The 55,777-nt window shown below is 72.2% G+C and carries 56 protein-coding genes (1 of these 56 running past the window's edge); 31 read left to right on the top strand and 25 right to left on the bottom strand.

Going from position 1 to position 55,777, the window contains the following annotated elements:
• Positions 1–5: 5 nt before the first annotated feature.
• The gene (locus AB0J33_RS24715) at positions 6–1,160 is read right to left on the bottom strand and encodes a M50 family metallopeptidase (protein ID WP_363616376.1); all 1,155 of its coding nucleotides are present in this window, start codon (positions 1,158–1,160) and stop codon (positions 6–8) included.
• A gap of 77 nt (positions 1,161–1,237) precedes the next feature.
• Here AB0J33_RS24715 and AB0J33_RS24710 point away from each other — a divergent pair, with 77 nt between their 5' ends.
• The 5 genes from AB0J33_RS24710 to AB0J33_RS24690 all read left to right on the top strand — a co-directional run bounded on the left by AB0J33_RS24710 (position 1,238) and on the right by AB0J33_RS24690 (position 7,261).
• Complete coding sequence (locus AB0J33_RS24710) at positions 1,238–2,152, top strand: PD-(D/E)XK nuclease family protein (RefSeq protein ID WP_363616375.1); 915 nt, start codon at positions 1,238–1,240, stop codon at positions 2,150–2,152.
• Between the two features lie 208 nt (positions 2,153–2,360).
• On the top strand, positions 2,361–3,047 hold the full coding sequence (locus AB0J33_RS24705) for a response regulator transcription factor (RefSeq protein WP_363616374.1): 687 nt from the start codon (positions 2,361–2,363) through the stop codon (positions 3,045–3,047).
• 348 nt (positions 3,048–3,395) lie between these two features.
• Positions 3,396–4,163 carry an ABC transporter ATP-binding protein gene (locus AB0J33_RS24700; protein ID WP_030332873.1) on the top strand — a complete coding sequence of 256 codons (768 nt, stop codon included), beginning with the start codon at positions 3,396–3,398 and terminating at the stop codon, positions 4,161–4,163.
• A complete protein-coding gene (locus AB0J33_RS24695; protein WP_363616373.1) occupies positions 4,163–6,718 on the top strand; it encodes an FtsX-like permease family protein in 2,556 nt (851 codons plus the stop codon). The genes AB0J33_RS24700 and AB0J33_RS24695 overlap by 1 nt, the downstream gene beginning before the upstream one ends.
• 165 nt (positions 6,719–6,883) lie before the next feature.
• Entirely contained in the window at positions 6,884–7,261 is a 378-nt protein-coding gene (locus AB0J33_RS24690; protein WP_363616372.1) for a carboxymuconolactone decarboxylase family protein, read from the top strand.
• A gap of 16 nt (positions 7,262–7,277) precedes the next feature.
• Here AB0J33_RS24690 and AB0J33_RS24685 read toward each other — a convergent pair whose 3' ends face one another.
• Together AB0J33_RS24685 and AB0J33_RS24680 are read right to left on the bottom strand one after the other, a co-directional pair.
• Positions 7,278–7,934, bottom strand: coding sequence for an HAD family phosphatase (locus AB0J33_RS24685; protein ID WP_363616390.1), 657 nt, complete (start codon positions 7,932–7,934; stop codon positions 7,278–7,280).
• 121 nt (positions 7,935–8,055) lie between these two features.
• On the bottom strand, positions 8,056–8,826 hold the full coding sequence (locus tag AB0J33_RS24680) for a neutral zinc metallopeptidase (RefSeq protein ID WP_363616371.1): 771 nt from the start codon (positions 8,824–8,826) through the stop codon (positions 8,056–8,058).
• A gap of 185 nt (positions 8,827–9,011) precedes the next feature.
• Here AB0J33_RS24680 and AB0J33_RS24675 point away from each other — a divergent pair, with 185 nt between their 5' ends.
• From AB0J33_RS24675 to AB0J33_RS24665, 3 genes are all read left to right on the top strand, one after another.
• On the top strand, positions 9,012–9,374 hold the full coding sequence (locus tag AB0J33_RS24675) for a hypothetical protein (RefSeq protein WP_363616370.1): 363 nt from the start codon (positions 9,012–9,014) through the stop codon (positions 9,372–9,374).
• 421 nt (positions 9,375–9,795) lie between these two features.
• Positions 9,796–10,197, top strand: a complete 402-nt coding sequence (locus AB0J33_RS24670; protein WP_363616369.1) for a YciI family protein — start codon at positions 9,796–9,798, stop codon at positions 10,195–10,197.
• Between the two features lie 4 nt (positions 10,198–10,201).
• Positions 10,202–11,458 (top strand): DUF6596 domain-containing protein, encoded by a 1,257-nt coding sequence (locus AB0J33_RS24665; protein ID WP_363616368.1) that lies wholly within the window; start codon positions 10,202–10,204, stop codon positions 11,456–11,458.
• Positions 11,459–11,549: 91 nt separating this feature from the next.
• On the opposite strand, the gene AB0J33_RS24660 is transcribed toward AB0J33_RS24665, so the two are convergent.
• Positions 11,550–12,650, bottom strand: a complete 1,101-nt coding sequence (locus AB0J33_RS24660) for an ionic transporter y4hA (RefSeq protein ID WP_363616367.1) — start codon at positions 12,648–12,650, stop codon at positions 11,550–11,552.
• A gap of 88 nt (positions 12,651–12,738) precedes the next feature.
• On the opposite strand from AB0J33_RS24660, the gene AB0J33_RS24655 reads away from it, so the two are divergent.
• A complete protein-coding gene (locus AB0J33_RS24655) occupies positions 12,739–13,101 on the top strand; it encodes a metalloregulator ArsR/SmtB family transcription factor (protein ID WP_363616366.1) in 363 nt (120 codons plus the stop codon).
• Entirely contained in the window at positions 13,098–13,601 is a 504-nt protein-coding gene (locus tag AB0J33_RS24650) for an SRPBCC family protein (RefSeq protein ID WP_363616365.1), read from the top strand. Before AB0J33_RS24655 ends, AB0J33_RS24650 begins: the two co-directional genes overlap by 4 nt.
• Here AB0J33_RS24650 and mug read toward each other — a convergent pair.
• Complete coding sequence (mug, locus tag AB0J33_RS24645; protein WP_363616364.1) at positions 13,598–14,167, bottom strand: G/U mismatch-specific DNA glycosylase; 570 nt, start codon at positions 14,165–14,167, stop codon at positions 13,598–13,600. The genes AB0J33_RS24650 and mug overlap by 4 nt on opposite strands.
• 62 nt (positions 14,168–14,229) lie before the next feature.
• Between mug and AB0J33_RS24640 the strand changes: the two genes are divergently transcribed.
• From AB0J33_RS24640 to AB0J33_RS24625, 4 genes are all read left to right on the top strand, one after another.
• Positions 14,230–14,973, top strand: coding sequence for a methyltransferase domain-containing protein (locus AB0J33_RS24640; RefSeq protein ID WP_363616363.1), 744 nt, complete (start codon positions 14,230–14,232; stop codon positions 14,971–14,973).
• Between the two features lie 124 nt (positions 14,974–15,097).
• Positions 15,098–15,811, top strand: a complete 714-nt coding sequence (locus AB0J33_RS24635) for an alpha/beta hydrolase (RefSeq protein WP_363616362.1) — start codon at positions 15,098–15,100, stop codon at positions 15,809–15,811.
• 327 nt (positions 15,812–16,138) lie between these two features.
• On the top strand, positions 16,139–17,308 hold the full coding sequence (locus tag AB0J33_RS24630; RefSeq protein WP_363616389.1) for a ThuA domain-containing protein: 1,170 nt from the start codon (positions 16,139–16,141) through the stop codon (positions 17,306–17,308).
• A gap of 88 nt (positions 17,309–17,396) precedes the next feature.
• Entirely contained in the window at positions 17,397–20,228 is a 2,832-nt protein-coding gene (locus tag AB0J33_RS24625; protein ID WP_363616361.1) for a PQQ-dependent sugar dehydrogenase, read from the top strand.
• A 110-nt stretch (positions 20,229–20,338) separates the two neighbouring features.
• On the opposite strand, the gene AB0J33_RS24620 is transcribed toward AB0J33_RS24625, so the two are convergent.
• Both AB0J33_RS24620 and AB0J33_RS24615 read right to left on the bottom strand, forming a co-directional pair.
• The gene (locus tag AB0J33_RS24620) at positions 20,339–21,283 is read right to left on the bottom strand and encodes an acyltransferase domain-containing protein (protein ID WP_363616360.1); all 945 of its coding nucleotides are present in this window, start codon (positions 21,281–21,283) and stop codon (positions 20,339–20,341) included.
• A gap of 29 nt (positions 21,284–21,312) precedes the next feature.
• Positions 21,313–21,897, bottom strand: a complete 585-nt coding sequence (locus AB0J33_RS24615) for a hypothetical protein (protein ID WP_363616359.1) — start codon at positions 21,895–21,897, stop codon at positions 21,313–21,315.
• Between the two features lie 161 nt (positions 21,898–22,058).
• Here AB0J33_RS24615 and AB0J33_RS24610 point away from each other — a divergent pair, with 161 nt between their 5' ends.
• Both AB0J33_RS24610 and AB0J33_RS24605 read left to right on the top strand, forming a co-directional pair.
• On the top strand, positions 22,059–22,574 hold the full coding sequence (locus tag AB0J33_RS24610) for a hypothetical protein (protein ID WP_363616358.1): 516 nt from the start codon (positions 22,059–22,061) through the stop codon (positions 22,572–22,574).
• 106 nt (positions 22,575–22,680) lie between these two features.
• Positions 22,681–23,601, top strand: a complete 921-nt coding sequence (locus AB0J33_RS24605) for an NAD(P)-dependent oxidoreductase (RefSeq protein ID WP_363616357.1) — start codon at positions 22,681–22,683, stop codon at positions 23,599–23,601.
• 17 nt (positions 23,602–23,618) lie between these two features.
• Here the strand turns inward: AB0J33_RS24605 and AB0J33_RS24600 are convergent, their stop codons facing one another.
• On the bottom strand, positions 23,619–24,503 hold the full coding sequence (locus AB0J33_RS24600) for a LysR substrate-binding domain-containing protein (RefSeq protein ID WP_363616356.1): 885 nt from the start codon (positions 24,501–24,503) through the stop codon (positions 23,619–23,621).
• A gap of 166 nt (positions 24,504–24,669) precedes the next feature.
• Here AB0J33_RS24600 and AB0J33_RS24595 point away from each other — a divergent pair, with 166 nt between their 5' ends.
• Complete coding sequence (locus AB0J33_RS24595; protein WP_363616355.1) at positions 24,670–25,389, top strand: SDR family oxidoreductase; 720 nt, start codon at positions 24,670–24,672, stop codon at positions 25,387–25,389.
• Positions 25,390–25,415: 26 nt separating this feature from the next.
• Here the strand turns inward: AB0J33_RS24595 and AB0J33_RS24590 are convergent, their stop codons facing one another.
• Both AB0J33_RS24590 and AB0J33_RS24585 read right to left on the bottom strand, forming a co-directional pair.
• A complete protein-coding gene (locus AB0J33_RS24590; RefSeq protein WP_363616354.1) occupies positions 25,416–25,856 on the bottom strand; it encodes a VOC family protein in 441 nt (146 codons plus the stop codon).
• Between the two features lie 131 nt (positions 25,857–25,987).
• A complete protein-coding gene (locus AB0J33_RS24585; protein WP_363616353.1) occupies positions 25,988–26,584 on the bottom strand; it encodes an MBL fold metallo-hydrolase in 597 nt (198 codons plus the stop codon).
• Here AB0J33_RS24585 and AB0J33_RS24580 point away from each other — a divergent pair.
• On the top strand, positions 26,546–26,890 hold the full coding sequence (locus tag AB0J33_RS24580; protein ID WP_363616352.1) for a hypothetical protein: 345 nt from the start codon (positions 26,546–26,548) through the stop codon (positions 26,888–26,890). The two genes, AB0J33_RS24585 and AB0J33_RS24580, sit on opposite strands and share 39 nt — an antisense overlap.
• Before the next feature lie 57 nt (positions 26,891–26,947).
• On the opposite strand, the gene metH is transcribed toward AB0J33_RS24580, so the two are convergent.
• Positions 26,948–30,463 carry a methionine synthase gene (gene metH / locus AB0J33_RS24575; RefSeq protein WP_363616351.1) on the bottom strand — a complete coding sequence of 1,172 codons (3,516 nt, stop codon included), beginning with the start codon at positions 30,461–30,463 and terminating at the stop codon, positions 26,948–26,950.
• A 261-nt stretch (positions 30,464–30,724) separates the two neighbouring features.
• On the opposite strand from metH, the gene AB0J33_RS24570 reads away from it, so the two are divergent.
• A complete protein-coding gene (locus AB0J33_RS24570) occupies positions 30,725–31,594 on the top strand; it encodes a PAC2 family protein (RefSeq protein ID WP_282259701.1) in 870 nt (289 codons plus the stop codon).
• Positions 31,595–31,717: 123 nt separating this feature from the next.
• Positions 31,718–32,509 (top strand): GntR family transcriptional regulator, encoded by a 792-nt coding sequence (locus tag AB0J33_RS24565; protein WP_363616350.1) that lies wholly within the window; start codon positions 31,718–31,720, stop codon positions 32,507–32,509.
• Between the two features lie 413 nt (positions 32,510–32,922).
• On the opposite strand, the gene mshC is transcribed toward AB0J33_RS24565, so the two are convergent.
• The 6 genes from mshC to AB0J33_RS24535 all read right to left on the bottom strand — a co-directional run bounded on the left by mshC (position 32,923) and on the right by AB0J33_RS24535 (position 38,491).
• Positions 32,923–34,161 (bottom strand): cysteine--1-D-myo-inosityl 2-amino-2-deoxy-alpha-D-glucopyranoside ligase, encoded by a 1,239-nt coding sequence (gene mshC / locus AB0J33_RS24560; RefSeq protein WP_363616349.1) that lies wholly within the window; start codon positions 34,159–34,161, stop codon positions 32,923–32,925.
• Between the two features lie 67 nt (positions 34,162–34,228).
• Positions 34,229–35,047: an SCO1664 family protein gene (locus AB0J33_RS24555; RefSeq protein ID WP_363616348.1), complete on the bottom strand. Its 819-nt coding sequence runs from the start codon at positions 35,045–35,047 to the stop codon at positions 34,229–34,231.
• Positions 35,044–35,625 carry a DUF3090 domain-containing protein gene (locus tag AB0J33_RS24550; protein ID WP_030332806.1) on the bottom strand — a complete coding sequence of 194 codons (582 nt, stop codon included), beginning with the start codon at positions 35,623–35,625 and terminating at the stop codon, positions 35,044–35,046. The genes AB0J33_RS24555 and AB0J33_RS24550 overlap by 4 nt, the downstream gene beginning before the upstream one ends.
• Before the next feature lie 157 nt (positions 35,626–35,782).
• Positions 35,783–36,496, bottom strand: a complete 714-nt coding sequence (locus tag AB0J33_RS24545; RefSeq protein WP_363616347.1) for an MSMEG_4193 family putative phosphomutase — start codon at positions 36,494–36,496, stop codon at positions 35,783–35,785.
• Positions 36,497–36,605: 109 nt separating this feature from the next.
• On the bottom strand, positions 36,606–37,442 hold the full coding sequence (locus AB0J33_RS24540; RefSeq protein ID WP_363616346.1) for an undecaprenyl-diphosphate phosphatase: 837 nt from the start codon (positions 37,440–37,442) through the stop codon (positions 36,606–36,608).
• Positions 37,439–38,491: an LLM class F420-dependent oxidoreductase gene (locus AB0J33_RS24535; protein ID WP_363616345.1), complete on the bottom strand. Its 1,053-nt coding sequence runs from the start codon at positions 38,489–38,491 to the stop codon at positions 37,439–37,441. Before AB0J33_RS24535 ends, AB0J33_RS24540 begins: the two co-directional genes overlap by 4 nt.
• A gap of 186 nt (positions 38,492–38,677) precedes the next feature.
• On the opposite strand from AB0J33_RS24535, the gene AB0J33_RS24530 reads away from it, so the two are divergent.
• Positions 38,678–39,649 (top strand): aldo/keto reductase, encoded by a 972-nt coding sequence (locus AB0J33_RS24530; RefSeq protein ID WP_363616344.1) that lies wholly within the window; start codon positions 38,678–38,680, stop codon positions 39,647–39,649.
• Positions 39,650–39,683: 34 nt separating this feature from the next.
• On the opposite strand, the gene AB0J33_RS24525 is transcribed toward AB0J33_RS24530, so the two are convergent.
• The 3 genes from AB0J33_RS24525 to AB0J33_RS24515 are packed head-to-tail and all read right to left on the bottom strand — an operon-like array spanning position 39,684 to position 41,995.
• Positions 39,684–40,592 carry a hypothetical protein gene (locus AB0J33_RS24525; protein ID WP_363616343.1) on the bottom strand — a complete coding sequence of 303 codons (909 nt, stop codon included), beginning with the start codon at positions 40,590–40,592 and terminating at the stop codon, positions 39,684–39,686.
• Positions 40,593–40,604: 12 nt separating this feature from the next.
• Positions 40,605–41,666, bottom strand: coding sequence for a WXG100 family type VII secretion target (locus AB0J33_RS24520; protein ID WP_363616342.1), 1,062 nt, complete (start codon positions 41,664–41,666; stop codon positions 40,605–40,607).
• Positions 41,663–41,995, bottom strand: coding sequence for a hypothetical protein (locus AB0J33_RS24515; protein WP_363616341.1), 333 nt, complete (start codon positions 41,993–41,995; stop codon positions 41,663–41,665). Before AB0J33_RS24515 ends, AB0J33_RS24520 begins: the two co-directional genes overlap by 4 nt.
• Positions 41,996–42,087: 92 nt before the next feature.
• Between AB0J33_RS24515 and AB0J33_RS24510 the strand changes: the two genes are divergently transcribed.
• From AB0J33_RS24510 to AB0J33_RS24500, 3 genes are all read left to right on the top strand, one after another.
• Complete coding sequence (locus tag AB0J33_RS24510; protein ID WP_363616340.1) at positions 42,088–42,507, top strand: YbaB/EbfC family nucleoid-associated protein; 420 nt, start codon at positions 42,088–42,090, stop codon at positions 42,505–42,507.
• Complete coding sequence (locus tag AB0J33_RS24505) at positions 42,504–43,274, top strand: SseB family protein (protein ID WP_363616339.1); 771 nt, start codon at positions 42,504–42,506, stop codon at positions 43,272–43,274. The genes AB0J33_RS24510 and AB0J33_RS24505 overlap by 4 nt, the downstream gene beginning before the upstream one ends.
• A 281-nt stretch (positions 43,275–43,555) precedes the next feature.
• Positions 43,556–43,747, top strand: a complete 192-nt coding sequence (locus AB0J33_RS24500; RefSeq protein WP_013734349.1) for a DUF5703 family protein — start codon at positions 43,556–43,558, stop codon at positions 43,745–43,747.
• A gap of 52 nt (positions 43,748–43,799) precedes the next feature.
• Here the strand turns inward: AB0J33_RS24500 and AB0J33_RS24495 are convergent, their stop codons facing one another.
• Both AB0J33_RS24495 and AB0J33_RS24490 read right to left on the bottom strand, forming a co-directional pair.
• A complete protein-coding gene (locus AB0J33_RS24495; protein ID WP_363616338.1) occupies positions 43,800–44,462 on the bottom strand; it encodes a hypothetical protein in 663 nt (220 codons plus the stop codon).
• A gap of 57 nt (positions 44,463–44,519) precedes the next feature.
• Positions 44,520–45,848, bottom strand: coding sequence for a M20/M25/M40 family metallo-hydrolase (locus tag AB0J33_RS24490; RefSeq protein WP_363616337.1), 1,329 nt, complete (start codon positions 45,846–45,848; stop codon positions 44,520–44,522).
• A 148-nt stretch (positions 45,849–45,996) separates the two neighbouring features.
• Between AB0J33_RS24490 and AB0J33_RS24485 the strand changes: the two genes are divergently transcribed.
• The 3 genes from AB0J33_RS24485 (at position 45,997) to AB0J33_RS24475 (ending at position 47,979) form a co-directional block, all read left to right on the top strand.
• A complete protein-coding gene (locus AB0J33_RS24485; protein WP_363616336.1) occupies positions 45,997–46,608 on the top strand; it encodes a hemerythrin domain-containing protein in 612 nt (203 codons plus the stop codon).
• Between the two features lie 84 nt (positions 46,609–46,692).
• The gene (locus AB0J33_RS24480) at positions 46,693–47,673 is read left to right on the top strand and encodes a LysR family transcriptional regulator (RefSeq protein ID WP_363616335.1); all 981 of its coding nucleotides are present in this window, start codon (positions 46,693–46,695) and stop codon (positions 47,671–47,673) included.
• 60 nt (positions 47,674–47,733) lie between these two features.
• On the top strand, positions 47,734–47,979 hold the full coding sequence (locus AB0J33_RS24475; protein ID WP_124821707.1) for a hypothetical protein: 246 nt from the start codon (positions 47,734–47,736) through the stop codon (positions 47,977–47,979).
• A gap of 56 nt (positions 47,980–48,035) precedes the next feature.
• Here the strand turns inward: AB0J33_RS24475 and AB0J33_RS24470 are convergent, their stop codons facing one another.
• The 3 genes from AB0J33_RS24470 to AB0J33_RS24460 are packed head-to-tail and all read right to left on the bottom strand — an operon-like array spanning position 48,036 to position 51,153.
• A complete protein-coding gene (locus AB0J33_RS24470) occupies positions 48,036–48,386 on the bottom strand; it encodes a DUF3140 domain-containing protein (protein ID WP_357351511.1) in 351 nt (116 codons plus the stop codon).
• On the bottom strand, positions 48,386–48,598 hold the full coding sequence (locus tag AB0J33_RS24465) for a hypothetical protein (RefSeq protein WP_363616334.1): 213 nt from the start codon (positions 48,596–48,598) through the stop codon (positions 48,386–48,388). Before AB0J33_RS24465 ends, AB0J33_RS24470 begins: the two co-directional genes overlap by 1 nt.
• Complete coding sequence (locus tag AB0J33_RS24460) at positions 48,595–51,153, bottom strand: ATP-dependent Clp protease ATP-binding subunit (RefSeq protein ID WP_363616333.1); 2,559 nt, start codon at positions 51,151–51,153, stop codon at positions 48,595–48,597. The genes AB0J33_RS24465 and AB0J33_RS24460 overlap by 4 nt, the downstream gene beginning before the upstream one ends.
• 141 nt (positions 51,154–51,294) lie before the next feature.
• On the opposite strand from AB0J33_RS24460, the gene AB0J33_RS24455 reads away from it, so the two are divergent.
• The 4 genes from AB0J33_RS24455 to AB0J33_RS24440 all read left to right on the top strand — a co-directional run.
• On the top strand, positions 51,295–51,687 hold the full coding sequence (locus AB0J33_RS24455; RefSeq protein WP_363616332.1) for a hypothetical protein: 393 nt from the start codon (positions 51,295–51,297) through the stop codon (positions 51,685–51,687).
• A 152-nt stretch (positions 51,688–51,839) separates the two neighbouring features.
• The gene (locus AB0J33_RS24450) at positions 51,840–52,100 is read left to right on the top strand and encodes a hypothetical protein (RefSeq protein WP_030490934.1); all 261 of its coding nucleotides are present in this window, start codon (positions 51,840–51,842) and stop codon (positions 52,098–52,100) included.
• Between the two features lie 6 nt (positions 52,101–52,106).
• The gene (locus AB0J33_RS24445; RefSeq protein WP_363616331.1) at positions 52,107–53,168 is read left to right on the top strand and encodes a hypothetical protein; all 1,062 of its coding nucleotides are present in this window, start codon (positions 52,107–52,109) and stop codon (positions 53,166–53,168) included.
• On the top strand, positions 53,161–55,777 hold the 5' portion of the coding sequence (locus AB0J33_RS24440; protein WP_363616330.1) for an FtsK/SpoIIIE domain-containing protein. It continues 59 nt past the right edge of the window; the window shows 2,617 of its 2,676 coding nt (coding positions 1–2,617); the start codon lies at positions 53,161–53,163; its stop codon lies off the right edge, out of view. The genes AB0J33_RS24445 and AB0J33_RS24440 overlap by 8 nt, the downstream gene beginning before the upstream one ends.

Here is a 55,777-nt window from a genome sequence, read left to right as displayed (position 1 = left end):
TGCGGTCACGGTGTCATCTTCCGGTTGGGTTCGAGGAGCTGTGCCAGGTCCGCGATGTGCAGAATGCCGACGACATCTTCGCCTGACGTCACCACGTACTGCGCGCCCGGGTGGGTCTGTACGGCCTCCATCACCCGCTCGCCGTCCCACCCGAGCGGCAACGTGGGAAGTGTGCCCAGCGACCGGGCGACGGCGTCCACCGCCAGCCACGGTCGACGCTCGAGCGGCACCGCGTCGGCGGCGGCCGGGTCGACCAGCGCCACCGGTCGGCCGGTGGAGTCGGTGACCAGCAGCGCGGCCCCGGGCTGCCCGCTCTCGGCGCGTCGGCGCTGGGCCTCGGACAGGGGCGTACCGGTCGGCACCGGCCAGGCCGGGCGGGCCAGCCGGGCGAGGTCGATCAGCGGGAACCGGCGGCTGACCCGGGCGGCCCGGATCGACTGCCCGGCGCCACGCCAGAGGGTGACGGCGACCAGCAGCATCAGCGGCAGCGCCAGCGGCGCCAGGTACTGCCCGAGGGTGAGCAGCAGGACCAGCGCGGCGGTGCCGACGGCGACGACGCGGCCGGCCCAGCCGGCGACCTCGGTGCCGAGGTGCCGGTCGCGGGTCAGCCCCCACACGGCGGCGCGCAGCGCCCGGCCGCCGTCGAGCGGCAGCCCGGGCAGGCTGTTGAACAGCGCGACGATGACGTTGCTGACCGCGAGTTGGAAGGCGAGCTGGTGGGCCACGGTCCGCTCGGGCAGGGCCAGCGTGGCGGCGACGGCGAGGACGCCGAGCACCGCGGAGACCGCCGGGCCGGCCAGTGAGACGAACAGGTCGACGCGGGGCGACGGGGCGTCCCGGTCCATCTCGGTGTAGCCGCCGAGCAGTTCCAGCGTGATCCCGCGCACACCGATGCCGTACCGGCGGGCGGTCAGGGCGTGGCCCAGCTCGTGCAGCAGCACCGAGCCGAGCAGCGACACGACGAATCCGAACCCGATCAGGTAGCCGCTGACCTGCGGCAGGTCCAGTTGTCGGCGGGCGAACTCGCCGTACAGCACCGCGATGAGCAGCGCGAGCAGGACCATGGAGCCGTTGAGGTGCAGCGGCACCCCGAACACCCGACCGACGTTCAGGCCGAGGCGTCGGTCTGGTCGGCGCGGCGGCCGGGTTGTCTGCTCCATCGCCACGATGCTACGGACCGTCGCTGGGTGGGGCGGGCGGCGGTCGGTGTCACACCGGTGCCCTAACCTTTGCCGACATGACGGCGGAACCGGTCACCACCTCCCATCCCTCCTCCGCGGCGCAGCCGCCGCCCACGGTGCGGGCTTCGCTGTCCCCGTCCCGGGCGGCGGATTTCAAGACCTGTCCGCTGCTCTACCGGTTCCGCAGCATCGACCGGCTGCCCGAGCGCACCACTGTCGAGCAGGCCCGGGGCACGCTGGTGCACGCGGTGCTGGAGCGCCTGTTCGACCTGCCGGCGACCGGCCGCACGCCGGAGGCGGCCGGCGAGCTGGTGGCGCCCCAGTGGGACCGGCTGGTCACCGAGCAGCCGGAGCTGGCCGGGATCTTCGACGGCGCGGAGCCGGCCGGCCCGGTGGAGTTCCTCCGCTCGGCCGCCGGGCTGTTGGAGGGCTACTTCGCGGTGGAGGACCCGACCCGGCTGGAGCCCGCCGAACGCGAGAGCCTGATCTCCGCGGTGGTCGACGAGGAATTGCTGATCCGGGGCTACCTCGACCGGCTCGACGTCGCTCCGGACGGCGCGCTGCGGGTGGTCGACTACAAGACCGGCGGCGCTCCACGGGAGGCGTTCGAGGCGCGGGCGCTGTTCCAGCTGAAGTTCTACGCGCTGGTGCTGTGGCGCACCCGCGGGGTGGTGCCCCGGGTGTTGCGACTGCTCTACCTGCGCGACGCCGAGGTGTTGGATTACACGCCCGACGCCGACGAGCTGGTCCGTTTCGAGCGCACGGTGGTGGCGTTGTGGCGGGCGATCGAGCAGGCCACCGCCCGGCAGGATTTCCGGCCCCGGCCGAGTCGGCTCTGCGACTGGTGCAGCCACCAGGCGCTGTGTCCGAGCTTCGGCGGCACCCCGCCGCCGTTCCCGGTCGCGGCGGCGAACGCCGACCCGCTGCGCGACTCCCGGGCCACCCCAGTGGCGCCGGGCGCCGACGAGTGACGGCCCGCTGAGCGACACTCACCCCACCTGCGCGGCGGTCCGGCCCCCGGGCTCACCGGTCGTACGTCCACGCCCCGGACCCGACCGCGACGGTACCGACGCGGTCGGGACAGGGCGACGGGCCCGCCTCTACGGTGATCCTCGATGCGCCGGCTCACGTACGCGAGGATGACCGGTGCGCGGCACGACGTCGGGGACGGGAGACGAGATGACCGATCGGGTGGCTTCGGCGCGGCCGGTACGGATCCTGCTCGCCGACGACCAGCCGTTGCTGCGGACCGGGTTCCGGATGGTGTTGGGCACCGAGGGCGACCTGGACGTGGTGGCCGAGGCCGGTGACGGCGTGGAGGCCGTGGAGCTGTCCCGTCGCCTCCTGCCCGACGTCGTCCTGATGGACATCCGGATGCCGCGGATGGACGGGGTGGCGGCGACCCGGGCCATCGTCGACGCCCGGCTGCCGGTACGGGTGTTGGTGCTGACCACCTTCGACCTGGACGAGTACGTGGTCGGCGCGTTGCGGGCCGGTGCCAGCGGGTTCCTGGCCAAGGACGTGCCGGCCGAGGACCTGATCGCGGCGATCCGCACGGTCGCCGCCGGGGACGCGGTGGTGACGCCTCGGATCCTGCGGCGGCTGCTGGATCGTTTCGCCGAGCTGCTGCCCGACCCGGCGGCGACACCGTCGGCGGCGCTCAACGCGCTCACCGACCGGGAGCGCGAGGTGTTGGTGCAGGTGGCCCGGGGGCTGTCCAACGCCGAGATCGCGGCGGTGCTGTCGGTGAGTGAGACCACCATCAAGACCCACGTCGGGCACGTGCTGACCAAGCTGCGGCTGCGCGACCGGGTGCAGGCGGTGGTGTTGGCGTACGAGTCGGGGTTGGTCCGCCCCCGGGCGTAGCCGCACCGGCCCGGGTACCTCACCCGGCGTACTCGAAGATCCCTCCGTGGGGGGACGGCCGCCGTTGCCGTCGTCACCTACCGTGACCGGAGACGGTCCGGTTCGGTTGACCCTCCTGTGGCGTCGGGTGGAAGTGTCGGTGCTGCCGCCGGCCGCCGAGGGGGAAGAGCGGTCGTCAGGTCAGGGGCAACCCTGATCCGACATGGGGGTGCACCCGCAGCGGGAAATCCGCGCGAGGTCCCCCCAGGGTTGGACGGAGCGGGCGTACGCAGCACCGATGATTGAACAGTCGCGTCGGACCATCGGGGGGCGGCGTGCATTTTCGGACAGACGGAAGAGGTAGATGACGTGACCGCGACGGTAGGCCAGCAGGCGCAGGCCGCGGCCCGGGCGAACGACGTGTGGAAGGTGTACGGCAGCGGCGAGGCTCAGGTCATCGCGCTGCGGGGGGTCAGCGCCGAGTTCGAACGTGGCCGCTTCACCGCGATCATGGGCCCGTCGGGTTCCGGTAAGTCGACGCTGATGCACTGCCTGGCCGGCCTGGACTCGGTGACCCGGGGAACGGTGTCGATCGGTGAGACGACGGTAACCGGGCTGGGCGACGCGGGGCTGACGAAGCTGCGCCGCGACAAGGTGGGCTTCATCTTCCAGCAGTTCAACCTGCTGCCGACGTTGACCGCCAAGGAGAACATCCTGCTGCCCTTGTCGATCGCCGGGCGCAAGCCGGACCCGGCCTGGTACGACACGGTGATCGAGACGGTGGGGTTGAAGGACCGGCTGGACCACCGGCCGGCGCAGCTCTCCGGTGGGCAGCAGCAGCGGGTGGCGTGCGCGCGGGCGTTGGTCTCCCGCCCCGAGGTGATCTTCGCGGACGAGCCGACGGGCAACCTGGACTCGCGCTCTGGCGCGGAGGTGCTCAACTTCCTGCGTAACTCGGTGCGTGAGCACGGCCAGACCATCGTGATGGTGACCCACGACCCGACCGCCGCCGCGTACGCCGACCGGGTGGTCTTCCTCGCCGACGGCGAGATCGTCTCGGAGCTGATCGAGCCGACCGCCGAGACGGTGCTGGACACCATGAAGAAGCTGGACACCCCGGCCGAGGTGGGCAACTGATGTTCCGCGCGACCATGAAGAGTCTGCTGGCCCGTAAGGTCCGGCTGATCCTGTCCGGCTTGGCGGTGGTGCTCGGGGTGATGTTCGTCTCCGGCGCGTTCGTGCTGACCGACACGCTGGGTCGCTCCTTCGACTCGGTCTTCGCCGACGGTTTCTCCGAGATCGACGTGAACGTCGCGGCGAAGCCGAAGGTGCAGGTCAACGAGATGGAGGGCGAGCAGACCGCCGCCCCGCTACCGGCCTCCGTGGTGGACCGGGTCAAGCAGGTGCCGGGGGCGGCCTCGGCGACCGGCGTCGTCAACGCCGACGGCGCCCGGCTGATCGGCAGCAACGGCAAGGTGGTCACCTCGTTCGGCCCGCCGCAGTTGGGTGAGAACTGGACCGGCGAGAGCGACCTGCTGCAACTGCGCGAGGGGCGCGCGCCGCAGGCCGAGGACGAGATCGTCATCAACAAGTCGTTGGCCACGGCCGCGAAGGTGAAGGTCGGCCAGAAGGTCGGCGTGCTCACCGCGTTCGAATCGAAGAAGCGAGAATTCACCCTGGTCGGCGTCTTGGGTTACAGCGGTGACCGGGACTCGATCGGCGGGGTCAACGAGGTCTTCTTCACCACGCCGGTGGCGCAGCGGCTGATGCTGGGCGAGCCGGACGTGTTCAGCAGCATCACCGTGCAGGCCGCCGACGGGGTCTCCGACGAGAAGCTGCGCGACGACGTGGCCCGCACCCTGGGCGCGGACTTCGAGGTGAAGACCGGCGAGCAGGTGGCCGCGGACGCCTCGGCCAGCCTGAAGGAGGGCCTGGCCTTCTTCAACAAGATCCTGCTCGGCTTCGCCGCGGTGGCGCTGCTGGTGGGCACCTTCCTGATCCTCAACACCTTCTCGATCATCGTGGCGCAGCGGACCCGGGAGTTGGCGCTGATGCGCGCCATCGGGGCCAGCGGCCGACAGATCATCGGTTCGGTGGTGCTGGAGGCCATCGCGGTCGGGTTGATCGCGTCGGTGCTCGGCCTGGCCGCCGGCATCGGAGTGGGCGCGCTGCTGGCGTACCTGTTCGGCAAGCTCGCCGGTGGGCTCACGCTGGCCGGGATCGGGGTGCCGGCGGCGGCGGTGATCGGTTCGTTCGCCGTCGGTCTGGTGATCACCGTGGTGGCGGCGCTGCTGCCGGCGCTGCGGGCGTCCCGGATCCCGCCGATCGCGGCCATGCAGGACGTGGCCACCCCGGACCGGCCGTTGACCAAGGTCACCGTTGCCGGGTCGCTGGTCACCGGCGTCGGCGCGGTGCTGCTGTTCCTCGGGCTCAGCGGCAACGCCGGGGGTCAGACGCTGTCGACCATCCTCGGTGGGGTGCTGTTCGCCTTCATCGGGGTGGCGCTGCTGACCCCGCTGATCAGCCGGCCGGTGGTGAGCCTGCTCGGCGTGATCTTCTCCTGGTCGGTGCCGGGCAAGCTGGGCCGGCTCAACTCCGGGCGCAACCCGCGCCGCACGGCGATCACCGCCGCCGCGCTGATGGTCGGCATCGCGCTGGTCACCGGCGTCACGGTGATCCTCGACTCGGCCAAGGGCAGCATCAGCGCGCTCGCCCAGGACACCATCAAGGCCGAGCTGGTGATCGCCGGGCAGCAGGGCGGCCCCCGTCCGCCGACGTTCGACCCGGGTGTGCTGGACCGGGCCAAGGCCCTGCCCGGTGTGCAGTTGGTCGACGGCGAGTACGGCGACATGGGCCGGATCGACGGCGAGAGCACCTGGGTCGCGGTGAGCAGCGACCCGGCGTCGCTGCGGCAGATCTTCGGGGCGAAGCCCACCGCCGGTGACATCGACCGGATCGGGCCGACCCAGATGCTGGCCAGCTCGGACACGGCCACCTCGCGGGGCTGGTCGGTGGGCTCGACGGTGAGCGTGCAGCTGACCCGGGGCGAGGCCCGCACCTACACCATCAGCGGCATCTACGAGTCGTCGCAGCTGACCAACCCCGTGACGCTGCCGCCGGCGGCGGCGAAGGACTTCGCCATCCCGCAGCCCATCCAGGGCTTCATCCAGCTGGCCCCGGGCGCCCGGGTGTCCGACGTCCAGCCGCAGGTGGAGGCGTTGCTCGCGGACAGCCCCGAGGTGTCGGTGGCCGACCGGGACGCGTTCATCAAGCAGCAGACCAGTTCACTCGACGGGCTGCTCACGATGATCCAGATCCTGCTCGCGTTGGCCATCGTGATCGCGGTGCTCGGCATCATCAACACCCTGGCCCTGTCGGTGCTGGAGCGGACCCGCGAGTTGGGTCTGCTGCGGGCGATCGGCCTACGCCGGTCCCAGACCATGGGCATGATCACCGTGGAGGCCGTGGTGATCTCGGTGTTCGGCGCGCTGCTCGGCGTGGCGGTGGGCACCGGCCTCGGCGCCGCGGTGGTCGAGGCGCTCAAGGACGAGGGCATCACCGACCTGATCCTGCCCTGGGGGCAGATGGGGGTCTTCCTCGGTCTCGCCGCCATCATCGGCGTGGTGGCCGCGGTGCTCCCGGCCATCCGGGCGGCCCGGATCAACGTCCTGGGCGCCATCGCCCACGACTGATCGGCACTACCGAGGCCCCCGATCGCCATCTGCGCGGTCGGGGGCCTCGGCCGTCCGGCCTGCCCGTTTGCCCTAGTCCGTCGACGGGCGGCTGCCAGACTGGTGGTGCCGGCAGGGCGCCGGCCCGTCCGGTGACCCCGGCGGCGGACAGTCGGATCCGGTGACATGACCGATCAGGACGCGTACCAGCGTGCACTCGACAACGCCGAGCGGTTGCTCGGTCAGCCGTTGGTGCTGCCGCTCGGCGAGGGTGAACCGCCGGTGGGGCACGACTTCCGCCGTCTCGCCACCGTGCAGACCTTCGGCGCGGCCTGGCCCCGGCAGGGCCTGGACCTACGCAGCCGCTGCCTGGTGTCGGTGGCGATCGCCGCCGCCCTCGGCACCCACGAGCCGCTGCGCGGCCAACTGCGCATCGCGCTGACCTCGGGCGTGACCAAGGAAGAGATCGTCGAAGTGTTCATCCACCTGTCCGCGTACGCGGGCGCCGCGAAAGCGTTCGACGCGTACCAGGTGGTCGGGGCGGTCTTCGCCGAGCGTCAGTGACTCCGCGCCGACCGGGTCAGCCGGTCGCTGCGGCCCGGTCGGTCAGCAGCGCCCCGAGCAGCTCCAGGTCCGCGCCGGTCAGGCTCTTCACCTGGTGTACGCCGACAGTGTTCGGCAACGCCACCTCCGCCGGTACGGCGAGCACCGCCGCGCCGGACGCGAGTGCGCTGGCCACCCCGGTCGGTGAGTCCTCGATCGCCACGCAACGCTCGATCGGCACACCCAGCAGCCGGGCGGCGGTCACATAGGGCTCGGGGTGTGGCTTGGCCGCCACCACCTCGTCGCCGGCGACCACCGCGTCGAAGTTGTTCCGACCGAGGGTGTCCAGGGCGATCTCGACCAGCGCCCGTGGGCTGGAGGTGACCAGTGCGGTGGGGATTCCCGCCGCGCGGACCGCGCGCAGCAGGTCGAACGCCCCCGGCTGCCAGGGCAGGCCGCTGCGGAACAGCTCCAGGATCCGGGCGTTGATCCACGCCGCACTGATCTCCGGATCCCGTTCGGGCTGCCCCAGGTCGTCGTGCAGGATGCGCATCGACTCGGCCATAGCGGTGCCGATGATCGACTGGCGGGCGTGGGCGGAGAGCTCCCCGCCGTACTCCCGGGCGAGCTCCTGCAACGCGACGTCCCACAGCTTCTCGCTGTCGACCAACGTGCCGTCCATGTCGAAGAGCACGGCGGCGGGGTGATGGCTGTTCAGCGGAACCTCCAGGGTCGTGACCGACACCGGCGATCCTGCCAGCAGCGCCCGGGGCCGGTGGCGGCAACGGGCGTCAGGGTGATCCGGGCAACCCCGCTCAGCCCAGGTCGCACTCCTTCAGCGAACCCTCGTAGCCCCGGAAGAACATGTCGGTGCGCTGCTCGGCGGTGCCGTGCGCCCCTTCCGCGAACCACGGCTGGTCCGGGTCGTCGCCGACCGCCGCCACCCCCTCCCGGAACTCGTCCAGGTCACCCTCGGCGAGGGTGAGGGCGCCCGAGCGCACCGAGTCGCCGAGGTACGCCCCGGCCATGCAGTCGGCCTGCAACTCCTGCTGGATGGTGAAGCTGTAGTTGATGCCGAGCCGTACCTGGATGCCGTGCGCGTACTCGTGCCCGAGCAGGTAGAACACGAACGCGTCGCCGACCTGGCGGAACGCCGCCACGGACCAGTTGACGTCGTAGGCGATGAAGTCGCCCCGCGAGCAGTAGACGGCGTTGTTGCGGGGCAGTGCCTGGCCACCACAGGACACCTCGCCGTCGCGCTGGTACGGGGTGATCCGTCGGATCGGCTGGAACCGCTGCCCGGACTCCTTGAACTGGGCCGCCCAGTACCGCTCGGCGATCTCCTGCGCGTCGGCGACGTCCTGCTCGAACTCGGCGACGCTTGTGGTGCTGTCGGCCCGGGTGGTGCTCGACCCCGGCGAGGCGACCGACGGGTTCGCCCCGGGGCGCTCGGCCTCCGGCTCGGCCAGCCCACCGCCGGCGCAGGCGAGCGACACCAGCGCGGCGATCAGCAGACCCGCCAACGGGCCCCGCGCGTCGCGTCCGAACCGTCGCCCCACTGTGCCTCCCCAGACATCGGTGCCCACGCTGCGCTGTACCCCGACGATACGACCGCCACGCCCATCACCGGTTTCACGTGCGGGGTGGCCGGACGGTTCACGCGGGTGGACTCGGGTGAGGTGTGACGCAGGGGGCTCGGGTCGGCGCGGGCACCGATGCCGGCCGGCCACAATGCCCGGGGAGGTGCCGCCGTCCGTGGAGGAGAGGTCGTTTGCACGAGTTGGGCAGCCGCCGCCGACGTCAACCGGCGCCGGCGCACGTCCTGTGGCGGTCGCTGCGCGACCCGTACGAGGCCGGCGGCCGGCAGTGGTTGGAGTTGCGCGACGACGAGGTGCCGCCCCGGGTGGCGGCGGGCTACGCGCCGGTGCTGCTCGTGTGGTCGTCGCTGTGGCCGCACCGAGCGCTGGATCGGGTCCGCTTCGACCTGACCCCCGGGCTACCCGGCGGGGATTGCACGCTGCGCTGGACGCTCACCACCGACGGGGACCTCCCGAGCGAGAGCACCCTCGGCCACCTACGTCACCGCCTCAGCTATCTGATCAACAACCGGCTCCGCCTGTCCCACGGCCAGTAGGGTCAGCCGCCGGACTCCCGGCCGCGCTGCCACGTGTCCCCCTGGTCGGCGTGTCGCTCAGCCTCGTACCGCTGCTGCCGCGCCCGCGCGTCCCGCGCAGCCCCGGCGTCGTCGCCCCCGACCCCATCGACCCGCCCCCGCCCCCGCCCCCGCCCAACAAGAACCCCACCCGCGACCGCCGCCACCACAACAAAAACCCCAAAAACCATCCACACAGTCCCCATCCCGCCAACGTAACCCCCACCCACCACCCCTGAGTCCCGGTGATCAAGAGGTTCGCGTCATCTCGCCCGGCGTGTCGTGACGCAAACCTCTTGATCAACAGATCGGGTGGGTGGGGGTGTCCGGGGGCAGGGGTTGGGGTTCGACGTTTCCTGTGGAGCGTCGGGGTGGCGCTCGGCAGGAAGAGAAGGTAGGCCAGATGAGGTACATGATTTTGCTCTACGGGTCGCAGCAGGACTATGACGTGCTGTCCGGGCGGGCTTCCGACCGACCGGTGATGTCGGCCGAGCAGATCGCGGCGATGCACCAGCACATGGAGGCCTTCCACCAGGCGTTGGCCGAGTCCGGGGAGTTGGTCGACGCCCGGGGCCTGAGCGAGCCGGTGCACGCCCGTCGGGTGCAGGTCCGGGAGGGAGCGCCCGTGGTCACCGACGGCCCGTACCCGGAGACCCAGGAGGTTCTCGCCGGCTACACCATCGTGGAGTGCGCGAGCTTCGATCGGGCCACCGAGATCGCCGCCGGTCTGGTCGACCCGGACGCCCCCGGGGGCTACGTGGACGTGCGACCGGTGCTCGACGGCGTCGAGGACCTGGCCGGCTGATCCCGTGCCGCAAACACCCGTCGAGGACCTGCTGCGCGAGCTGGCGCCGCAGGTCCTCGGCGCGCTGGTCCGCCGCTACGGGCACTTCGACACCGCCGAGGACGCCGTGCAGGAGGCGCTGATCGTCGCGGCGGACGGATGGCCGGGTGACGGCGTACCGGACAATCCTCGTGGTTGGCTGATCACCGTGGCGTCGCGGCGGCTGACCGACCTGCTGCGTCGCGACCAGGCCCGGATGCGGCGGGAGGACACGGTGGCGCGGTGGGTGCTGCCGGAGCAGTGGCGCTCCCCCGCGGCCGACCGTCCACCAGCCGACGCCGACGACACGCTCATCCTGCTGTTCCTGTGCTGCCACCCGGCGCTGTCGGCGGCGTCGCAGATCGCGCTCACCCTGCGCGCGGTCGGCGGGCTGAGCACCGCCGAGGTGGCGCGCGCGTTCCTGGTGCCGGAGGCGACGATGACCCGGCGGATCAGTCGGGGCAAGCAGCGGATCCGCGACAGCGGACTGCGGTTCGCGCCGCCCACCGGCCCGGAGCGCGCCGAGCGGCTCGCCGCCGTGCTGCACGTGCTCTACCTGATCTTCACGGAGGGGTACGCCCGCACGGCCGGGCCCGGGTTGCTGCGCGCCGACCTGACCGCCGAGGCGATCCGGCTGACCCGCCTGGTGCACCGGCTGCTGCCCGAGGATCCCGAGATCGCCGGGCTGCTCGCGTTGATGCTGCTCACCGACGCCCGCGCTCCGGCGCGGATCGGCCCGCACGGCGAGCTGGTGCCGATGGCCGAGCAGGACCGCAGCCGGTGGCGGGCCGACCAGATCGCCGAGGGGGTCGAGCTGATCACCGGGGCGCTGCCGCGCGGGGTGGTCGGGGCGTACCAGCTCCAGGCCGCCATCGCGGCCGTGCACGACGAGGCGCCCAGCGCCGCGGCCACCGACTGGGCGCAGATCACCGCCCTGTACGAGGTGCTCCTGAGGTTGTCCGACAACCCGGTGGTAGCGCTCAACCACGCGGTCGCGGTCGCGATGAGCCGGGGCGCGCCGGCCGGGTTGGCACTGCTCGCCGACCTTGCCGACGACCCCCGGCTCGCCGGCGATCCTCGACTGCCGGCCGCCCGCGCCCACCTGTGGGAGCTGGAGGGTGAGCGGGTCGCGGCACGGGAGGCGTACCGGATGGCGGCGACGCGCTCGACGAACCTGGCGCAGCAGCGCTACCTGAACGCCCGCGCGGACCAGCTGGGCGCCGACCCGCCGGCCGCCGGCTGAGCCGACGGACCGTGCGGGTCACGCTGGGCCGACGGGCCGTGCGGTCACGGCTGGGCGGGTCAGGGGCTGGGCGGGTCAGGGGCTGGGCGGGTCAGGGGCTGGCGGCCAGGAAGACGAACGCGGCCAGCAGCACCAGGTGCACGCCGCCCTGCAGCACGTTGGCCCGGCCGGGCACCACGGTGAGCACGGCGGTCACGGCGGTGAGCGCGAGCAGGGCGAGCTGGGTGCCGCCGAGGCCGAGCAGCAGCGGGCCGTCCAGCCAGATCGAGGCGATCGCGATGGCCGGGATGGTCAGGCCGATGCTGGCCATGGCCGAGCCGAGCGCGAGGTTCAGGCTGATCTGCACACGGTCACGGCGGGCGGCCCGGGCGGCGGCCAGGGTCTCCGGCAGCAGCACCAGCAGGGCGATGATCACACCGACGAACGCGTGTGGCAGGTTCGCCGCGGCGACCCCGGCCTCGATGGTCGGGGAGACGGTCTTGGCGTCGCCGACCACCGCGACCAGCGCCACCAGCAGCAACCCCAGGCTGACCAGCGCGGCGCGGGTGCTCGGCGGCTTGGCGTGCTCCTCCGCGTCGATCACCTGGCCCCGGCTGTCGACCGGCAGGAAGTAGTCGCGGTGCCGGCCGGTCTGCACGAGCACGAACAGCCCGTACAGCGCCAGCGAGGCGACCGCGGCGAAGGCGAGCTGGGCCGGGCTGAACTCCGGGCCGGGGCGGGCCGTGGTGAAGGTCGGGATGACCAGACTCAGGGTGGCCAGGGTGATCACGGTGGCCAGGGCCCCGCCGGTGCCCTCGGGGTTGAACACCGCGACCCGCCGGCGCAGCGCCCCGAGCAGCAGGGACAGGCCGAGTATGCCGTTACAGGTGATCATGACGGCGGCGAAGACGGTGTCCCGGGCGAGCGACTGGGTCTTCTCCGGTCCACTGATCATCAACGTGACGATGAGGGCGACCTCGATCACGGTGACCGCGACGGCGAGCACCAGCGACCCGTACGGCTCCCCCACCCGGTGGGCGACCACCTCCGCGTGGTGCACGGCCGCGAGCACGGCGCCGCCCAGCAGCACCGCGACCAGCACGATGACCGGGCCGGGCAGGTCCCGCCCCCAGGTGACGAGCAACACCAGGACGGCGAGCACGGGTACGGCGACGGTCCAGTCGGTCAGGCGGGAGCGAAGCAGGGCGGCCATGCCGTAAAGAGTGCCAGGTCAGGTGATCATGTGCCCACCATCGACGCGGTGGCACCCGAATACGTAACTCATAGGTTACGCTTTCCGGGTGGACGAGGTGGCCGTCGCGATCGCGGACCCGGTACGGCGACACATCCTGACCATGCTGCGCGAGGCACCCCTCTCCGCCGGCGACATCGCCCAACGGTTCCCGATCAGCCGGCCCGCCATCAGCCGCCACCTGCGGGTGCTCCGCGAGAGCGGGCTGGTCCGCGACGAGTCGGTCGGCCGGCAGCGGATCTACCGCCTGGACGCGGCCCCGCTCGCCCCGCTGCTCGACTGGCTCGCCGGGCTCAGCACCGTCGACCGGTGGGAGCGGCACCTCGACGCGTTGGAGACCGAGGTCTACCGCACCCGCCGAGAGCGCCGCAGCCGCGGCCCGGCGGAGCACCGAAGGGAGCACACGGCATGACCCGCACACCCGCCGGACGCCTGTTTCGCACCGCCGCCGGCCACGATCTCGTGCTCACCCGAACCTTCCACGCCCCGATCGCCGACGTCTGGGCCAGCCTGACCGAGTCGGAGCGTACGGCCCGCTGGTTCGGCCCGTGGGAGGGTGACGCCGGGCCCGGACGGACCATCCGGGTCCAGATGGCGTACGAGGACCAGCAGCCCTGGTGCGAGGTCCACATCGAGGCGTGCGAAGCGCCGCGGCGCCTCGCCGTATCGACGACCGACAGCTACGGCACCTGGCTGCTGGAGCTGTCGCTGACCGAGACCAACGGCACCACCGAGCTGCGGTTCGTCCAGCACCTGAGCAGCGTGGAAGGCATCGCCGAGGTGGGCGCCGGCTGGGAGTACTACCTGGACCTGCTGGTCGCCGCCCGCGACGGCTCACCCCGCCCCGATTTCGGCGACTACCACCCCGCCATGCGGTCCTACTACCAGGGCCTGGTCGCCGCTGCCGGCTAGGGGTCGAGTTCCCGCCGTAGCTTGGCGAACTCGGCCGTCAACGCCGGCAGGGGAAAGTGCGCGTTCAGGCCGCTGGGGTTGGGTAGCACCCAGACCCCGGCCGGGCCCAGACGGCCCGGCTGCCGGCCCAACCCGGCCTTCGGCTGGGCGAAGGCGATCCGGTACGCGGTCACCCCGAGAATCGCCACCCAGCGCGGCCGGTAGCGCTCGGCCTTCACCGCCAGCCCGGCGACTCCGGCGACCAACTCCGCCGAGGTCAGCTCGGCGGCGCGGGCGGTGGCCCGGTTGCTGAGACTGGTGATGCCCAGGCCCTGCCGCAGCAGCTCGTCGCGTTCCGACGAGTGCAGTTGGCGGTCGGTGAAACCAGCCCCGTGCAGGGCCGGCCAGAACCGGCTGCCCCTGCGGGCGAACGGCTCCCCCACGGCGGCCGAGTACAGACCCGGGTTGAAACCGCAGAACAGCACGCGCAGCCCGGGGCCGATCACGTCGACCAGCCCACGACCGGCCGCCGCCGCCACCTCCTGCGGGGTCGGCCGCCGCGACGGCCCCGCACGCTCCGCGTCCACCCCACCGATCCTGCCGTACGCCCGGGTGTCGGGCCCGGCGCACGCCTTGACACCCTCAACGGATGCAGTCGACCGACCACCTCGCCGCCGCCCGCCACGCACGGATGCGCTGGAACACGCCGCTGTCGCCGGAGCACGCCACGCTGCTGCTGCAACGGCTCGACGTCCGCCCCGGCGCGCGTGTGCTCGACCTCGGCTGCGGTTGGGGTGAGCTGCTGCTGCGGGCGGTCGCCGCCGGCGGCGTGTCCGGCCCGGTCGCGACGCGGGGCGTCGGCGTCGACACCGACGACGCCGCGCTCGCCCGGGGGCGGCGGCTCGCCGCGGGCCGGTCGCTGAACCGGCACGTCGCCTTCGTGATGGGCGAGGCGGCGGCCTGGCAGGAGCCCGCCGACCGGGTCCTCTGCGTCGGCTCGGCACACGCCTTCGGCGGCACCGCCGCCGCCCTCGACGCCCTCGCCGCCGTGGTCCGACCGGGCGGGAGGCTGCTGTTCGGCGACGCGTACTGGGAACGGTCCCCGACGGCGGAGATCGCCGCGGTCTTCGGCCCGCAGGTGACGACCCTTCCCGGGCTGGTCGAGGCCGCCCGCGAGCGCGGCTGGCGGTTGCTGCACCTGAGCACCGCCGACCAGCGGGAATGGGACGACTTCGAGTCCACCTGGCTCGCCGGCCGGCAGGAGTGGCTGCTGACGTACCCGGAGGATCCCCGCGCGGCCGATGTCCGCGCGGAGCTCGACGACCGGTTGCGCCAGTACGTCGGCGGTTACCGAGGCGTCCTCGGCCTCGCCTACCTGGTCCTCGGCCGCTGACGTTGAGCGGCACGAGCCTCGGCGTTCGGCCCACCGGCGCGACCGGCGTAGGGAAGAGTGGCAGGCGAGAGCTGTCGTCGGCGCGCAGGCGACGGCACGGCGCCGGCCCGTGCGGAGGTTCCAGATGGGTGACACGTCCGCGGCGAACCCCGCCCGCAGTGTCGTGCTGGTCCATGGCGCGTACGCGGACGGTTCCTCCTGGGCCGACGTCATCCCGCTGCTCCAGCGGGCCGGGTTGACCGTCACCGCCGTGCAGAACCCGCTGACCTCCCTGGCCGACGACGTCGCCGCCACCAACCGCGCCCTCGACCGCCAGGACGGGCCGACGGTGCTGGTGGGCCACTCCTGGGCCGGCACGGTCATCAGCGAGGCCGGCAACCATCCGTCGGTCACCGCACTGGTGTACGTCGCGGCCCGCGCGCCGGACGCCGGTGAGGACTTCACCGCACTGGCGGCGAAGTACCCCACGCCGCCGGCGAACGCCGGTCTCGTGCACCACGACGGGTACGCGCAGCTGAGCGAGAGCGCCTTCCTGAACGACTTCGCCGGTGGCGTCGACGAGGCCCGCGCCCGCGCCCTCTACGCGGTGCAGGGGCCGATCGCAGGCGACCTCTTCAAGGGCCGTACGACGACGGCCGCCTGGCGGGACCGACCCTGCTACTACTCGATCTCCACGCAGGACCGCACGACCGCGCCGGAGCTGGAACGGTTCCTGGCCGAGCGGATGAACGCGACCACCATCGAGGTGGAATCGTCGCATCTCGCCATGGTCACCCACCCGGAGACGATCGCCGACCTCATTCTCATGGCGACCAGGGGCACGCCCGGTCCCGCCTAGCGGGTCGAGGCTCACTACGCGCCGTCCCACCGCCGCGGCGGTGGGCTTGACGGGGCGTAGACATCGGAGGTTTACTGCGTCAGCGATACCAGTCGATGAATTTTGGCCGTCCACAGTGGTTGGTCGAGCTTGTCGGCTGGTCCACGCACCACCCCATCATCCCACCCCACCCCACCCCACCCCACCCCACCACCCCGCAGCACCTCAGCCGAGCATCGGCGGCCCGGCTCCCGCACCACCGCCACCCCTGGCCCATGGCCTGCCCGCGTGCACGCCCTGAGGCCCACGCTCAGCTAAGGAGCAACGAGCATGCGTTCCCGTTCCCGTATGTTGGCCGCCATCACCGGTCTGGCCGTGTTACTGACCAGCCTGGTCGCCCTGCCGACCCCCGCCTCGGCGGCGCCGCTGACCAAGGTGCTGGTCTTCAGCAAGACCGCCGGCTTCCGGCACTCGTCCATCCCCAACGGCATCGCCGCGATCCAGCAGCTCGGCTCCGCCAACGGTTTCACCGTGACCGCGACCGAGGACGCCGCCCAGTTCACCACCTCCAACCTGGCCCAGTACCAGGCGGTGGTGTTCCTCTCGACCACCGGCGACGTGCTCAACTCCAGCCAGCAGACCGCGTTCGAGTCGTACATCGCCGCCGGTGGCGGCTACGTCGGCGTGCACGCCGCCGCCGACACCGAGTACAGCTGGCCGTGGTACGGCTCGCTGGTCGGGGCCTGGTTCGACTCGCACCCGGCGATCCAGACCGCCACCGTGCGGATCGAGGACCAGACCAACCCGTCGACCGCGCACCTCGGCACCACCTGGGTCCGCTCCGACGAGTGGTACAACTACCGCACCAACCCCCGGTCCAGCGCGCGGATCCTCGCCAACCTCGACGAGTCGTCCTACAGCGGCGGCAACATGAGCGGCGACCACCCGATCACCTGGTGCAAGGCGTACGGCGGCGGACGGGCCTGGTACACCGGCCTCGGGCACACCGAGGCGTCGTACACCGACCCGAACTTCACCCGGATGCTGCTCGGCGGCCTCCAGGTCGCCGCGGGCTCCGTGACGGCCGACTGCTCGCCGCGCACGACCACCCCGCCGCCCACCGCCACCGGCTCCACGCTGCGGGCCCGCGCCAACAACCAGTACGTGAGCGCGCCCAACTCGACCACCGCGCTGATCGCCAACAAGACCTCCGTCGGCACCAGTGAGCGGTTCGACCTGGTCAACCTCGCCAACGGCAACGTGGCGCTGCGTGCCAAGAGCAACGGTCAGTACGTCGCGGCCGAGAACGCCGGTGCCGCCGCCCTGATCGCCAACCGGGCCACCGCGGGCGCCTGGGAGACGTTCCAGCTCGTCCGCAACTCCGACGGCACGGTGAGCCTGCGGGCCACGGTGAACAGCCGCTACGTCGCGGCCGACAACGGCGGCGCCTCCCCGCTGATCGCCAACCGGACCTCCATCGGCCAGTGGGAGAAGTTCGACCTGGTCACCACCAACTGACCTGGTCCCCCCGCTCGTTCTCACCACCCCCACCTGGTCGTGGTGCGCCCCCGCGCGCCCGTCCCCCGGTCGTCGAGAAAGGACGATCATGCTCTCGTACCCCCGGCGCTGGCCCCGGGCGCTCTTCGCGGCGGTCCTGACCGTCGCGAGCGCGGCCCTCGCTGTGGCTGCACCGTCCACCGCCCAGGCGGCGGTGATTCCCGCCTCCGACTATCAACAGGTCAAACTTGCCACCGGCTCGGCGGAGCTGGGTGAGGCGATGTCCCTGGCCGTCCTGCCCAACCGTTCGGTGCTGCACACCGCCCGCAACGGCGTGCTGCGGGTGACCGACGTGGCCGGCAACACCAAGGTCTCCGGCACCCTGTCGGTCTACACCCACGACGAGGAGGGGTTGCAGGGCGTCGCCGTCGACCCCAACTTCGCCACCAACCGGTGGATCTACCTGTACTACTCCCCCACGCTGAGCACCCCGTCCGGGGACGCCCCGACCACCGGCTCACAGTCCGACTGGGACCGGTGGAAGGGACACCTGCGGCTGTCCCGGTTCACCCTCAACAGCGACGACACGCTCAACCTGAGCAGCGAGAAGATCGTGCTCCAGGTCGCCAACGACCGTGGGCAGTGCTGCCACGTCGGCGGTGACCTGGACTTCGACGCCGCGGGCAACCTGTACCTGACCACCGGCGACGACACCAACCCGTTCGAGTCCTCCGGCTACGCGCCGCTGGACGAACGCACCAACCGCAACCCGCAGTTCGACGCCCAGCGCTCGGCGGGCAACACCAACGACCTGCGGGGCAAGCTGCTGCGGATCAAGCCGCAGTCGGACGGCACGTACACGATCCCGTCGGGCAACCTGTTCGCGCCCGGCACGGCCGGCACCCGCCCGGAAATCTACGCCATGGGTATGCGCAACCCGTTCCGGATGAGTGTGGACAAGGCGACCGGCGTCGTCTACCTCGGTGACTACGGCCCCGACGCCGGGGGCACCGACGCCAACCGTGGCCCCTCCGGTCAGGTCGAGTTCAACCGCATCGCGGCGCCCGGCAACTACGGCTGGCCGTACTGCACCGGCACCAACACGAGCACCGAAACATACAATGAATACACCTTCCCGTCCGGGCCGTCGCAGTCGAAGTACAACTGCACGGGCGGGCCGACCAACAACTCGTTCCGCAACACCGGGCTCACCACGCTGCCCGCGGCGAAGCCAGCCTGGATCAAGTACGCCGGCGACTCCGGGTCACCGTCGGAGTTCGGCAGCGGCTCGGAATCACCGATGGGCGGCCCGGTCTACCGCTACAACGCCTCGCTCAACTCCAGCATCAAGTTCCCGGCCTCGCTCAACGGCCAGTTCTTCGCCGGCGAGTACGGCCGCCGCTGGATCAAGGCGATCGCGGTCAACTCCGACGGCTCGCGCGGGGAGATCTCCAACTTCCCGTGGAGCGGCACCCAGGTCATGGACATGGCCTTCGGCCCGGACGGCGCGCTGTACGTGCTGGATTACGGCACCGGCTCGAACAACCAGGCGCTGTTCCGGATCGAGTACATCGGCGGCGGCAACCGCAGCCCCATCGCGGTGGCGTCGGCGAACCCGACCTCGGGGGCCAACCCGCTGACGGTCAACTTCTCGTCGGCCGGCAGCTCCGACCCGGAGGGTGGCGCACTGAGCTACCTGTGGACCTTCGGCGACGGCACCACGTCGACGGCCGCAAACCCCACGAAGACGTACACCACCAACGGCACGTACTCCCCTACCCTGAAGGTCACCGACCCGACCGGCCTGTCCGGCACGGCGAGCCTGGTCGTCACGGTCGGCAACACCGCGCCGACGGTGACGCTCACCACGCCCTTGGACGGGCAGCTGTTCAACTTCGGTGACACGGTGCCGTACACCATCTCGGTGAGCGACCCGCAGGACGGCACGATCGACTGTTCCAAGGTGAGCTTCACCTACGCGCTGGGCCACGACAGTCACGCCCACCAGATCACCTCGAAGACGGGGTGCAGCGGCTCGATCACCGTCCCGACCGACGGGGAGCACGACTCGGCGGCCAACATCTACGGGGTCTTCGACGCCGCGTACACCGACAACGGCGGGCTCACCACGCACAGCATCAGGACGCTGCAACCGAAGCACCGTCAGGGTGAGCACTTCAGCGCGACGTCCGGTGTCCAGGCCACCGACCACACCAACGCCGAGGGTGGCCGCACCGCCGGGTTCATCGAGAACAACGACTGGATCTCGTACCAGCCGTACAACCTGTTCAACGCGACCCGGTTCACCGCCCGGGTCTCCTCGGCCGGGGCCGGCGGCACCATCGAGGTTCGCGTCGGGTCGGCCACCGGCACCCTGCTCGGCACCGCCACGGTGCCGGTGACCGGTGACTGGGAGACCTTCGTCGACGTCTCCACCGCCATCAGCAACCCGCCCACCTCGACCACCACGCTCTACCTGGTGTTCAAGGGCGGCTCCGGCAACCTGTTCGACGTCGACGCGTTCACCTTCACCACCGGCACCAGCAGCGGCACGCCGGTGACCACCCTGCGGGCGCAGGTGAACAACCAGTACGTGTCCGCTGTCGGCAGCAACGCGCTGATCGCCAACAAGGCCAGCGTGGGCACCACCGAGCAGTTCGACCGGGTCGACGCCGGCAACGGCAACATCGCCCTGCGGTCACGCGCCAACGGGTTGTACGTCTGCGCCGAGAACGGGGGCGCGGAGCCGTTGATCGCGAACCGCACGACGGTCGGCCCGTGGGAGACCTTCACCATCATCACCAACTCGGACGGCACGGTCGGGCTGCGGGCTCTGGCCAACAACCAGATCGTGGCGGCCGAGAACGCCGGCGCGGGAGCGTTGATCGCCAACCGTACGTCGGTCGGGTCCTGGGAGCGGTTCACCCTGACCACCAACTGACCGTGGAGGGGCCCGGCCTGGTCGTCGACCGGGCCGGGCCCTTCCGCGTCCGGTGGGGGCGCTGCGCGGGTCCGGCGATCGGTCACCGGGACGGTGTGGACGCTCGTCGGTCAGATCGGGAAGCGGCCGTGCCGCCAGTGCCAGTGGCCTCCGGCCCTCAGGTGCTCGATGATCGCGCGTTGGAGCACGGTGCGGCGTGGCAGCTCGTCGAGCGGCGTGGTCAGGGTGCGGAACCCGAACCGCAGCACCTCGATATCCGCGTCCGGCCCTTCCGACGCCTGGTAGGGCTCCAGCTCGAACCTCCGCTGGAACCGCACGATGTTGGAATCCTCGGGGAGATACTCCCGCAGCTGCGGGTCGAGCAGCCAGGAGGCGCAGGAGAACGCGGTGTACCGCTCGTCGGGAAAGTGCCGTGGGAAGAACGCGCGGGCCTCATCGAGCGACGCGTCGACCGCCTCCGGGGTCAACGGCCCCGAATCCGGGACGTGCAGGCCGATCGCACCGTCGCCGCGCTGGTGCTGTAGCCGGCCCAGCTCGTAGACGCTGCCGCGCGCGTGCAGCGTCAGCCAGCTCTGCATGATCGGCCAGCCCTCGCCGCGCATCCGCCGGTCGATCGCGAGATTACGGCCCAGGTCGGCGAGGGTCACCCAGGACACGGCGTCGGGGATGGCGTGGTCGCGGTGGTACGCCCGGACGACGTCGAGCATGGCCAGGTACGCGTACACGTAGAGATGCCGCCAGGCCGGCCCCCGGTCGCGCGGTAGCTCCGGGCCGGGTGGCAGCCAGTCGTAGCCCCCGAAGTCGGCGCGGACCAGTGCGATCGACCGGTCGAGCAGCCACCGCAGCTCGGGCGTCCACAGCGGAGACTCGGGGTCCGGCCAGCCCGCCATGATCTCGGCGGCGTCGTCCGGCCGCACGGCGAGCCGGTCGAGGATCGCGGGCGCGTCGGCCTTGGCCGGCAGCGGCGCCGACGGCCCGTCCCCGGCGAGCCGGTGCACGCGGTCAACGTCTTCGACGGGCACCCCGAGCCGGGCGGCGATGTCGTCCAGATCCACGCCGACGACCCTACCGGCCGGTGGGCGGTTCAGGAGTCCGCGGGAACTCCGGCGTCGAGTTGCCCGATCATCGGCGCGAGGAGGTCGTTGAGTTCCCGGGCCAGCACCACCACGGCCCGCCGCGCCGCGGAGGCGACGTCGTCGTCCGGCCCGTCGGGCGTCGGCGGCAGATCGTCGAGCGGAACCGGCGCCTCCACCTGCAACGTCGCGCGCAGGTACGGCCGGCGCGTCTGGTCCTGCTCGGTGGGTGTGGTGAACTGGCCGAACAGCCGGGGCCAGTCCTGCCACCCACGGTCGCGCTGCCACTGCTTGGACCAGGTCAGCTCCGCCGGCCACCGGGACGCCACGGTCACCGCGCAGACCATGCTGCCGTCCCACGGGCTGCGCAGGCAGGTCGCCGAGATGATCCGCCGGTGCCAGCGGACGAAGCCGGGCGACAACCCGGTGGCCAGACGCCAGGACGTCACCGCGAACGCGACCGGCGCGAAGTCACCCCAGGTGTCGGCGAACTCGTCGACCCGACGAAGGACCTCGGCCTCGTACCGGCCGCGACCGTCGGTGCCGTGCTCGCGGTCGAACTGCTCGTCCAACCAGAAGGCGCGCGGATCCGGCATCCTCAACCCCGTTTCACAGCGGTGGTGTCCCCGCACCCGAACCTAGGCGAATGTCGGGGTACGGACGACAACCTCGCTGGTTGTTAATCTGCGTTATGCCCTCATCGGACCTCCCCGTTTGGGTGACCCTGACCGTTGCCGGCGTCGGCGTGGTGGGAATCGTGGCAGGCAGTGTCGTCCAGTCGTTGCGGGACGACCGGCGCTGGGAACGCGAACGGCAACGGGAGCGCGAGCGGTGGGCCCGGGAGGACACGAACCGCTGGTTCGTGCTGAAGACGGAGAGGTACGCGGCGTTCCTCAAGGTCGCCAACGAGTGGGGCAACACCCTGTTCTATCCCCGCCTGCACGCGCCGGCACCCGATGACGCGCCGACTCTCGAACAGCTGGTGGACCAGGAGATGTCCAACCTGATGTTCTACGCCTCCGCCGAGATCCGAGAGAAGGCCATCACCCTGTGGGAGATCCTGCAGACGGCCGCCCAGGCGCTCACCGACCCGGACACCAGCCGATCGGAGCAGGAACGCGTCGATCAACTGGTGGCCGACTGGGAGATGTGGCGGCAGCCCTTCGGCGATGCCGCGCCGGACGACGACCTCCGCACCGTCATCAGACGGCACTTCGACAGAAGCTGGGGCTCGTGCGCCACGGCGATGCGGCAGGACCTGAACGTGCCGTGACGACCGGGCCCGCTGCCGTCGTCGCGGTGCCATTCCGATCCGGCCGCACCCGTCGGCGTGCGGGCAGCGCTTGACAAGAAGCCGGTTCCAGAGTGGACGATGCAGCGTGCGAATTCTTGTGGTGGGTGGCAGCGGCCTGATCGGTGCTCACGTGGCGGACGTCCTGCGGGAGCGTGGTCACACCGCGACCACGGTGGCGCGTACGGCCCAGCCGGGCGTCGACCACCTGCTCGACGTCGGGTCCGCCTCGATCGACGACCTGCGGCCGTTGCTCGCCGGTCACGAGGGTGTCGTGTACGCCACCCGCACCGACGAGCAGCGTCCGCTGCCCAAGCCGATCTATCCCGAGTTCCGCCGCGACAACGTCGACCCGGTCGTACGCCTGCTCACCGCCGCCCGCCTCGAAAATCTCACCCGGGCAGTCGTGATGGGCTCCTACTACACCTACTTCGACCGGCTCCACCCCCAGTGGCGCCTGGCCGAGCGGCACACGTACATCCGGTGTCGCCTGGAACAGGCCCGGGAGGGACGGGCGGCGGCCGGTCCGGGTCTGCCGGTCGCCGTCCTCGAACTGCCCTTCGTCTTCGGCCGCGCCGGCGACCGCCTGCCCAACTGGGCCGGACCGCTGGACCGGTGGGCGCGCTCGCGTACACCCCTGCTCGCCCCGACCGGCGGGAGCGCCGCGGCCTCCGCGCGCAGCGTCGCCGAGATCGCGGTCGACGCCCTGGAGCAGGCCAGCGGCGCGGACATCCCGGTCGCCGACGAGAACCTCAGCTGGCACGACATGATCACGCGGATCGCCGGGGCGGTGGGCCGACCCCGCCGGGTCGGCCGCCTGCCGGCCGGCGCGGCGCGGGCCGCGCTGCGACTCGGCGGCGCGGCACAGGCCCTCGGTCGCAAGGAGTCGGGCATCAACCCCAGCCACCTCGCCGACCTCCTGCTCACGGACCTGTTCGTCCAGCCGACGACCGGCCGCTCGCTGGACGCGGCGCTCCGCGAGACCTTCCCGGACAACGGGGCGGCCTGACCCGGCGGCGGTGGGCACTACGACGTGGCGGGGTCGTCCGATCGGCGCTGCCGCACGGCGATCTCCACGAATTCGTGCACCAGCGGTGATCCGTTGCCCTCCGCCCAGGCCAGGCACACCTGGTTGGGCCCGAGGTCGTCGACGGGCAGGTGGACGACGTCCGGCCTGGTGTAGAACGTTGCAGTCGACAGCGGCAGGATCACCATCCCGGCCCCCGCCGCGACGTGCTCCAGCTTCTCCTCGACGGAGTTCAGCTCGGGCCGGGGGCGGGGATAGGGGTCGGTTCGGCGGTTCGGCAGGTCCCGCCATTCCGGCACCGCGTCGGGGTCTTGCAGCAGCCGTTCCTCGACCAGTTCGGCGAGGGCGACGGACTCCTTGCCGGCCAGGCGGTGGTCGCCGGCCAGGGCCACGACGCGCGGCTCGGTGAACAGTGGGCGCAGCCGCAGACCGCGCTGGTCGACCGGCAACCGCACGTAACCGACATCCGCCCGCCCCTCGCGGACGATCTCGGCCTGGTCGTCCCAGGACGTACGGACGACGTCGACGGCCAGGTCGGGGTGCCGGCGGGTGATCGCGCGGGCCTCGGCGGTGACGAGCACGCCGGGCATGAACGCGATGGTGAACGTCGGCCTGCCGTGCGCGGCCCGCTGCACCCGCCGCCGCAGGGCCTCGGCCGAGGCGAGCAGCGGCCGGGCGTCGGCCAGCAACTGACGGCCAGCCTCGGTGAGCACGGTCGAGCGGCGGTCCCGGACGAACAGCTCTGCGCGAAGTTCGTGCTCGAAGGCCCGGATCTGACGCGACAGGACCGGCTGGGCGATGTGCAACCGCGCGGCGGCCCGACCGAAGTGCAACTCCTCAGCGACCGCCACGAAGTAACGGAGCTTGCGCAGATCGACGTCCACCCTGCCCCCCGTCCGGTGCCCGCGCCGGGCAGTTCCACGATACCCGCCGGGTATGACTGGGGTGATGCTCAACGGGCATCACAGCAGGTGAAAGAGGTCTTGGACGCAGGCTTCCCCGCGGGGCACGGTGGTAACCGTCCCACCACACGATCCGAAGGACACGATCATGACTCTCATCGACCAGCGTGTCGTCGTACTCGGCGGAACCTCCGGGATCGGCCTCGCCACCGCCGCCCGCGCCGCCCGCGAGGGCGCTCAGGTCGTGGTCGCCTCCAGCAACCAGCGCAGCGTGGACCGCGCCCTGACGACCCTGCCGACCACCACCCAGGGGTACGTCGCCGACCTCACCGACCCCGACGCGGTGTCCCGGCTGTTCCGGGGTATCGGCCCGTTCGACCACCTCGTCTACACCGCCGGTGAACCCCTCGCGCTGATGTCCGTCGACGCCCTCGACGTCACCGCCGCCCGGACCGCCTTCGACCTTCGCTACTTCGGCTCCCTGTCGGCGGTCAACGCGGCGCTGTCGTACCTGCGCCCAGGTGGCTCGATCACCCTCACCACCGGCACCGCCAACCACCGGCCCAGCGCCGGCTGGTCGGTGGCGGCCAGCATCACCGGGGCAATCGACGCGCTGGTCCGCGCGCTCGCCGTCGAACTCGCCCCGATCCGGGTCAACGCCGTCTCCGCCGGGGTGATCCGCTCACCGCTCTGGGACTCCCTGCCCGAGGAAACCCGAGAGCAGATGTACGCGCAGCTCAGCGAGTCGCTTCCACTCGGTCGGGTGGGCGAGCCCGAGGAGGTCGCCGAGGCGTTCGTCTACCTCCTGCGCGCGACCTACGCCACCGGCACGGTGGTGACCGTGGACGGGGGCACCCTGATCGCCTGAGCCCGCCCCGCGCCGGCCGGCGACCGTCAGCGGAGCTGCTCGGCCAGGCCGACGACGATGCCCTCCGGGCCACGGACGTAGCAGAGCCGAAAGATGTCCTCGTACCGCTCCACCTCGCCGACGAGTTCGGCCCCGTGGCCGCGCAGCCGGGCGATCACGTCGTCGATGTCGTCGACGGCGAACATGATGCGCCGAATGCCAAGCGTGTTCGCCGGAGCGTCCCTCGGTTCCGCGCTGATCGCGGCCGGTCGGTGGAACATCGCCAGCTCGACCTTGCCGTGGCCGTCCGGGGTCCGCAGCATCGCGACCTCCTGGCGTACGTCGTCGATCCCGATGACGCGCTCCACCCACCGCCCCTCGACCGGCCCCCTGCCCTCCAACTCCATGCCGAGTTCGACGAAGAACGCGATGACCGCGTCAAGGTCCTCGACAACGATGAGGACGTTGTCCATCCGCTGGATCGCCACGCGGGATCTCCCTGCTCTGCTGCGGTCACGGTGACCGCATCCTCCCTGAAGACGGAGCCGTCTGGCTGTTCTCGACACCCAAAGCGGACTGCCTGGTCGCGTGGCGGCCCGCTGGCTGTAGTGACAGGCAGTCAGCTGTCCGGCGGCCCGAGCCTCAGAGTCAGCCCTTCCTCAGCCGCCAGCACCGCGCCGCCGAACTCCACCTGCGCGGCGGCCACCGCCGCCACCCGGTCGTTGCCCGGCCAGAAGTGGGTGAGCAGCAGGCGGCGGGCACCCGCCCGGTGAGCCCACAGACCGGCTTCGGTGGAGGTCAGCAGGTTTCGGGTGGGACGGCCGCTCTCGCCGTCGTAATCCGTCGCCTCGACGATGAACAGGTCGGCGTCACGACCCAGCTCGGCCAACACGGGAGTCGGCCCCGTGTCCCCGGAGTAGGCCAGGGCAGTCCCGTCGGCCTGAAGCCGGATGCCAGCGTTCGGTACGAAGTGCGGGAGGGAAAACCCGGTGAGATCGAACGGCCCGACCCGGTAGCTGCCGGGTAGAGGGCGCGTGTCGAATACCGCGTGCAGGTCGACATCGGGCTCCAGGCCGCTGAGCCGGTCGAGCACGCCGGGCGGGCAGTACAACGGCAGCCGCGGCCCTCCGGGCTGACCATAGAACCGCATTCTGAACAGAGCGTGCAGGTCGATGCAGTGATCCGGGTGCTCATGGGTGATGACGACGGCGTCCACCGCACCATCCGGGTCGACATTCACGTTGCGGTGGCGGCACTGGACAGCCGACTGGGTGGTGAGCACATGCCCCGCCGGCCGCAGTGGCACTGCCAGGCGTGCGAGCAGCCTTGGCCGTGCGACCCAGCGCGGGTACACCTGGCGGAGGAGTTCGGCGCCAACCGGGTCAACCTGTCCATTTACGTCAGCGGCCTGCTCGATATGGCCTTGGAAGAGTTGCCGACCGCCGACACCGCCGACCTGTACGACAGATTCGTGGCCTGGACTCGCCGACCGAACGACGAAGACGCCCCGCCAGCCCAGTGAAGGCTGGCGGGGCGTCTCGTTGCGAACTGCTGCTGGCGACGCGTAGGGCCGTCTTGCCTACTTGGCGTTGAAGTAGTTGGCTTCCGGGTGGTGCACCACGATCGCGTCGGTGGCCTGCTCCGGCATGAGCTGGAACTCCTCGGACAGCTCGACCCCGATCCGGTCCGCACCGAGCAGATCCATGATCTTCGCCCGGTCCTCCAGGTCGGGGCAGGCCGGGTAACCGAACGCGTACCGGCAGCCCCGGTAGTCGTTGTGCAGGATGCCGGCCAGGTCCGTCGGGTCGTCGTGCCCCAACGGGCGACCGTCGGGCAGGGTCATCTCGGCGCGGATCCGCTGGTGCCAGTATTCGGCGAGGGCCTCGGTGAGCTGCACGGAGAGCCCGTGCACCTCCAGGTAGTCGCGGTACTCGTTGCGGGCGAACAGCTTCGCCGCGTACTCGCTGACCGGCTGACCCACGGTGACCAGTTGCAACGCGACCACATCGAGCTGGTCGCCCTTGGGCTTGAAAAAGTCCGCCAGGCAGAGCCGCCGCTCCTGCCGCTGCCGGGGAAAGGAGAACCGGGCGCGCTCCGCGTGCCCGTTCTCGTCGAGCACCACCAGGTCGTTGCCCTCGGAGTACGCGGGGAAGTAGCCGTACACCACGGCTGCCTCGAGCACCTGGTCGGCGATCAGCCGATCCAGCCAGTACCGCAGGCGCGGCCGGCCCTCGGTCTCGACCAGCTCCTCGTAGGAGGGTCCGTTACCGCCTCGGGCGCCGCGCAGCCCCCACTGCCCGGAGAAGGTGGCCCGCTCGTCGAGCAGCGCCGCGTAGTCGGCCATCGGCACGCCCTTGACCACCCGGGTGCCGAAGAACGGCGGGGTGGGCACCGCCACGTCCGCGGCCACGTCCGAGCGGACCGACGAGTCGTGCAGCTCCGGCAGCGAGGTGGTGACCATCGAACGCTGCCGTTCCCGGCGAGCCCGCCGGGCCTCCAGAGCCGCCTCCCGCTCCGGGTCGACCACCGGGGCGCCACCCCGCTTGGCGGTCATCACCTTGTCCATCAGGGACAGGCCCTCGAACGCGTCCCGCGCGTAGTGCACCTGGCCGGGGAACATCGACCGCAGGTCGTCCTCGACGTACGCGCGGGTCAGCGCCGCCCCGCCCAGCAGGACGGGCCAGCGTTCGGCGACCCCGCGGGTGGCCATCTCGACCAGGTTTTCCTTCATGATCACCGTGCTCTTGACCAGCAGCCCGGACATGCCGATCGCGTCGGCACGGTGTTCCTCGGCGGCGTCCAGGATGGCGTTGATCGGCTGCTTGATGCCGATGTTCACCACCTCGTAGCCGTTGTTGGACAGGATGATGTCGACCAGGTTCTTGCCGATGTCGTGCACGTCGCCGCGCACGGTGGCGAGCACGATGCGACCCTTGCCGCCGTCCTCGGTGGTCTCCATGTGCGGCTCCAGGTAGGCCACCGCGGTCTTCATCACCTCGGCGGACTGGAGCACGAACGGCAGCTGCATCTGGCCGGAGCCGAACAGCTCACCGACCACCTTCATCCCGTCCAGCAGAATGTCATTGATGATCGAGAGCGGGGACCGACCACCGGCCATCGCCTCGTCCAGGTCGGCCTCCAGGCCGTTGCGCTCACCGTCGATGATCCGTCGCTTGAGCCGCTCGTCCAGCGGCAACGCCGCCAACTCCTGGGCCCGACTGGCCCGCGCACTGGTCACGTCCACGCCCTCGAACAGCTCCAGGAAACGCTGCACCGGGTCGTACCCCTCGCGGCGCCGGTCGTACACCAGGTCCAGGGCGACCTCGCGCTGCTCCTCCGGGATCTTCGACATCGGCAGGATCTTGCTGGCGTGCACGATCGCCGAGGTCAGGCCGGCCTGCACGCACTCGTGCAGGAACACCGAGTTGAGCACCTGCCGGGCCGCCGGGTTGAGCCCGAACGAGATGTTCGAGATGCCCAGGGTGAAGTTGACCCCCGGGTAGCGGCGCGCGATCTCCCGGATCGCCTCGATCGTCTCGATGCCGTCGCGGCGGGTCTCCTCCTGCCCGGTGGCGATCGGGAAGGTCAACGCGTCGATCAGGATGTCCGAGCGGTCCATGCCCCACCGGTCGGTCAGGTCGTCGATCAACCGCGCCGCGACCCGGACCTTCCACTCCTGGGTACGGGCCTGCCCCTCCTCGTCGATGAGCAGCGCCACCACCGCGGCGCCGTGCTCACGGACGATCGGCATCACCCGCGCGTACCGGGAGTCGGGGCCGTCGCCGTCCTCGAAGTTGACCGAGTTGACCACACAACGGCCGCCGAGCATCTCCAACCCGGCCTCCACCACGTTCGGCTCGGTGGAGTCCAACATGATCGGCAGCGTCGAGGCGGTGGCGAACCGGCCGGCCAACTCCCGCATGTCCTGCGTGCCGTCCCGGCCGACGTAGTCCACGCACAGGTCGAGCAGGTGCGAACCGTCGCGCGCCTGGCTGCGGGCGATCTCCGTACAGGCCCGCCAGTCGCCGGCGAGCATCGCCTCCCGGAACGCCTTCGAGCCGTTGGCGTTGGTCCGCTCCCCCACCATCAGCACCGACGCGTCCTGGGCGAACGGCACCGGGTGGTACACCGACGAGACACCCGCCTCGTGTCGGGGCTCACGGGCCGGGGCGACGGTGCCGTGCAGCCGTTCCGCAAGCACCCGGACGTGCTCCGGGGTGGTGCCGCAACAGCCGCCGATCAGCCCCACGCCGTACTCGGTGATGAACCGCTCCAGGGCCTCGGCCAGCTCCACGGGAGTCAGCGGGAAGTACGCCCCGTCGGCGGTCAACACCGGCAGGCCGGCGTTCGGCATCACCGACAGCGGAATGCGGGAGTGCTGCGACAGGTAACGCAGGTGCTCGCTCATCTCGGCGGGACCGGTCGAGCAGTTGAGCCCGATCAGGTCCACGCCGAGCGGTTCGATCGCCGCCAGGGCCGCGCCGATCTCGCTGCCGACCAGCATGGTGCCGGTGGTCTCCACGGCGACGTGACAGATGATCGGCACCGACTGGCCCAGCTCGGCCATCGCCCGCTTCGACCCGACCACGGCCGCCTTGACCTGGAGCAGGTCCTGGCAGGTCTCGATGATCAGCGCGTCCGCGCCGCCGACGATCAGACCCGCGGCGTTCTCCTGATAGGCGTCGCGCAGGGTCGAGTAGGGGGCGTGGCCCAGGGTGGGCAGCTTGGTGCCCGGCCCGATCGAGCCGAGCACGAACCGGGGCCGCTGCGGGGTGCTGGCCGCGTCGGCGGCCTCCCGGGCGATCCGGGCACCCGCCTCGGACAGCTCGCGGATGCGGTGCGGGATGTCGTACTCGGCGAGGTTGGCGAGGTTGGCGCCGAAGGTGTTGGTCTCCACGCAGTCGGCGCCGACGGCCAGGTAGGCGTCGTGCACCCCGCGCACCACGTCCGGACGGGTGACATTGAGGATCTCGTTGCACCCCTCCAGCCCGTCGAAGTCGTCGAGCGTGAGGTCCGCAGCCTGCAGCATCGTGCCCATCGCACCGTCGGCGATGAGGATCCGGTCTGCCAGCACATCCATCAATGAAGTCCGCACCCGTTCAGGTTAATGCGATTCGGCCTTACTCCACGACCGCCCTCGAGCGATCCCCTATTGTGTCACCGGGATCACCCTGTCTGGTTCGTTCGGGTATGACCGGCTGCCGGACCGGCCGACCGGCGCGGCCGACAGGCCGCGCCCTCGCCCGGCACGTAGGCTGACGGACGTGAAGGACAACAGGGACGCCGCCGTGCCCCACGGTATGACGACCGGGCGCGGTCCCGGCGTCAGCCGCGACGAGCAGGGTGAGGTGACGGCGTGACCGAGTTCGACGGACTGCCGGTGCTGCGGTCCCCGGTGGCGATCGCCGCGTTCGAGGGCTGGAATGACGCCGCCGACGCGTCCACCGCCGCGGTCGAGCACCTGGAGCAGGTCTGGAACGCCCGGCAGATCACCGAGCTGGACCCGGAAGACTTCTACGACTTCCAGGTCAGCCGGCCCACCATCACGATGGCCGACGGGGAGACCCGACGGGTGGAGTGGCCGACGACCCGGTTCATGGTGGCCAGCCCCGAGGGCACCGACCGCGACGTGGTGCTGATCCGCGGCATCGAGCCCAGCATGCGTTGGCGGACGTTCTGCGAACAGGTGCTGGAGATCTGCCACAGCCTGGAGGTGGAACGGGTGGTGCTGCTCGGCGCGTTGCTGGCCGACGTGCCGTACACCCGGCCGCTGCCGATCAGCGGCAGCGCCTCCGACGCGCAGGCCGCCGAGCGCTACCAGCTCACCCCCACCCGCTACGACGGGCCGACCGGCATCGTCGGCGTGCTGCACGACGCCTGCACCCGCGCCGAGGTGGACGCCGTCTCGTTCTGGGTGCACGTGCCGCACTACGCCAACAACCCGCCCTGCCCGAAGGCCACCCTCGCCCTGCTGCACCGGGTCGAGGAGGTCGTCGACCTGCCGGTGCCGATGGCCGACCTCGCCGAGGAGTCCGCCGAGTGGGAACAGCGGGTGCGCAGCGCCGCCGAGCAGGACGCCGAGCTGGGCGAGTACGTCCGTGAGCTGGAGGAACGGGTCGGCGACGAGGGCATTACCCCGTTGACCGGCGACGAGATCGCCCAGGAGTTCGAGAAGTACCTGCGGCGTCGGGGCGGTTCGGCCGGCCCCACCGCCGGTTCCTGGTAGCACTGTTCGCTGCGGGCCCTCGGACCTTTTGTGGTCCGGGGGCCCGTTTTTGGCGTGTCCGGGGTGGCGCCGGCACACCCGCTAGGGCATCCTAGGAACCTAGATGTGATCAAGGAGGCGGGTGTGCAGATCAACCCCGGGGCCGCCGAGTTCCCCCACCGACAGATCGCCGCGCAGCTCAAGGCCCAGGTCCGCCGCGGCGACTGGGGGCCGGGTGAGCGACTGCCGTCCATCCCGGCCATCGCCGAGATGTTCGGCGTCGCCAAGCAGACCGTGCAACGCGCCGTCGACCAGCTGCGGGTCGAGGGCATCCTGATCACCAAACCCGGCTCCGGTACGTACGTCCGGGGCACCCGCCGCCGCCTCAACCGTCTCTCCCGAGGGCGGTACGGCGGCTTCCGTGGCTACCACACCGACCTGGCCGCCCGATACCGGCAGCAGCTCGTCTCCGTCGGGCACGCCCCCGCCCCCGCCGAGGTGGCCGACGCGTTCGGGGTGTCCGACGGCACCGACCTGCTGTGCCGCCGGCACCTCGTCCGCACCGAAGACTCGCCCGTCGAGGTCGGTGCCTCCTGGTTCCTGCCTCGCGACACCGCCGGCACCTCACTGGAACGCGCGGAGGCGTTCGGCCGGCCGCTGTACCAGGAAGCCGAGGAGGCCACCGGACGGCGCTACGTCTCGGCCACCGACACGATCAGCGCCCGACAGCCCAGCCGGGAGGAGGCCGAGACCCTCCAGATCCGGCCCGACACGCCGGTGCTGCACCTGCTGCACGTGGCGTACGACGCGCACCGCAAGCCGATCGAGGTGTCCCAGGCGACCTGGCCGGGCCCCATGACCACCCTGACCGAGGAATACAAGATCCCCGCCCCAACCCCCGACCCAGAACCCGACCCCGGCCTGATCCTGGGCTAACCCCAGCCCCGCCCAGCCCACCCCAACCCCGCGACTCCTCTATCGGTGATTGGGGGTTGACGGGTTCGGCAGAGATCAAACCGCCCGTCAACCCCACGATCGACGATCGACCACGGGGTTTTTTCGGGTGATCGACTCGGCTTTCAGGAAAGCGGTGGGTCGCGCCGGGTGGGACACCGCGACTTCCTGAAAGCCGAGTCGATCAACGCCCAGGGGCGGTGCGACGCCTGCGCGGGGGCGGCGCGGCACGGTGCAGCCGCGCGGCACGGTGCAGCCACGCGGCACGGTGCAGCCACGCGGCACGGTGCAGCCACGCGGCACGGTGCAGCCACGCGGCACGGTGGGCACCCCGGGCGCCCCGGGCACCGCGCGCACCGGGCACCCCGGGCACCGCGCGCACCCCGGGCACCGGGTTAGAGGCGAATGCCGAGGAGGGCGTCCACCGTGTTCGCGAAGAGGGCGGGCGCTTCGGGGTCGTCCGTGCTGCCGGACAGGGCCCCGTCGGCCCAGCGGTCGGCCGCCGCCAGGGCGCCGGGGGTGTCCAGGTCGTCGGCGAGGCGGGCGCGTACCTCGGCCAGCAACTCGGCCCCGGACGGCCCGGACGGCGCGGCGGCGGCGCGGCGCCAGCGGTCCAGGCGCTCGTGTGCGGCGGTGAGCAGGTCGTCGGTCCAGGTGCGGTCGCTGCGGTAGTGCCCGGAGATCAGCGCCAGCCGGATCGCCATCGGGTCGACCTTGTCGGCGCGCAGCCGGGACACGAAGACCAGGTTGCCGCGGGACTTGGACATCTTCTCGCCGTTCAAGCCGATCATCCCGGCGTGGACGTAGTGCTCGGCGAACGGCGCCTGGCCGGTGAGCCGCTCGGCGTGCGCGGCGGAGGCCTCGTGGTGCGGGAACAGCAGGTCGTTGCCGCCGCCCTGCACGTCGATCCGGTCGCCGAGCAGGTTCAGCGCGATCACCGCGCACTCGATGTGCCAACCGGGGCGGCCCGGGCCCAGCTCGCCGCCCGGCCAGGACGGCTCACCCTCGCGGGCGCCACGCCACAGTAGCGGGTCCAGCGGGTCGCGCTTGCCGGCCCGATCGGGGTCACCGCCGCGCTCCGGGAAGATTTCCAGCATCTGCTCACGGGTCAGGTTCGACTCGTAGCCGAAGCGGGGCGTGGCGGAGATGTCGAAGTAGACGTCGCCGGTGCCGTCGTCGAGCCGGTACGCGGCGCCGTCCTTGAGCAACGCCTCGACCCGGTCGGCGATGTCCGGGATCGACTCGACCGCGCCCACGTAGTGCGCCGGCGGGATGATCCGCAGCGCCTCCATGTCCTCCCGGAACAGCGCCGTCTCCCGCATCGCCAGGACCACCCAGTCCTCGCCGTCGCGGGCGGCCCGCTCCAGCAGCGGGTCGTCGATGTCGGTGACGTTCTGCACGTAGCGCACCGGGCGGCCGGCGTCGCGCCACATCCGCTGCACCAGGTCGAACGTGATCATGGTGGCGGCGTGGCCGAGGTGGGTGGCGTCGTACGGGGTGATGCCGCAGACGTACATGCTTCCCGCGTCCGCCGGCTCACTCGGGTGGACACCCTGCCGCGCCGAGTCGTACAACGCCAGTGGCTCGCCCCTGCCCGGCAGCCGTGGCACCTCGTGTCCCGCCCAAGACTCCATGGGCATCAGCCTAGCCAGCCCGACGACCACGCCCGAGCACCCCACGGGTGATCAAAATGACAACGGCTCACATGGGCGGCCAGGGCATCGCCGGCCAGTCCTCCGGGGGCTGCGGGAAGCGACCGGTGACGCGCAGCCGGTCGATTCGGGCGGCCACCTCGGCCACCTCGCTGATCGTCAGGTGGTCGGCCAGCTCCGCGCCGAGCGCCCCGGCGACCTGACCGGCCAGTGCGTCGAGCATCTCCACGGCGTCCGGGGGCAACTGCTTGCCGGCCCAGCCCCAGAGGACCGTGCGCAGCTTGTCCTCGACGTGGAAGCTCACCCCGTGGTCCACGCCGTAGATCCGGTCGTCGGCACCGACGAGCACGTGCCCACCCTTGCGGTCGGCGTTGTTGAGCACCGCGTCGAGCACCGCCAGTCGGGCCAGCCGTGGGTCGTCGGCGTGGGCGAGGGCGTAGGCGGCGCCGTCGTCGTCGCGGGCCGCCGCGATCGGGAACCAGCGCGGCGGTATCTCCCCGGCGGGAAGGAAACCGACGAGCGGTTCGGCGTCCTCCGGCTCGTCGATCCACAGCTGGCAGGAGCCGGGGCCGAACGGCCCGTCGCGCAGCACGGTGGGCGGCACCAGGTCCCACCCGGTGGCCCGGGACACCAGGTACGCCGAGACCTCCCGACCGGCCAGGGTGCCGTCGGGGAAGTCCCAGAGTGGGCGTTCGCCACGGACCGGCTTGTAGACGCAGCGGGCGGTCAGCTCGCCCAGGGTCAGGATGCCGCGCAGCGTCGTGTTCGACGCGTCGACCAGCCGACCCTCCAGGTCGAGGACGCCGTCACGCAGCAGCCGCAGCGCGGCGTCGCCGTCCTGGCGAGGCTGGAGGCCGGACGAGGTCACCGGTGATAACCGTTGTGCCGCGGGCAGAGGTGCCCGGCGGGGTCCAACGGTTGGCCGCAGAGCGGGCACGGTGGCCGGCCCGCGTTGACCACTCGCCGGGCCCGCTCGATGAACTGGCGGGTCGCCTGCGGGGTGAGCCGGACCCGGAGCCGGTCCAGGTCCTCGTCCGGCTCGTCGTCGTCCTCGTCGTCCTCGTCGTCGTCCTCGTCGCCCAGCTCGACCTCGGGCTCCACCTCGCCCGCCGCGATCGCCTCGATCACCACGGTCGCGGTGTCCACGTCGAAGGCCAGCCCGAGGGTCCCGACCCGGAACTCCTCGTCGACCGGAGTGTCCAGCGGCTCGTTGTCGCCGATCACCGGCGCCAGCTCGGGCAGGTCCACCCCGAAGCGACGCTGGGCCTCGGTGAGCAGCTCCTCCAGCTTCTCGGCGAGCAGGGACACCTGGACCTTCTCCAGCGCGACGCTGACCAGCCTGCCGCCGCCGCGGGCCTGCAGGAAGAACGTGCGCTCCCCCGGCGGCCCGACAGTCCCGGCGACGAACCGCTCCGGCGGTTCGAAGGCGTGCACCTGGTGGGTCATACCCACGACCCTATCCGGCCCGCCACGGCATCGCGCACCCCACCGACGCGAATCGCCGCAGCGGCGGCGCGCCCGGCGTACCAGGGCCGATAACCGGGCGTGGCGGCTCGCCTGACGTCCGCTGACGCCCCGTTCGGCGGCGGTGTCGTGACGTGCCTCACCGCGACGCACCGGCCCCGCCGCCGACGGCGGCGTCCGAGTCGGCCACGCGGTTCGCGCGCCGACGCCGCTTGGCTGGCGGCGGCACCAGTGCCGCCAGGTCGCCACCGGTGTCGTTGAGTCGCACCACGAAGGGTCGCAGCGGCGTGAACCGGATCGCCGTCACCGACGCCGGGTCGGCCACGATCCGCTGAAAGGCATCCAGGTGTACGCCGAGCGCGTCCGCCACGATGGCCTTGATCACGTCGCCGTGGCTACACGCCAGCCAGACCGCCTCGGGCCCGTGCTCGGCGCTCACCCGGGCGTCCCAGGACCGCACCGCCGCCACGGCCCGCGCCGCCATCGCCGCCATCGCCTCCCCGCCCGGGAAGACCGCCGCGCTGGGGTGCTGCTGGACCACCGGCCAGAGCGGCTCCTTGGCGAGCTTCTTCAGCGGCTGCCCCTCCCAGCTGCCGTAGTCGCACTCGATCAACCCCTCGTCGACCACCGGGGTGGCCTGCGGGAGCGCCAACTCCAGCGTCTGCCGGCACCGGATCAGCGGGCTGGTCACCACGGCGGCCAGCGGCACCGCCCGCAACCGCTCGCCGACCGCGGTGGCCTGGGCGCGCCCGGTGTCGTCCAACTCGACCGGTTGCCGACCGGCCAGACCGCCGTCGGCGTTCGCCGTGGTGCGGCCATGTCGCAGAAGCAGGAGGGTCGCCACGGGGATCACCCTATGACCTGCGCCCCACCCCGGGCCGTCGCGGGTGAATGTGGCGGGGATGACGGCCGCGGCCCCCGGCTCCGCCCGCGAGCGGAGCCGGGGGCCGCCGACGGGTCGGTCAGGTGGCGCTGATCGCGCCGGTCAGCAGCAGGGCCAGGACCAGGGTGCCCAACGCGACCCGGTACAGCACGAAGACGTACAGGGTGTGGTGGGCGACATAGCGCAGCAGCCAGGCGATGGCCGCGTACCCGATGCCGAAGGCGATGACCGTGGCCACGATCATCTGGGCCACCGAGGGTGTGGACGTGCCCGGTGCGGACGGCTCGAAGACGTCCCCGAGGCTGAACACGCCGGACATCACCACCGCCGGGATGGCCAGCAGGAACGAGTACCGTGCCGCCGCCTCCCGGGTCAGGTTGAGCAGCAGGCCGGCGGTGAGCGTGCCGCCGGAGCGGGACACCCCCGGGACCAGCGCCATCGCCTGGGCGAAGCCCATCACGATGCCGTCCTTCATCCGGAAGTTCTGCAGGGTGCGGGTCTGCCGCCCCCAGTACTCCGCGAACGCCAGCACGAACGCGAACACGATGAGGGTGGTCGCCACCACCCACAGGTTGCGCCCGGCGGTCTTGATCTGGTCCTTGAACAGGAACCCGAACAGCCCGATCGGGATCGAGCCGACGATCACGTACCAGCCCATCCGGTAGTCGAGGCTGGAGCGCACCGACTTGTCGCGCAACCCGACCAGCCAGGTGCGGGTGATCCGCCAGATGTCCTTGGCGAAGTAGATCAACACGGCCGCTTCGGTGCCGAGCTGGGTGACCGCGGTGAACGACGCGCCGGCGTCACGGTCGAAGAAGATCGCCGAGGTGATCCGCAGATGCCCCGACGAGCTGACCGGAAGGAACTCGGTCAGCCCCTGGACGATGCCCAGGACGATGGCCTCGACCCAGGTCACTCGCCAACTCCGGAAAGCTCGAGGGCCTCGGCGACGGTACGCAGGGTCTGCACGCCGCTGTCCCGGTCGGCCACGAACAGGGTCACCGACAGGGTGGTGACGCCGGCGGCGGCGTACTCCCGCATCCGCTCGGCGACGCGCTCCTTCGGGCCGAGCAGCGAGGTGCGGTCGATGAACTCCATGGGTACGGCGGCGGCGGCGTCGCGCTGCCGCTTGGCCAGGTACAGGTCCTGCACCTCGCGGGCGGCGTCGCCGTAGCCCATCCGGGTGGCGAGCTGGTTGTAGAAGTTCTGCTGACGGCTGCCCATGCCGCCCACGTACAGGGCGGCGTACCAGCGGACGAGCTCGGCGCAGGAGGCCACGTCGTCGCCGATCACCACGGGCACCGACGGCACCACGTCGAACCCGGCCAGATCCTTGCCGGCCCTGGCCCGCCCGGCGCGCACCGAGGCGAGCTGCTCCTCGGCGAACTCCGGGGCGTAGAACACCGCCAGCCAGCCGTCGGCGATCTCGCCGGCCAGCTCCAGGTTCTTCGGGCCGACCGCGGCCAGGTAGATCGGTATGTGCTCACGGGGTGGGTGGAAGCCCAGCCGCAGGGTCTTGCCCGGGCCGTCCGGCAGCGGCAACGTGTAGTGCTCGCCGTCGTACGCCACCTCCTTGCGGGCGATGGCCAGCTTCACGATGTCGACGAACTCGCGGGTGCGGGCGAGGGGTTTGGCGAAGCGCACGCCGTGCCAGCCCTCCGACACCTGCGGGCCGGAGACACCCAGGCCGAGCCGGAACCGGCCACCGGAGAGCGCGTCGATGGTGACGGCGGTCATGGCGGTCGCCGCCGGCGTACGGGCGGGGATCTGCATCACCGCGGCGCCCACGTCGATCCGTTCGGTCTGCCCGGCCATCCAGGCGAGCATGCTGGGCGAGTCGGAGCCGTACGCCTCCGCCGCCCACACCACCGAGTAGCCCAGCCGGTCCGCCTCCTGGGCCAGCGCCAGGTGGTCGGCGGGTGTGCTCCACGCCGTCTGGTATCCGAGACTGAGCCCGAGTCGCACTGGTCCTCCCCCATCCGTGGCACAGGTCGCACCAGGTTACGCAATGCCGATAACGGACTCGATCACCGGCTCTCTACCAATGATCCCCCCTCCGTCGGGGCAGCCCGGGGCGGCGGAACCGGCAGAACCGGCAGAGATACGGGAGCGAGGATATCCGTGGCGGCAGGTTCGAAATAAGGTTCACCCATGCAACAGCGACCGCTCGGCCGAAGCGGGCTGGCGGTTTCCCGGCTCGCGCTCGGCACCATGACCTGGGGTCGGGACACCGACGCCGACGACGCGGCGGCCCAGCTGAAGAGTTACCTGGACGCGGGCGGCAATCTGATCGACACCGCCGACGTGTACGGCGACGGTGACGCCGAGTCGGTGATCGGCTCGCTGCTGGGCTCCCTCGTCCCCCGCGAGGAGCTGCTGATCGCCACCAAGGCCGGGTTGCGCCCCGGCAGTCGGCGACGCCGGGACGGCTCCCGGGGCCACCTGCTGCGGACGTTGGACGCGTCGCTGCGCCGGCTCGGCACCGACCACGTCGACCTTTTCCAGGTGTACGGGTACGACCCGGACACCCCGCTGGAGGAAACCCTGGCCGCCCTCGACCACGCGGTGGCCAGCGGCAAGGTCCGCTACGTCGGGGTGTCGAACTTCTCCGGCTGGCAGACCGCGCGGGCCGCCGCCTGGCAGACCGCCTGGCCGGGGCGGGCGCCGGTGGTCGCGGCCCAGGTCGAGTATTCGCTGTTGGAACGGGGCGTGGAGCGGGAGGTGCTGCCGGCCTGCGACGCGCTCGGCCTGGGCGTGCTGCCCTGGTCGCCGCTGGGCCGGGGAGTGCTCACCGGCAAGTACCGGCACGGCCGTCCGGCCGATTCCCGGGCCGCCTCGCCGCACTTCGAGCGGTTCGTCGCCAGGTACCTGGAGCCGCGTTGCTCCAGCATCGTGGAGGCGGTGGCGACCGCGGCCGGCGGGCTGGGCGTGTCGCCGTTGGAGGTGGCGTTGGCCTGGATCCGGGACCGGCCCGGCGTGACCGCGCCGATCCTCGGCGCCCGGACGGTGGGGCAGCTGCTCGGCGCGCTCCAGGTGGAACGGATCACCCTGCCCGAGGAGATCACCACCGCGCTGGACGACGTGTCCGCGGTACCGGTCGGCTACCCCGAACGCGACGGCTGACCGACCCGCCACGCCACGGCGGATCATCGCCGGGTCAGGGCGTCGGACGCTGCCCGGGGAGGTCGTGGATCGCGGTCAGGAAGCGCGACTGGTCGTCGCGCAGGGCGGGCTGGGTGAGCCGGATCCACGAGCCGTCGTCGAAGACGATGGTGGAGGCGAGCTGCACCAGCCCGCTCGCGCCCCGCTCGGAGTCGACCCGGGCCACCCGGTCACGCCGCACACTCCACAGCACCCGCGGTTGACGCCGGTCGGGCCGGTCGGCGTCCGGGCGGGGGCCCATCCGCAGCAGGTGCAGATGGGTGTCCGTCACGGCCAGGGGTGTGCCGCTGTAGCGCTCCAGGAAGAGCAGCAGACTGCCGGCGAGGGTGGCGAGGTCGCCGCTGAAGACGTACCGGCGCCGGTAGGCGATCTCGGCGAGCTGGTCGGCCAGCGGGCGGTACTGGCTCAGTCGGAACAGCGCCCGGAACGCCTCCTGCTCCTCGGTGAGCGCGATCGGCTCGCGGTGGGCGGGTTGGTGCGGCAGGTCCGGCTGTTGCTGGGCCGACTCCGGCACACCGGCGGCGAGGGCGCCGGCCTGGCCCGGCAGCAACAGCACACCCGCGGCCAGCCGCACCGGCGTCAGCACGGCGTCGACCCAGACCACCGGGTTGACGATGTTGAGCAAGCCGAACAGCACCTTCGGGTCGAGGGCCTCGGCCAGCTCGGCGCCGACCTCGTCGGCGAGCTGCCGACCGGCCCGGTGGGTCTGCGACATGCGGACCGGGCCCAGCCCCACGTATTGCAGCTCCTGGCCCGGTAGCAGCGGCGTGACGAGGGCACGTTCGGGTTCGTCGCTGGTGCGGAACTCGTCGCGCAGCTCGCGGGCCCTGTCGCGGGCGGCCCGCGCGCCGCCGAGCACCGCGTCGGTGAATCGGCCCAGCCGACCCCGCTCCCCTGCCGTCACGCGTCGCCCTCCCTAGCGGCCCGCCGGCTGGCCCGCCGGCGGCTGCCCGAACACATTCTGGTCGATCCAGTCGGCCCCGCCCTGCACCGCCTGGTCGATCTGGTCGCCGACCTGCTCGCTGCCGGGGACCGACAGCCCGCTGGTCAACGCGACGGTCCCCCAGGTGACGCCGTGCACGACCGAGTTCGGCACGTTCCACGGCAGGTTGGTCGCCCAGTCCCGGGCGATCACCCGGGCCCCGTCGGCGACCCCGTGCGCGCGCAGCGCGGCGGCCCGCTCCAGGGCGCCCATGTCGAACGGGGAGCCGGACTTGCCCAGCTTGTAGGTGCCCTTCGTGGGGTCGAGGAACTTGTGGTGCCACTTGTCGAGCTTGCCGGCGGCGCGGCGCTTGTCGGCGTACTTCTTGCCGGCGCGCAGCCCCTTCTGCATGTCGACCAGCTTGTCCAGGTGCGTCCGCAGCTTGCGCAGGTACAGCATGATCCGCTGGAGCAGGCGGATGACCTTCTGTAGGTGCACCGCGAGCGGCCGGATGACCTTCAGCATCCGGGTGACCACGATCAGGCCCCGGGTCACGGCCACGCCGACACCGGCGGCCCAGGACGCGCCCATGGTGACCGGCGCCATCAGCAACGCCGTCACCAGCGTCACCAGCAGGAAGTTCACGAACTCCACGCAGAGGTCCACGAGCACGTCGTGCACGGTTTGCAGCCCGTCGGCGACACTGCGCAGGTACTCCGCGGTCGCGGCGAACTGCTCGGCGACGTCGAGGAGTTGTTGCTCCACCTCGGCCAACCGCTGCCCGTACGCCACACCGGAGGGTGAGCGCCACCCCGCCTGCGCGGACTCGCGGACACCGCGGTGCCCCTGCGCCAGGTCGCGCACCTGCGCGGCCAACGCGTCCCACTCGGCGGCCTTGGCGCGCAGCGCGGCGGGCTCGCCGTCGACCAGATCGACGAGCTGGATGAGCGGCCACGCCAGGGTCCGGCAGACACTGTCGACAGCGTCCTGCACCCCGGAGAGCGCGTTGTCGAGGCCGTTCCACAACTGGACGGCGCTGCCGGCCGGGCCGCTCATCCGGGCAGCCCCGACTGGATGGCCTTGAAACCGGCGTCGAGGTCCCGCTCGTTGTGCTCGTACGCCTCGGCCGTGTCGGCCAGCGCCGTGGCGACCCGACCGAACGCGGCATTGGCGGCGCCGAACAGCTCCTTGCCGCCGGTGACCTGCTCGGCGTACTTGTCGCGGAGCAGGTCGCTGGCGAACGGCAGGTGCCCGAAAGCGTCCGACGGCACGTCACCGGCCGAGACGATCTGACTCTCCAGCGCGGCGAGCGAGCTGGCGACCTGCTTGGCGGCTGTCTCCAGTCGACGGACCGCCTGCACGTCGACATCGATATCCGGTGGCATGCCGTTCCTCCCCCATGAGTCGAGCGCACCGACGATACGATCTTCCGGCCACCGGGCACCACCCGGTGACACGATCCACGGGGAGGAATCTCATGACGGACCCGACGTCCGCGTTCGACGCGCTCGCCGGGCGCATCGCCGACATCGAGCGCCGGTTCGCGGATCTCCGCGACGACCTGTCCGAGCTGTCCGGCACCGCGGCCGACGAGAGCGGTCTGGTTTCGGCGACCGTCGACGCCACCGGCGCGTTGACCGGTCTCACCCTCGCGCCCGCCGCCCTGCGCGCCGGCACGGAGGGGTTGGCCGCGCTGGTGCTCGACGCCTACCAGCGGGCCCGTGCGGTGGCCAGCGAGCACGTCGACGAGCACACCGAGGGGTTGGACGTCACGCTCGGCGCGGGGCTCGGTGACCTGTTCGGCAAGCCGGGCGACTTCTCGGCGTTGGGCCGGCTGGAGGAGACCATGGCCCGGCTCGGTCGGCTGGACGACCGCCTGCCCGGCGCACCGGCGTGACGTCGCCGACCTGGCCGGAGATCGCCACCCGGCTGCGCGAGACGGTGGCCCGCTGCGACCGGGACACCGACCTGGAGCTCTCCGCCGGTGCGCGCGGGATGCGGCTGCTGGTGCGCCGCGAGGTGGTGCGGGTGGTCTGCCCCGGCCACGACGAGGCACGCCTGGCCGCGCTCGGCTGGCACCGCCCGACCGGCGACGGCAGCTGGTGGTACGAGGCACGGCGCACCCCGGAGCAGGTGGAGCGGCTCAGCGTGTTCGTGACCCGCACCGCCGCCGAGGTGTTGACAAACGAGCCCGGCGCGCTCTCCTGCCGGGCACTGCCACCAGCGGCGCCGCAGGCCGCGCGGCCTGGCCCGGCGATGCTTCCCGGCGCGGCAGTACCGCCAGCGGCGGCGCAGCCGGCCGTGGTGGCGGTGCTCGCCGCGGCTGTCGAACGGCGTGACCTGCCCGGTTATCTCGGAGTGCTGGCCGGCGCCACGGTGTGCGTCCCGCTGGCGGGGGAACCGACGCCGGATGCCGACTTCCCGTGGACGGTGGTCGGCGACGCGACCGGCGCGCCCCTGCTGCCGGTCTTCACCTCGCCGGACGCGCTGGCCGCGTTCACCGGGGACGGGGTGCCGTTCATCGCGCTGCCCTGCGCCGAGTTGTTCGAGGACTGGCCGGACCCGTCCTGGGGGCTGGCGGTCGACCCGGGCAGTGCCCGGGCGGTCGCGCTGGCCGCGCCGGCTCTCGCCGCCCTGCTGACCGCGAACGTCCCCGTCGGCTGACGTCCCGCCCAGGTGGTCGGCCGCCCCCGGGGTGAAGATCGACTCGGATTTCTTGAAACCGCGGTGTCTGGGTGCGGGAATACCCCGACTTCATGAAAGCCGAGTGGATCATGCGTCCGGGCGGTTGCGGTCGCGGCACAGGGGGTTCCACTCATCCCGGCGACCGAAACTGCAAGATCGACGCGACGGGGGCACGGGGCGGCACGAAACACCCACGGTAGCGTCGTTGGTCACCCCCGAGGGGGTGGCGAACGGCCGCTGGGCTGGGCAGCATGGGTGGCATGGACTACGAGTACGCGCCACTGCGGCTGCCGCCGAACGTCGACCGGTTGACCGCCGCGGCGCAGTTGGCGATCCAGGCGGAGTTCTCCGGATGGGAGTTGGCCCGGGTGCGGCTGTACCGGGACGGCACGCGGCAGGTGGTGCTGCGTCGTCGGCGGGTCAACCAGCCGCAGCCGGGTCTGTCGTACTGACGATCGGGCGGCGCCGCCCGGGGCCGGAGTCGACCCCGGGCGCGCGCACGGCCTAGTGCTGGTGCCCGGCGTGGTCGTGGTCGTCGTCGAGCTCCAGGAACGGGTGCTCGTCGAGCCGACCGACCAGTCGGTCGTCGGCCGCCGGCTGGAACGGGCCGACCGCGTCCTCGTCGTCGAACGACTCCAGGTCGACCGGGGTGCCCACCTCGCTGACCATGACCACCCCGTCGAGCGGTTCCAACTCGGGGACGTCCAGCGCGCCGAGCGAGCCGTCGCCGCTCTGCAGCAGCTCCAGCACCGCCTCGCCGACTCCCTCCACCGGGGCCGGCTCGTCGTCCTCCGGGGTGCCCTCGCGGCGGGCCGCCTCGGCCACCCGCAGCAGCGCGGAGACGCTCGGGATCCGGTAGTCACGGCGCTGGCGCACCGAGATCACCCGAGGGTGCGGGTCGCTGGCCTCGGCTCCCTCGCCGCCGCCGAAACGCTCGTCGGCCTCGTCCGGGTCGATCGAGTCGACGTCCCACGGCGTCACCTCGCCGAAGGCGTCGAGCAGCCGCTCGTCGTACGCGAAGGAGGCGTTGTTCAACGCCACGTACGCCTGCCAGACGTCGTCGTCGTCGACGCGGCCCTGCGCGGCGTGTACGGCGGCCAGGTGGTGGCGGGCCGCTTCGATCACCCGCTCGAGAGCGGCGTCCAGCTCACCATGCTGGTCGGTCATGTGGGGCAGTCCCTTCACGATGGGGAGGTTGCGCGCCGGCGGCACGGCCGGACACGACTAGCAGGTGCGCAGGAACCGGTCGAGAACCCGCACGCCGAACTGTAGTCCGTCCACCGGAACGCGCTCGTCGATGCCGTGGAACAACGCCGAGAAGTTCAGGTCGGCGGGCAGCCGGAGCGGGGCGAACCCGAAGCAGCGGATGCCCAGCTGCGAGAACGCCTTGGCGTCGGTGCCCCCGGAGAGCATGTACGGAACCGGACGCGCGCCCGGGTCCTCGGCGCGCAGGGCCGCCGACATGGCCTCGACCAGGTCACCGTCGAAGGTGGTCTCCAACGCCGGCTGCCGCTGGACGTACTCGATCGCGATGTCCGGGCCGACCAGCTCGCGCAGCTGCCGCTCCAGCAACTCCGACTGGCCCGGCAGGCTGCGGCAGTCGATGGTGGCGGTGGCCCGGCCGGGGATGACGTTGTCCTTGTAGCCGGCGCTCAACCGGGTCGGGTTGGCGGTGTTGCGGATGGTCGCGCCGATGATGTTGGCGATGGGACCGAGCTTGGCGATGGCCGTCTCCGGGTCGTCCGGGTCCAACTCGATGCCGAGCAGGTCGGAGACCTCCGTCAGGAAGGCCCGCACGGTGTCGGTGACCACCACCGGGAAACGGTGCCGGCCGATCCGGGCGACCGCCTCGGCGAGCGCGGTGACCGCGTTGTCGTCGTGCATCATCGAGCCGTGCCCGGGGCGGCCCTTGGCGTGCAGCCGCAGCCAGTCGATGCCCTTCTCGGCGGTCTCGATGAGGTAGAGCCGCTGGCTGTCGTTGACCGAGTAGGAGAAGCCGCCGACCTCGCCGATCGCCTCGGTGCAGCCGTCGAAGAGGCCGCGGTGGTTGTCCACCAGGAAGCGCGCGCCGTAGTCGCTGCCCGCCTCCTCGTCGGCGGTGTACGCGAGGACGATGTCGCGGGGCGGTCGTACGCCGGTGCGCTGCCAGTGCCGCACCACGGCGAGCACCATCGCGTCGAAGTCCTTCATGTCGATCGCGCCCCGACCCCACAGGTAGCCGTCGCGCAGCTCGCCGGAGAACGGGTCGACCGACCACTCGTCGGCGTCGGCGGGCACCACGTCCAGGTGGCCGTGCACCAGCAGCGCGCCCCGGCTCGGGTCGGTGCCCGGGATGCGGGCCACCACGTTCGCCCGGCCCGGCGCGGACTCGTGCAGGACGGACTCCACGCCCACCTCGGCGAGCTTCTCCGCCACGTACTCGGCCGCGCGGCGCTCGCCGACGCTGGTGTCGTTGTCACCGGTGTTGGTGGTGTCGATGCGCAGCAGGTCGCGGCAGAGGTCCACGACCTCGGCGGTGGGGTCCGGTCGGGCGGAGGCGGCATCGCTCGTCATCGCCTCTTCATACCAGCCCCGGCCGGTCGACGGACCGGCGCGGGTGCACGCATCGACGGCCGGTTTCGTGGTGCGCGCCTTCGGGTATCGCCGCCCACGACCGTACGTCCCCTGCCGGAGCTTCCGCCCGCCAGTCGAGGAGGGCACCATGTCCACCGTTCCCCTGCCGCCGCTGCCGCCCACGCCCGCACCCGAGGAGGGCTACCGGCCCGCCGGCCGCAGCATCGCCGACATCGTCGACCGGGAGCACCGGCAACTGCTGGCGCTGCTGGACCAGCTCTCCGGCCCGGACACCACCCCGCAGGAGGGGCTGGCGGTGCTCACCGCCGCGCTGTCGCGGCACCTGTCCGCCGAGGAGCAGTACCTGCTGCCGGCGGTACGGGCGGCGCTGCCGACGGCCACCGAACGGGTGGACGCGGAGATCAACGCCGACGCGGCCCTGCTGAGCGCCCTGAAGGGGCTGACCGACGAGGCGTTGAGCGAGGTCGCCGAGCGGGTCCGCCGGCACGTCGACGGGGTGGACGCGCTGGTCACCGAGTTGCGCGCGGTGGCGAGCGAGGAGGAGCTGATCCGGCTCGGCAACCGGCTGGAGATCGCCGAGGAGGCCGCGCCGACCCGACCGCACCCGGGCACACCGGCCACTCCGCCGTGGAACCGGATCGTGGAGCCGGCGGTCGGTGTGGTGGACAAGGTCCTCGACGCGGTGACCCGGCGGCCGACGTACCTGGCGGACCTGCCGGAGCCACCGCGCGACAGGTGACCGGCGACGGCCAGGAGTGCATTCATTATCACCGATCCACTCGGGCTATTCCGCCAGCAGACCCCGTAGTCCTACCGTCACCGTATGAACCTGGAGCTGCGTCACCTGCGGGTGGTCTGCGCGATCGCCGAGACGGGAAGTGTGACGAAGGCGGCCTCGGCGCTCGGCCTGGCCCAGCCGGCGCTCACCGCCCAGCTTCAACGCATCGAGCGGACGCTGGGCGGCCCGCTGTTCGATCGGGACCGGCGCGGGGCCCGGCCCACCGCGCTCGGTGAGTTGGTGCTGGCCCGCGCCCGGGTGCTGCTGCCGGCGATGAAGGGGCTACAGGACGAGGCGGCCCGCCTGGCCGGGGCGGGCGACACGCCGCCGTGCTACCGGTTCGGTGGGGTGAACAGCCCGATCCTGGGTCGGCTGGTGCACCGGTTGGCGGCCGAACAGCCGCCGGCCCAGATCACCACGTACGCGTCCTGGTCGGTGGACGAGCTGGCGCAGTTGGTGGCCGGCGGGCGACTGGACTTCGCGCTCGCCGGGGTGTGCGGCGACGCCAGCCCGTCGGCCGGGTTCGGGTTGAGCTGGCAGGAGGTGGCCGTCGACCCGGTGCTGGTGCTGCTGCCGGAGACCCACCCCCTGGCGGAGCACGACGAGGTACGCCTGGCGGACCTGCGTCACGAGCAGTGGGTCGCCGCGCCCGGCGACGGCTGCTTCGCCGACTGCTTCGCCGCCGCCTGCGCCCGCGCCGGCTTCACCCCCCGCAAGGTGTACGAGACCGACATCCGCGGCTGCGTCGACCTGGTGGACGCCGGGGTGGCGGTGGCCCTGTGCCAGGCGACGTTCCGCCCGGTGAGCGGATTGGTCACCCGGCAACTGGCCGGAACGCCGCTGCGCTGGCGGCTCCTGCTCGGCTGGCATCCGGACTCCCCCGCCGCGCAGGGCGCCGGGCTGGTGCTGGAGACGGCCAAGGCGGCGTACGTGGACTCGCTGGCGCCGCATCCGGCGTACCTGGCCTGGTTGCCGCGCAACCCGGGGTTCGGTGTCCGGCAGCCCAGTGCGGCCCGGCCGGGCTGACCGGCCGGTATTCCCGGCCGCTGCCGGTGCGAACCGCCGTGGGCCGGGTATCTGGCGGACATGACCGACCTCTACCCGCCCGCCGACGACCGCGAACTGCTGCGCCAGGCCGCTGCCGCGCACACCGCCGCCACCCGTGCGGTGGAGGCGTTCCTGCGCCGCCTGCCGACGGTGCCCGACCCGGCCGACGTGACCGAGTACGCGAACCTGCTCACCCGGGAGGACCAGACCCGCGGCGACCGGGACGCCGCCGCCGACGCGGCGGGTCTGACCATCGGGAGTCTGGAGCCCGACCAGGGCCAGTGACGCGCCACGACGGTGCCGGCCCGGGGTCGGGACGGCACCGTCACGGGTGGTCGCGTTCAGCGTTCGACGAGCGGGTCGTGACCCAGGTCCAGCAGCGAGTGTCGCCAGGTGTCGTCGGCGTTGCCGCGGGACGGCTTGGCGTCCATCAGCTCGCGGATCCGCTCGACCGCCTCCCGCATCACCTCGATGTCCTCCGGGGTGAGGTCGACCTTGCGCTTGTTGAGCACCTTGAGGATCTCCCGGCCCGGTTGGGGCAGGTCGAGGTTGGGGTTCGGGCTGAACGACTCCTCCCCGGAACCCCGGGTCAGCAGCCAGGTCCGCAGTTGCTCCGAGGGGACGTTGACCTCGGCGTGGAAGTCCTCCCAGAGCACTTCCACCTCGGGGTCGAGCCGCGCTTCGCGTACCATCAGGTCTCCTCTCGCAGGCGATGGTCGGACGTCTCCGGGTCGTCGTGGTCGGTCTTCGGATGCAGGCCCTCCGCGGGCACCCGGGTCCGGCGGGGGTTGGCGGTGGGTGGCGCCAGGATCGGGTCGGGATGGTCGTCCTCGTCCCGGGGTTTCGCGGACTCCGCGGGCTCGTGCGGGTCCTCGCGTTCGTCTCGTCGCGCCGGCCCGCTCATCGCGGGTGTGTTGTCGTGGCGGCGGTGTACCCCCGCTCGCCCGCGGTCACGTCGAAGGTGAGCGCGCCGTCGCGCGCGTCCACCGTGACCTTCTGCCCCGGCGAGATCGCCGACTCCAGCAGCATGCGGGACAGGTGGTTGTCCACCTCCCGCTGGATGACCCGGCGCAGCGGGCGAGCGCCGAACTCCGGCTGGTAGCCGTGCTCGGCGAGCCAGTCGATGCCGGCGGTGGTGAACTCCACCTGGAGGTCCTGGGCGTGCATGCGGCGACGGGTCTCCTCGAGCAGCAGCGCGGTGATGTCGCGCAGCTGCTCGGCCTCCAGCCGGCGGAAGATGATCACCTCGTCGATGCGGTTGAGGAATTCGGGTCGGAAGTTTTCCTGGAGGCGACGCATCAGCCGTTCGCGCAGCTCGTCGTTCTCCTGTTCGCTGCCCGGCGCGCCGGTGCCGAACCCGACCGCACGCTGGGTTCCGGTGATCAGCTCGGAGCCGAGGTTGCTCGTCATGATCAGGACGGTGTTCTTGAAGTTCACCGTCCGGCCCTGGCTGTCGGTGAGCCGCCCGTCGTCGAGCACCTGGAGCAGGATGTTGAACACGTCCGGGTGGGCCTTCTCGATCTCGTCGAGCAGCACCACCGCGTACGGGCGGCGACGCACCGCCTCGGTGAGCTGACCGGCCTCCTCGTAGCCGACGTATCCGGGTGGCGCGCCGACCAGCCGGCTGACCGTGTGCCGTTCCTGGAACTCGCTCATGTCCACCCGGACCATCCGGTCCGCCTCGCCGAACAACGCCTCGGCCAGGGCCCGCGCCAACTCGGTCTTGCCGACACCGGTCGGGCCGAGGAACAGGAAGCTGCCCATCGGCCGCTCCGGGTCGGCCAGCCCGGCCCGGGAGCGGCGGACGGCCTCGGCGACCGCGGTGACCGCGTCGTCCTGACCGACCACCTTCTGGTGCAGGTGGCCCTCCAGGCGCAGCAACCGGTCGCGTTCCTCCTCGGTGAGCTGGCTGACCGGGATGCCGGTGGCCCGGGAGACCACCTCGGCGATCTCCTGCGGGCCCACCTCGGGCACCTGCGAGGCGGACGTGCCGTCGTCGCCGTTCGCGCGCCGGATATCCGCCTCCAGCTCGGCGATCCGGTCGCGCAGCGCGGAGGCCCGCTCGTACTGCTCGTCGGTGACGGCCTGTTCCTTGTCCCGGCGTACCTCGTCGAGTTCCTGCTCCAGCTCCCGCACGTCGGACGCGGGCGTTCGGGTGCGCAACCGCACCCGGGCGCCGGCCTGGTCGATGAGGTCGATCGCCTTGTCCGGCAGGAACCGGTCGGTGACGTACCGGTCGGACAGCTCGGCGGCGGCGACCAGCGCCTCGTCGGTGAAGCGCACCTGGTGGTGGGCCTCGTACCGGTCGCGCAGCCCGCGCAGGATGGCGATGGTGTCGTCGACGCTGGGCTCGGGCACCAGCACCGGCTGGAAGCGCCGGGCCAGGGCGGCGTCCTTCTCGATGCTCTTGCGGTACTCGTCAAGCGTCGTCGCGCCGATCACCCGCAGTTCGCCCCGGGCGAGGGCGGGTTTGAGCATGTTGGACGCGTCCATCCCGCCCTCGCTGCCGGCGCCACCGGCGCCGACCAGGGTGTGGATCTCGTCCATGAAGATGATCAGCTCGTCCCGGTGCGCCCGGATCTCGTCGATCACCTTCTTCAGCCGTTCCTCGAAGTCGCCCCGGTAGCGGGTGCCGGCGACCAGGCCGGCCAGGTCGAGCTGGACGACCCGCTTGCCGAGCAGGGTCTGCGGTACGTCGCCGTCGCAGATCCGTTCGGCCAGCCCCTCGACGATGGCGGTCTTGCCGACGCCGGCCTCGCCGATCAGCACCGGATTGTTCTTGGTACGCCGGGACAGGATCTCCACGGCCTGCTCGATCTCGTCGGCCCGTCCGATCACCGGGTCGATCTGGTCGTTGCGGGCCAGGTCGGTGAGGTCCTGCCCGTACTGGTCCAGGGTGGGGGTGCCACGGTCCGGCCTCGGCCCGGTCATCGGTCCGCGCTCGGCGTTGGCCGCCTGCAACGACTCGGGCTGGATCCGGCCGGCGGCCAGCATCCGCCCGGCCGGTGACTCCGGGTTGAGCGGCAACGCCATCAGGATGTGCTCGGGGCCGATGTAGTTCGCGCCCATCGCCCGGGACAGCTGATGGGCGTCGAGCAGCGCCCGCTTGGCGGCGGGGGTCAACGACAGGTTGGGCGGCACCTCCCCGCGGGGCGCGCCGTCGCCCTTGCCGCCGAGGGCGTTGAGCAGGGTGTCCGGGTCGGCGCCGGCCCGGCGTACCAGGTCGCGCAGCTGTTCGCGTTGCAGCGCCGCCCAGAGCAGGTGGTCGGTGTCCAGGTCGCTGCTCTGCCGCTGCGCGGCCCGCCGGGCCGCGTCGGCGAGCATCTCCCGGGCGTCGGCCGTCATCAGTCGGGTGATGTCGACCCGGTGCGGCGGTCGGCGCCCTCCCTCGCCCCGGCCGAAGTACCTGGCCAGGAATTCGTCCCACGGGTCGGAGCCGATGTCACCGGGTCCCATCATGTCTGTCCTCCGCGGTAGGGCTCGGCACGGTCGGCAGGGGCTACCCGGCGCGCGCCCCGACAAACGCCCCAGCCGGCGGAGCACCGGCATGTCGGGAGTGGCGTCGGGCCGGGGGCCGGCCGTTGGTGGCAGGCTGACGGGATGGATGAGACCCCGCTGCTGATCGTGGATGGCGCCAACGTGGTGGGCTCCCGCCCGAACGGGTGGTGGCGCGACCGGGCCGGGGCCGCGGCGCGGTTGCGCGACTCGCTCGCCCCGGTGGCGACAGTCGGGTTGCCGGCCCGGCTGACCGCCCCGGTGGAGGTGGTCCTGGTGGTCGAGGGGGCGGCGCGCGACGTGCCGGGCACCGAGGGCGTACGGGTGGTCTCCGCCGCCGGGTCCGGCGACGACACGGTGGTCGAGCTGGTGCAGGGGGCACCGCGGCGTCGCCGGCTGGTGGTCACCGCCGACCGGGAGTTGCGCGGGCGGGTGACCGCGCTGGGCGCCGAGGTGTACGGGCCGCGTTGGCTCCGCGACGACCCGACCAGCAACTGAGAAAATCTCGCACTGGGACTCCCACAGATCGGACTCCCGGCACTTCCGAGGGCCTACCGGACAGGCGGGCAGGAACACCGACAGGGCGGATGTTCTTTCGCGACCGGCGATAGGCTCTAATGGAGATCTCCCCGCCCCCAGGAGGTTCCGCCGTGGCGAGCGTCGCCGAGTTGAAGGCTGCCATCGATGTCGCCCTCCAACAGATCGGGGACGGGCAGACAGCCGTGCAGGCGGCCGGCGAGAAACTGTCCGAGGCACAGCAGACCCTGGCCGGGGCACTGGAGGGCAGCGGGCACGAGACCGTGGAGGCGGCCCAGGCGTCGCTGACCCAGGCCAGTCAGGAGCTGGAGGACTGCCTCGCCGCGACACTCGTCGCGGTGGAGCAGGCGCAGCTCTACGTCTCCACCCTGTAGGCCGCCATGTCGATCATCGAGGACGTCGGCGGGCAGGTCCGCGCCGCCACCGAGGAGTTTCCGGTGGCCCTGCTCGGGCAGGCGCTGGAGAAGTTCGGCCTGGCCGCGGAGCGGCTGCGCTGGGTCCGACAGGAGTCGGCCAACCCGATGGGGGTGCCCGAGCTGTCGGCCGCCACCGAGCACGCCGAGAGCGCCGGCTACGCGCTGCGGGTGGCGCAGGAGCAGCTGTCGGCGTACCTGAGCGCGATCGGGCTCGGCGCGGACGGCGCCCCGGCGCCCCGGCCCGAGCAACGCGCTCCCCGACACGACACGCCACCGGCGGCCGGGCCCACCGAGGTCGCGCCGGAGCCGGCCGAGCAGGTGCGGATGCGCCGCTGGTGGGCGGTGCGGGTGGCCGAGCTGACCGGCGGGCGCGAGGGCGCCGACGACGAACCCGACGAGCGGGTGGACGACTCCCAGGAGCTGCTGCGCCGAGTGGTGGGTGGGGTCCGCTCCGGCGACCGGGACCGGCTCCGCACGGAGCTGCGAAGGGCCCCGGCCGACGTGGGCCTGGGCATGGCGGCGCTGACGCCCCCGCTGCTGCGCGAGCTCGCCGCTGAGCTGCTGGGGCACCCGCCGCGCGCCACCGACCTCGGGCGGCTGCGTGGTGAGTTGGACGGGCGCGTCCGCGACCTGCTGCCCGGGCTGCCACCGCCGGTGCTGGAGACGCTGCTGACCCGGGTGTGCCGGATGCCGCCGCCGCGTGCCTCCGGGGAGCCACCGCACGCCGCCGACTCCGCGGTGACCGCCGGTGTGGCGACCGGCTTGCTGCTCGCCCGGCTCGGCCGGGACCTGCCCGCGACCCCACCAGCGGGTGCCGACAGGCCGGCGGGCTCTGGCCAACCGACCAGGACGGACCAACCCACCGACACGAGCCGTCCGACGGGCACGGGTCAGCCGTCGGCGGGACGGGCGGCCGGTGTGGGGGCACGTCCGGGTGGTGTCGCGGGGCAGCGCTCCGGTGGGCTGCCGCCGCGCTCGGGCAGCCCCTGGCGGGACGCGCCCACGCGTCGGGGCTCCGATGGCTGACCGGCGCGGTCAGCTGGCCAACCGGGTCCGGGACACCCTCGCCGAGGCGTTGGGCGCCACCCGTACCCGGCTGTCCGCCGCCCAGGCCGAGCTGACCGCCGGGCGGGAACGCCTGTCCCGGGTCCAACGCGCGGCGGCGGCCGTGCCGGAGCGGGTGGGCGCCCAACGGGACCGCCGCATCGCCGAGATCGACGCCCGCTACTCCACCCGGATCGCGGAGTTGGCCCGGCGGGCCGCCGACGCGGCCCGGCAGGAGGCGCCCGGCTGCGCGGGGGCCGACTGGGCGGGGTGGGCGCCGACGCCCGCCCGACGCGCCGAGCCGCCCGGCGCGCTGCGGGTCGGCACGGTCCGGATCGACGGCGTCGACCCGGTGCCCGCGCTGGTGCCGCTGCTCGACGCCGGGCACGTCCACCTCTCCGGGGACGACCGCGCCGGCTGCGACGCGGTGGTGTCCGCGTTGCTGCTGCGGGCCGTCGGCCGCGCCGACCCCGGGGCGGTACGACTGATCGGGTACGACCCGGACCAGCTCGGCGGTGGCCTGGCCGGGTTCGCCCCGCTGGGCACGGCGGGGCTGCTCACCTTCGTCGGCCCCGGCGGGTTGGGTCCGCTGCTCGACGATCTGGTGGAGCAGATCCGCCGGATCAACGAGACGGTCCTCGCCGGCGAGTACGCGTCGCTGCGCGAACTGGCGGCGGCGACCGGCCGACGACCCGAGCCGTGGCGGGTGGCGGTGCTGCTCGGCGGTGAGGAGCTGAACCGGCACGAGCGCGGGCAACTGGACCGGGTGGTGCGCGCCGGCGCGGCCTGCGGCGTACACCTGGTGGTGCACGGGGTGCCGCTGCCGGAGGACCCGACGGTGACCCGGGTGGTGGCCGGGGTGTCCGGCGCGCGGATCGGCGGATCGGCCGGGCTGCCAGTCCGGCTGGACCCACCGCCACCGGCGACGCTGGTCACCGAGACCTGCCGCGACGTCGCGGCCCGGGTCAACGCGGGCCCACCGCCGACCCCCTTCACCGACCTGCTGCCCCCGCCGGAGCTGATGTGGCGGGAGGACTCCGCCGACGGGCTGACCGCGCCGATCGGTGAGGGCCCGCACGGCCGGCCGGTGCGGCTGACGCTTGGCGACTATCCGCCGCACGCGCTGATCGGCGGGCCGTCCGGCACCGGCAAGACCAACCTGATCTTCGCGTGGATCGGCGCCCTGGCGGCCCGCTACTCCCCCGCCGAGCTGGAGTTCTACCTGCTGGACTTCAAGGAGGGGGTCTCCTTCGCGCGGTTCGCGCAGGGTCGGCGCGACCCGAGCTGGCTGCCGCACATGCGCCTGGTCGGCATCAACGTCAACACCGACCGGGAGTTCGGGTTGGCGCTGCTGCGCTTCCTCGCCGAGGAGCTACGCCGACGCGCCGACGCGGCCAAGAAGCACGAGGTGACCAAGCTGGCCGAGCTGCGGGCGGTCGACCCGACCGGGCACTGGCCACGGATCGTCGCGGTGGTGGACGAGTTCCAGATGCTGCTGGCCGGCCGGGACGTGGTCGCCCGGGAGGCGGCCGACCTACTGGAGGACCTGGCCCGGCGCGGTCGGTCCCAGGGCATCCACCTGGTCCTCGCCTCGCAGGACGTGCGGGGCATCGAGGCGTTGTGGGGCCGCCCGGCGCTCGTCGCCCAGTTCACCCTGCGCATCGCGTTGCCCAAGGCGCTGCGCATCCTCGCCGAGCGCAACGACGCCGCGCAGTCGCTGCCGCGCTGGCACGCGGTGATCAACGCCGAGTCGGGCATGGTGGAGGGCAACGAGGTCGCCCGCATCCCGTCGGCCAGCGACTGGGAGACGTGGAGCGGATTGCAGCACCGGCTGTGGCGGATGCGCGCCCCCGACGCGGCACCCGCCCGGCTCTTCGACGGCGACGCGATCCCCCGGCTGGCGGACGCCCCGGATTTCCGGGCGCTCGCCGCGCCACCGGACGGGACCGCTCCCCGCAACCCGGTGGCCCTGCTCGGCGAGATCATCGACGTGCAGTCCCGCTCGGCGGCGCTGCGGCTGCCCCGCGCCCCGGGCCGTAACCTCGCGGTGCTGGGCACCCGGGTGGACGAGGCGTGCGCGGTGCTGGACGCGGCGGCCCGGTCGCTGGCCCGTCAGCACCCGCCGGGCACCGCCCGATTCTCCATCGCCTGCCTCGACCCGGACGCCGACCCGATCGCCCGCGCCCTCTACGACGACCTGGCCGACGACGCCGCCTGGTACGACGAGGAGACCGTCGGCGAGCTGATGGCAGAGACGGCCGACGGGCTCAGCGGCCCGGGGACCCCGCACTATCTGCTGCTGTTCGCGGTCGACGCGGCAGCGGGCGCGCTGGCCGCCCGCACGGGACGGCGGACCGGCCTGGAGCAGCTGCGCCGGATCCTGCACGACGGGCCGGAACGACGCACGCACGTGCTGGCCTGGTGGCGGGGTGTCGCCCGGATGCGCGCCGACCTTGGCGGTCCGGCCGCCCGCACCGACCAGATCGGCGCCTGGGTGGCCCTGGACGCGCACGGCGGCGAGCTGGGTTCCTCGCTCTACCCGGGCACCGGCGGCCCGGACTGGTATCCCCGCCCCTGGCGGGGGCTCTTCT

This window comes from Micromonospora sp. NPDC049645, assembly GCF_040675155.1.
In the GTDB taxonomy this organism is placed as follows: domain Bacteria; phylum Actinomycetota; class Actinomycetes; order Mycobacteriales; family Micromonosporaceae; genus Micromonospora.
The sequence above is the reverse complement of the archived record's forward strand: the minus strand, read 5'-3'. Positions and strand labels throughout refer to the sequence as shown.

Excerpts from the sequence above, each read along its gene's own strand:
- AB0J33_RS24715 (WP_363616376.1), bottom strand. The coding sequence starts at position 1,160 with ATGGAGCAGACAACCCGGCCGCCGCGCCGACCAGACCGACGCCTCGGC.
- AB0J33_RS24710 (WP_363616375.1), top strand. The coding sequence starts at position 1,238 with ATGACGGCGGAACCGGTCACCACCTCCCATCCCTCCTCCGCGGCGCAG.
- AB0J33_RS24705 (WP_363616374.1), top strand. The coding sequence starts at position 2,361 with ATGACCGATCGGGTGGCTTCGGCGCGGCCGGTACGGATCCTGCTCGCC.
- AB0J33_RS24695 (WP_363616373.1), top strand. The coding sequence starts at position 4,163 with ATGTTCCGCGCGACCATGAAGAGTCTGCTGGCCCGTAAGGTCCGGCTG.
- AB0J33_RS24690 (WP_363616372.1), top strand. The coding sequence starts at position 6,884 with ATGACCGATCAGGACGCGTACCAGCGTGCACTCGACAACGCCGAGCGG.
- AB0J33_RS24670 (WP_363616369.1), top strand. The coding sequence starts at position 9,796 with ATGAGGTACATGATTTTGCTCTACGGGTCGCAGCAGGACTATGACGTG.
- AB0J33_RS24660 (WP_363616367.1), bottom strand. The coding sequence starts at position 12,650 with ATGGCCGCCCTGCTTCGCTCCCGCCTGACCGACTGGACCGTCGCCGTA.
- AB0J33_RS24650 (WP_363616365.1), top strand. The coding sequence starts at position 13,098 with ATGACCCGCACACCCGCCGGACGCCTGTTTCGCACCGCCGCCGGCCAC.
- AB0J33_RS24640 (WP_363616363.1), top strand. The coding sequence starts at position 14,230 with ATGCAGTCGACCGACCACCTCGCCGCCGCCCGCCACGCACGGATGCGC.
- AB0J33_RS24635 (WP_363616362.1), top strand. The coding sequence starts at position 15,098 with ATGGGTGACACGTCCGCGGCGAACCCCGCCCGCAGTGTCGTGCTGGTC.
- AB0J33_RS24630 (WP_363616389.1), top strand. The coding sequence starts at position 16,139 with ATGTTGGCCGCCATCACCGGTCTGGCCGTGTTACTGACCAGCCTGGTC.
- AB0J33_RS24625 (WP_363616361.1), top strand. The coding sequence starts at position 17,397 with ATGCTCTCGTACCCCCGGCGCTGGCCCCGGGCGCTCTTCGCGGCGGTC.
- AB0J33_RS24615 (WP_363616359.1), bottom strand. The coding sequence starts at position 21,897 with ATGCCGGATCCGCGCGCCTTCTGGTTGGACGAGCAGTTCGACCGCGAG.
- AB0J33_RS24595 (WP_363616355.1), top strand. The coding sequence starts at position 24,670 with ATGACTCTCATCGACCAGCGTGTCGTCGTACTCGGCGGAACCTCCGGG.
- mshC (WP_363616349.1), bottom strand. The coding sequence starts at position 34,161 with ATGGAGTCTTGGGCGGGACACGAGGTGCCACGGCTGCCGGGCAGGGGC.
- AB0J33_RS24550 (WP_030332806.1), bottom strand. The coding sequence starts at position 35,625 with ATGACCCACCAGGTGCACGCCTTCGAACCGCCGGAGCGGTTCGTCGCC.
- AB0J33_RS24530 (WP_363616344.1), top strand. The coding sequence starts at position 38,678 with ATGCAACAGCGACCGCTCGGCCGAAGCGGGCTGGCGGTTTCCCGGCTC.
- AB0J33_RS24520 (WP_363616342.1), bottom strand. The coding sequence starts at position 41,666 with ATGAGCGGCCCGGCCGGCAGCGCCGTCCAGTTGTGGAACGGCCTCGAC.
- AB0J33_RS24515 (WP_363616341.1), bottom strand. The coding sequence starts at position 41,995 with ATGCCACCGGATATCGATGTCGACGTGCAGGCGGTCCGTCGACTGGAG.
- AB0J33_RS24510 (WP_363616340.1), top strand. The coding sequence starts at position 42,088 with ATGACGGACCCGACGTCCGCGTTCGACGCGCTCGCCGGGCGCATCGCC.
- AB0J33_RS24500 (WP_013734349.1), top strand. The coding sequence starts at position 43,556 with ATGGACTACGAGTACGCGCCACTGCGGCTGCCGCCGAACGTCGACCGG.
- AB0J33_RS24495 (WP_363616338.1), bottom strand. The coding sequence starts at position 44,462 with ATGACCGACCAGCATGGTGAGCTGGACGCCGCTCTCGAGCGGGTGATC.
- AB0J33_RS24490 (WP_363616337.1), bottom strand. The coding sequence starts at position 45,848 with ATGACGAGCGATGCCGCCTCCGCCCGACCGGACCCCACCGCCGAGGTC.
- AB0J33_RS24485 (WP_363616336.1), top strand. The coding sequence starts at position 45,997 with ATGTCCACCGTTCCCCTGCCGCCGCTGCCGCCCACGCCCGCACCCGAG.
- AB0J33_RS24480 (WP_363616335.1), top strand. The coding sequence starts at position 46,693 with ATGAACCTGGAGCTGCGTCACCTGCGGGTGGTCTGCGCGATCGCCGAG.
- AB0J33_RS24475 (WP_124821707.1), top strand. The coding sequence starts at position 47,734 with ATGACCGACCTCTACCCGCCCGCCGACGACCGCGAACTGCTGCGCCAG.
- AB0J33_RS24470 (WP_357351511.1), bottom strand. The coding sequence starts at position 48,386 with ATGGTACGCGAAGCGCGGCTCGACCCCGAGGTGGAAGTGCTCTGGGAG.
- AB0J33_RS24465 (WP_363616334.1), bottom strand. The coding sequence starts at position 48,598 with ATGAGCGGGCCGGCGCGACGAGACGAACGCGAGGACCCGCACGAGCCC.
- AB0J33_RS24460 (WP_363616333.1), bottom strand. The coding sequence starts at position 51,153 with ATGATGGGACCCGGTGACATCGGCTCCGACCCGTGGGACGAATTCCTG.
- AB0J33_RS24455 (WP_363616332.1), top strand. The coding sequence starts at position 51,295 with ATGGATGAGACCCCGCTGCTGATCGTGGATGGCGCCAACGTGGTGGGC.
- AB0J33_RS24445 (WP_363616331.1), top strand. The coding sequence starts at position 52,107 with ATGTCGATCATCGAGGACGTCGGCGGGCAGGTCCGCGCCGCCACCGAG.